A 55,072-nucleotide genomic window follows, 5' to 3' on the forward strand; every position below is an offset into this window, starting at 1 on the left:
GCCCGGGGCGCACGCGAAGGGGGGCGCGGGCGGCACGCCGCCGCGCCGCCGCGGGCCGCCCGGGGCGCACTGCCGAAGCGGACCCTCCGCCGTTATGGTTCCCGGTGTTCGGAACCATCCACTGGTCCAGGGGGGATCCACCAGATGGCACGCTTCCGCATGCCCGTCCTACCGTTCCGGCTGCTGCTCGCCTTCCTCGCGGGGACGGCACTGGTGCTCGCCGGCCCGGGCGCGGCCCACGCCTCACAGACCGTCGAGATCCCGGCAGCCGCTCCGGGCGGGATCTCGGCGTCCGTGCAGTTCTACGGGGCCGTCGTACCCCAGCCCTACGACCCGGACCCCGAGGCGTACTTCGGGGACCGCAAGTGCCTGCAGATCTACCACGACTACACGCCGACGCCGGGCTGCGGCGGCTTCCAGCTGCGCGTCACCCTGCACGACGTGCGCAGCAGCCCCGGCTTCCAGGCGGGCCTGTGGAGCTCCGACCCCAACTTCCAGGCCCACGCCGACACCGCCCGCACCTTCCGCTGCGTCCGCCCCGACGGCGGATCCGACCGCAGCCACGACGTGGTCGTCCGCACCCAGCAGACGCGCTTCTCGCCGACCTACTTCTACACCGACGCCAACTACGTCATCTCCAGCCACCGCAGCGACACCGCCGACCACGGCCCGCACTTCTACATCAACTTCCCGGCCTCGGACATCAGTTGCCCGGCCGGTACGACGGCGAGCCAGTACGGCCTGAAGGTCACCGACCTCCGGATCTCGATCAACGACACGAACGTCTTCGGCACGACGACCTGGGCCCACCCGGGCCCGTTCTACGCCTGATCCGTCCCCGCTACGGGCGCGGAGCGGTCCCGCCCGCGGACTCCCACCGGACCTCGCCGTCCTGACGGTGCGCGGTCGGGCGGAGTCCGCAGGACGCGGCGACGGCCGCCGAGGCGGAGTGGTCCGGGTGAACGTGCGCGAGGACCCGGCCGACCGGGAGCTCCCGCAGCCAGCCGGTCAGCACCCGCGCGGCCTCGGAGGCCAATCCCCGGCCCTGCCACGGGGCCCCCACCACCCAGGCCACCTCGGCGTGTTCCAGGTCCGCGGCGACGGTGGCCTGGACGGTGCCGACCAGCCGCCCGTCGGCGCGCAGCCGCAGCACCCAGTTGCACCAGACGACCGCCGGGTCCGGAGAACCGGCCGCCAGCCGTGCGTACCGGACCCTCAGCGCGTCGGCGTCCAGCGGGGAGCCGCCGGTGAACGCGTGCAGGCCGGGGTCGTCCAGTACGAGGGCCATCTCGGCGGCGTGCTCCACGCCCAGCGGAAGCACGTCGAGACGGGACGAGGCGAGGGCGACGGGCCGGACCGCGTGCGGGCGGCGGACCTTGGCGGCCGCGCCCGTACGGGGCACGCCGTCCACGGCCAGGCAGATGCCGAACACCCGGTCGTAACCGGTCCAGCCGTTGACACCGCCGCGGTTGTTGCCGATCTGCACGCGTCGGCGAGGGGCGTCCACCGCAAGGACCAGGTGCAGGTACACGGTGCCGTGGACCCGGGCCAGGACGATGTCGCCCTCCCCGATCAGGGCGGGGTCCGCCGGGGCGACCCGGACGCGCTGCCCGGACCGGACCAGCGGCACCATCGACCCGCCGGTCGGGCGGAACTCCACCGTCTCGCCCCGGCCGGTACGGTCCGCCATCGCGTCGAGCATTCCCATGGGGCGAGTCTGCCGCTCCGCGAACCCCCGGACCAACGAATAATCCCACCCCGGCTCAGTGTCCGGGTTCGACCTCCAGGAACCGACGGTGGCGGGGGCCGCGGTAGAGGAGGCAGGTCCATCCCAGCGGCTCCAGGGCCGCCGCGCACGCCGTCAGCCGTTCCTGTTCCTCCTCGGCCGCGCCGCCGCCGGGCGGGCCGAGCCAGGTCACCGCCACCCGGCCGGGCTCCGCTCCGGCGGCCACGCGGTATCCCGTCCGGGTACGCCGTCCCTGCGCGTCCACCGCCGAGGCCGTGATCCCCGAGGCCTCCAGGACCAGGGCCACCGCACGCGTCATCTGCCCTACCTCCCACGCCGCGGGAACCCCGGCGCCCGCGGGGCCGTTGACCAGTCGCCGGATCTGGAGCAGTCCCTCGTACGCCGTGCGCAGCTCGGCCGCCCGCCCGGCGCCGGGCGGCACTGCCTCGCCGTCGCCGGTCGCCGGTTCGAAGCCCTGCCCGGGTTCCGCCATCCCCGTCACCCCGCCCGTCCGAGCCCGTCTGTGCTTGTCTGAGTACGTTGTGCCCAACGGCCTGAGTATCCGCCCCGATTCCCCGCCGCGCCCCCGCTGATCGAATGGGGGCATGACGTACGAAGCCCCGCGCAGCGCGCCCCGCCCGCGCATGCAGCACGTGACCACCGCGGGTTCCGCCCTGGCCGTGGCCCTGGTCCCGCTAGTCGCCGGGGTGCTGCTGGCGAAGGGCCTCGGCGCCGACCCGATGACCCCGGTCAACGCGCTGATCACCGGTGGCGGCCAGCGGGCCGGCCTGCCCCGGGCCGAGTGGCGCCGCCGCGGCCACGCCACCATGCGCCGGCTGCGCACGGCCCGGCGCGGTACGGCCCGCCGGTGCGCTCACGTCCGCGGCCGCCGCCCGTGACCGCCCCGCGCGGGCCGCAGGGGTGTGTCAGGACGTGGCGGCGAGGGGCTCCTGGAGTTCGGTGACCCACTGGCCGGGGTCGTCCGGGCAGGCCAGGGTCAGCTCACGCGCGTACCCGGCCGAGCGCTCGCCGTTCGTGTCGATCCACCGGGCCAGGGCCTGCGCCGTCGGCAGTACGCCGTCCATCGCGCCCCGGTGCACCACGGTCGCGGCCCGCTCGACCCCGGGCAGCGTGACGACCCGCACCCCGCCCCCGAGGTCCTCGGCGCGGACCGAGGCCGCCACCGGCAGCCCGGCGCGCACCAGGACCGCCCCGGCCTCCGCGCCCGGGGCGTCCTCGTAGGAGGCGATGCCGGGGCCCGTCGGCACCACCCCGGCGGCCTCGAACAGGCGGCACAGCTCCTCGTAGAGCGGACCGATGACCGGCCCGATGTCCTGCGGTGCGAAACTCCCCGCGATCCCCGTCAACTCGGCGAGCCGGACGGGCGGGAGGCTCTTCACGACGATGTCCTCGGCAGGCATGGAACCCTCACTCTCGATGGTCCGGAGCCTCGCCTCGACCTGCCGCAGCCCGGCCGTCGCGGCGGCCATGGCGCTCTCCAGCTCGGCCTGCCGCAGCCGCAGCATGCCGCGCAGCTCCTCCGGGCCCACCCGCTCGTCGAGGATGGTCCCCACCTGGTCCAGGCTGAAGCCGAGTTCCTTGAGCGCGATGACACGGTTGAGGCGGGCGAGCTGCCCGGCCTCGTAGAAGCGGTAGCCGGTGAAGGGGTCGACACGGGCGGGGCGCAGCAGTCCGAGTGCGTCGTAGTGACGCAGCATGCGGACCGACACCCGGCCGTGCTTGGCGAAGTCTCCGATGGTGAACATGACGCCTTCCAGTGCAATGCCTGACACAGGGGGAGGGTCAAGGCTCGCACCCGGGTGCGTGCGCGCACCGGTCGGGTCAGGGTCCGTACTGCAGCAGGCACAGGTCGACGATGGACGGCGGAACGGTGCCCTCCGCGGCTGCGCACAGCTCGTCCATACGGGACGGCAGGGCCGGATGCCGGTGCGGATGGGCGGCCTTCGGCTTCGGTGAACGCACCCGCCGGGGCGGCGCCTTCAACTTCTCGGCGCGCCCGGACGCCGGCCGGGCCGCCTTGCCGGGGATCCGCGAGGGCGCGGCGGCCCGGCCGCCGGGGTCGGCGTCCGGGTCCGTGTCCCGGTCCGGGGCAGCCCCGGGATCCGGTACGGGCGCGGACCCGGGCAGCCTCCCGAGCGGCAGGGGCTGCGGCGGCGGTGCGTCGGGAACGCCGGCGGGCGGTGGTACCGGACCACGCTCGGGAACCGGAGCCTGCGGGCCGACGGAGACACAGCCGGCGCTCGCGAGGAGCGCCAGGAGGGAGAGGGGCACGGCCCGGCGTAACTGCATCCGACCACCTTGCCGTACCGGTAGGCCGGCCCGGTCCTCCATCTCACGCGTCCGGGTGACGCCGGGTCCGGCCCGGCCGCGCGGATTGCGGACCGATGGGGCAGTTCGGACAGCAGGCTTGACCCGAGTGTGCAAAGGGGACAGAGTGCGCCCGATCAAGAACCACCGCATGAGCCGCACTCGGAGACCCAAGATGTCCATATCGGTCCGCTCCTCGCTCACCCCGGCCCCGGCCGGTGGTTCTCCCGAGCCCGGCGCCCTCCGTGTCCTCGCCGCCCGCGGTGGCGTCCGGCGCGGGGTCTGACCCCTACCGTGTCCCACCACTCCGAAGAGAGCGGGATCGTCCCCGACGACCGCCTGCTCGTGCGCCCGTACGTCGTGCCCGTGCACCGGCCGGCCCCGGCGACGACCCCCGCCTGGCCGCAGAGCGGCCCCCCGCCCGTGTCCTTCCGCGTACCCGAGGCCTTCCAGGACGACGCCGGCCGGGACACCGGGCCCCGGGACGGCGCCGAGCCGACCGCGACCGGTGCGCACCGCGGGTCCGATCCGCACCGCGCGACCGGTGCGCACCGGACGTCCCGGCCGCACCGCGCGGCCCGCCGGGACGGCGGCCGCCGGCTCCCGGTCGCCGCCGTCGCCGTGCTCGCCCTCGGCCTGACGGGCGCTCTGGTGTACCTGCTGGCAGCCCCCGACGAGCCGGACCCCTCGCGCACCGAAGCCTCGCCCGGGCTCACACTGCCCGTGCCCGCGCTCCCCGCCCACGGCCCGGACGGGGCCGAGCCCTCGCCGGACCCGTCCCTCCCGGAGGCGAAGCCCACGCCCTCCGCCACGGCCTCTGCCTCGGCTTCCGCGTCAGCCGCGCCCGCGTCTCCGAAGCCCGGTCCCGCGTCGAGCGCCCCGGCCGGACAGCCTGCGCCGGGGAAGCCGACGCCCGGGACGCTGAGCATGGGGGACAGCGGCGAGGCGGTGCGCGCCCTCCAGGAGCGGCTCTACGGGCAGGGGTTCACGTACGTCTCCACGACCGGTGTCTACGACAGCCAGACCAAGCGCGGGGTCGCCCAGCTCCAGCGCGACCGGGGGATCAAGGGCGACCAGCCCGGCGTCTACGGCCCGGCCACCCAGGCGGCCTTCGGCAGCGCGGGCTGACACCCCGGCACGGCACGGCACGCCCCGGGTTCAGCGGCCGCCGGACACCCGCAGCACGGCGCCCGTCGTGTACGAGGCGTCCGCGGAGAGCAGCCAGGCGATGGCCCCGGAGATTTCCTCCGGCCGGCCGGGCCGCCCGAGCGGGATGCCCGCGGCGGCCCGTGCCGGGCGGCCGGGATCGCCCATGGCCGCGTGCATGTCCGTCTCGATGATGCCGGGCGCGACGGCGTTGACCCGGATCCCGTCCGGGCCGAGCTCCTTGGCGAGTCCCAGGGTCAGGGCGTCGGTGGCGGCCTTGGTCGCCGCGTAGTGCACGTAGTCCCCGGGGCTGCCGAGGGTGGCGGCCGCCGAGGAGACGTTCACGATGGCCCCGCCGCCGGTCTGCGCCATGTCCCGCGCGGCCCGGCGGCAGCACAGCAGGTAGCCGAGGAGGTTCACCTCGACCACGCGCCGCAGGTCCTCGGTCCGGGCGTCGGCGAGCCGGCCCAGCGGGCCGGTCACTCCGGCGTTGTTGACGAGCCCGGTCACCGCGCCGAGTTCGGCCCCGGCGACGTCGAAGAGCCGCTCGACACCGCACTCCTGCGAGGTGTCGCCGCGTACGGTCACACAGCGGGCACCGGTCGCCCGTACCCGCTCGGCAACCGCCTCGGCGGCCGAGGCGTCACGGACGTAGCCGATCGCCAGGTCGTGGCCGTCCGCGGCGAGCCGCAGGCAGGTCGCGGCGCCGATGCCCCTGCTGCCGCCCGTGACGACGGTGACGGATCGACCTGACATGGGAGCCTCCTGTGCGACGCGGTACGTGCCCATGCTGCCAGGTCGCCCCGACCGGCCCTGGGTACCCCCCTTGGCCGCCCTCCGGGCGGCCCGGCGCCACGTTGCGGACACAGCACTAGCAGACGGATAAGCGGTGGACCAGCGGAAAGGACAGCACGGAGACTGGGCGTCGCCGATGCGAGCGACCGCCGCTTCGGACCGGACGCCATTGCGGCCACGACGCCCGAGGAGCCCACCCATGTCGACTTTGCGGGTCACCGCCGAAGAACTGACCGTCCATGAGCACCCCAACGCGGACGCGCTGGAGCTGGCCCAGGTGGGCCTCTACCGCGCCGTCATCGCCAAGGGCGCGTACCGGAGCGGGGAGTTCGCCCTCTACATACCCGAACAGGCCGTACTTCCCGCCGATCTGATCGAGGAGCTGGGTCTGACCGGCCGGCTCGCCGGCGGCTCCGCCGACCGGGTCAAGGCCGTCCGGCTGCGCGGAGAGCTCTCGCAGGGCCTGGTGTGCCGGCCGCGCGCGCTGGCCGACGTGGACCTGGCGCAGGCGGCCAAGGAGGGCACGGACTTCGCGGAGCTGCTCGGCATCACCAAGTGGGCGCCGCCGATACCCACGACCATGAGCGGCGAGGTCGAGGCCGCGCCCGACCTGATGCCGTGGGTGGACATCGAGAACCTCCAGCGCTACCCGCACATCTTCGAGCCCGGCGAGCCGGTCGTCCTCACGGAGAAACTGCACGGCACCGCCTGCCTGTTCACGTACGTCGTCCAGGGCGGGCGGATCCAGGTCACCTCCAAGGGGTTCGGCTCGAAGGGGCTGGCGCTCAAGGAGGACGAGCGCAATCTGTACTGGCGGGCCGTACGGGGCCACGACGTGGCCGCCGTCGCCGCGGAACTGGCCGCCCGGCTCGGCGCCACCCGCATCGGGATCTTCGGCGAGGTCTACGGCGCGGGCGTCCAGGACCTCGCGTACGGGACCGACGTGCGCACGGCCGACGCGCCGCCCGGGTACGCCGTCTTCGACGTGTCCGCCGAGATCGACGGGCAGGTGCGCTGGCTGGACCCGGCCGCCGTGCTCGCGGACGGCGAACTGCCGCTGGTGCCGAGGCTGTACGAGGGCCCGTACGACCTCGACGTGGTGCTGGAGCGGGCGAGCGGCCGCGAAACCGTGTCCGGACGCAACCTGCACCTGCGCGAGGGGGTCGTCATCCGCCCGCGGACGGAGCGCTACAGCCCGGTGGTGGGCGGCCGCGCCATCGCGAAGGCGGTCAGCCCGGCGTACCTGACCCGCAAGGGCGGCACGGAGTACGAGTGACGGGCCCCCGGGGCGAGCCGGGGGCGGTGCGGCGAGCTGCCGGGCGCCTCGCGCGGGTGGTCGGGGCCGGGCCCCTGGGACGCCGTTTCGGGGGCTCCGCCCCGGACACCGCGCCTCGAACGCCCGCCGGACCGGATGGCGTTCCTGCGTCATGCGCAGCGCCCCGCCCGGTGCCCCGCCCGGCGTCACGCCCGGCGGGACGCCGCCCCGCCGCGGACCTCCAGCGCCGTCTGCCAGCCCGGCTGTTCCGCCGGCGGTTCCGGGACGGCGCGGCGGCCGCCCGTCGCGAAGAAGGCCGACAGCGGGAGCGTGGCCGCGCCGACCGTGACCGCGTCCGGGCCCAGGGAGCCCATGCCGATGCTGACCCGCCCGGCGGGGTGGCGCAGGGAGTACCGGGTCGCGTGTTCCCGTACGGACGCCAGGATGTGCGGGCCCAGCATCAGGCCGGCCCAGCCGCCGATCAGGATCCGCTCCGGCCGGAAGAGGTTGATCACGTCGGACAGCCCGGCGCCCAGGTACTCAGCCGTCTCCTCCAGCACTTCCACGGCCACCGGATCGCCTTCGACCGCCGCCGCCAGCAGCGCGGCGAGGGCTTCCTCCTCGTCCACGGAGTCCACCGGGCGGCCGCCCGCCGCGCCGCCGCGTTCCGCCCAGCGCGCCAGCAGGGACTCCGCCCCCGTGTAGGCCTCCAGGCAGCCCAGTGCCCCGCACCGGCAGCGCCGTCCCCGTACCGAGACCGTCAGGTGCCCCCACTCCAGCGGGGTGCCTTCCGTCGTGCCGCCGTCCGGTGAGCCGTCGGTGATCAGGCTCGCACCGACGCCCGAGCCGAAGAGGACCACGACCGCCTCGCGGGCGCCGCGTCCCGCGCCGAACCACATCTCGGCCTGTCCGAGGGTGCGGGCACCGTTGTCGATGATGTACGGGACCTCGTCCGGCAGGGCTCCGGTGGCGCGCAGCAGGGCCTCCAGCGGTACCGCGTCCCAGCCGATGGTCTGGCCGTGCACGACGGCGCCGCCCGGCGCCTGGTGGTCCACGATGCCGGGCACCCCGACGCCCACGCCCAGCAGCCGCTCCGTACCGACGCCGGCCTCGGCGAGCACGGCGGCGATCCCGGTCCTGATGTGGTCGACGATCGGGCCGACGTCGTAGCAGCCGCGCGGCAGCAACGGCATCTCCGCGCGGGCCAGTTCGGTCAGCGCAAGGTCGAACAGCTCGACGCGCACCCGGGTTTCGCCGACGTCGACGCCGATCATGTGGGCGCTGCCGGGGGTCACCCGCAGGAGCGTACGGGGCCTGCCGCCGTCCGAGTCGACGATGCCGGCCTCCTCCAGGAGGCCGTCGGCGACGAGTTCGCCGACGACGTTGCTGACGGACCCTGAGCTCAACCCCGTTGCGGGTCCCAGTTCCTGACGGCTCATCGGCCCGCCGAAGTACAACCGCTGCAATACGGCACTGCGGTTGCCGCGTCGCAGGTCCCGCACCGTTCGTCCGCTACGACCCGTGGTCATGTGGCTCCTTCCGCCCCGCCGTCGATCGCAACATACCCTTGCGCGACCCCTTGACGCGACCCTTTCGCGAGGCTTAACTCACGTCCTAATTTAAGGCCTGGATGAAAACGGTCGCAGCAGAGGTTCCGCGCAGACGACGCACGGTACTTCCCCGCCGGCCTTCCCCGAACCTGCCGAAAGGGGCCGATCCGTCATGCGCAGAACCCGAGCCGCAGCAGCCACCGCCGTCACCGCCTCCCTCCTCGCCGCCGCAACCGCCTGCGGAGGCGGATCCGCGGACAACGCGGGCGGCTCCAACACCGCCCCGAAGGAGCTCACCTACTGGGCCTCCAACCAGGGCCCCGACCTCACGGCGGACCAGGCGACCCTCGGCCCGGAGCTGAAGAAGTTCGAGGAGCAGACCGGCATCAAGGTCAAGCTCGAAGTCGTGCCCTGGTCGGACCTGCTCAACCGGATCCTCGCCGCCACCGCCTCCGGCCAGGGCCCGGACGTCCTCAACATCGGCAACACCTGGTCCTCCTCCCTCCAGGCCACCGGAGCCCTGCTGCCCTGGACCGCCGAGAACTTCGCCGCCATCGGCGGCCGGGACCGCTTCGTCGAGTCCGCCCTCGGCTCGGCGGGCGCCACGGGCAAGGACCCGGCCGCCGTCCCGCTCTACTCGATGTCCTACGCCCTCTACTACAACAAGAAGATGTTCCAGGAGGCGGGCATCGACAAGCCCCCGGCCACCTGGGACGAGATGGTCGCCACCGGCCGGAAGCTGTCCAAGGACGGCAAGTGGGGCCTCGGCGCCGAGGGCGCGAACCTCGCCAACAACATCCACCAGGCCTTCGTCCTCTCCAAGCAGCACGGCGCGGAGTTCTTCGACGCCGCCGGAAAGCCGACCTTCGACACCCCCGCCAACGTCGAGGCCGTCAAGCAGTACGTCGACCTGATGGCCAAGGACAAGATCATCGCGCCCGGCAACGCCGAGTACGACAAGAACCAGTCCCTCCAGGACTTCGCCAACGGCAGGACCGCCATGGTCCTGTGGCAGAGCGCGGCCGGCAGCTTCAAGGCCCACGGCATGAAGGAGGGCGACTGGGGCGTGGCCCCCGTCCCCGTACCCGCCGGCGGTGCCCCCGGCGCCGGGAAGAACACCAACTCCATGGTCGCCGGCATCAACCTGGCCGTCTTCAAGAACACGGACAACATCGACGGCGCCCTGAAGTTCGTGAAGTTCATGACCAGCGACGAGGAGCAGAAGACCCTCAACAAGGCGTACGGCTCCATCCCGCCGGTCAAGGCGGCCCAGACGGACCCCGCGTTCGGCAACGAGGACCTCACCGTGCTGCGCAACACCCTCTCCACCAGCGCCGCGCCGCTCCCGCAGGTCCCCGAGGAGTCGCAGTTCGAGACCACCGTCGGCACCGCCGTCAAGGAGCTCTTCGCGGACGCCGCGGCCGGCCGCCCGGTCACCACCGAGTCGGTGAGGGCGAAGCTCACCAAGGCCCAGCAGCAGATGGCGAACTGAGCCCCGGCAGATGACCTCCGCACCCACCACGCTGCCACCCGACACCGGGGCGCGGCGGCCCCGCCGCACCACGGCCCCCGCGCGCCGCCCCCGACGCCCCGGGCGCACCGGCCGGCTCCGGCGCACCGCCCTGCCGTACCTCCTCCTGCTGCCCGCCCTCCTCCTCGAACTGCTCATCCACCTCGTCCCGATGGTGATGGGCATCCTGATGAGCTTCCGGGAGCTGACCCAGTTCCACATCCGGGACTGGTCGCGCGCCCCCTGGACGGGCTTCGACAACTACGAACTCGCCGTCGACATCAACCGCCCCGTCGGCGAGGCCCTCCTCGGCTCCTTCCTCACCACCTGCCTGTTCACCCTGCTCTCCGTGGGCCTGTGCTGGCTGCTGGGCACCGCCGCCGCCGTGTTCATGCAGGAGCACTTCCGCGGCCGCGGCATCCTGCGGGCGCTCTTCCTGATCCCCTACGCCCTGCCCGTCTACGCGGCCGTCATCACCTGGGCGTTCATGTTCCAGCGGGACAACGGCCTGGTGAACCACGTCATCCACGACCAGCTGGGCCTCGGCGGAGCCGAGCACACCTTCTGGCTGCTCGGCGACAACAGCTTCTGGGCCCTGCTGACCGTCTCCGTCTGGAAGGGCTGGCCCTTCGCCTTCCTCATCGTCATGGCGGCCCTGCAGAACATCCCCAGAGATCTCTACGAGGCGGCCGCGCTGGACGGCGCCGGCATCTGGCAGCAGATCCGCCGGATCACCCTGCCCTCGGTCGGCGCGGTCAACCAGGTGCTGGTCCTCGTGCTGTTCCTGTGGACCTTCAACGACTTCAACACGCCCTTCGTGCTGTTCGGCAGATCGGCCCCCGAAGCCGCCGACCTCATCTCCATCCACATCTACCAGTCGAGCTTCGTCACCTGGAACTTCGGCACCGGATCGGCCATGTCCGTGCTCCTGCTGCTCTTCCTGCTGCTCGTCACCGCCGCATACCTGCTCGTCACCACCCGCGGACGGAGGTCCGGCGATGCCCGCTAGAGAACGCAGCCCGCTCGACCCGCCCGCCTCCTTCCGGGCGATCAGGGCCGTCTTCCTGACCCTGCTCTCCGGATTCGTGCTGCTGCCCGTCTACGTGATGGTCACCACCTCCCTCAAACCCCTCAAGGACGTCGCGGGCCAGTTCCGGTGGATCCCCACCGGGCTCACCGTCCGCCCCTACTCCGACATCTGGCACACCGTCCCGCTCGCCAAGTACTTCGCGAACTCCCTGATCGTGGCCGGCACCGCCACCGTCTGCTCCGTGGTCATCGCCGTCTTCGCGGCCTACGCCGTCAGCCGGTACCGCTTCCGCGGCAGACGGCTCTTCACCGTCACCGTGCTCTCCACCCAGATGTTCCCGGGCATCCTCTTCCTCCTGCCGCTGTTCCTGATCTTCGTGAACATCGGCAACAGCACCGGGGTCGCCCTCTACGGATCCCGCGGCGGGCTGATCCTCACCTACCTCACCTTCTCCCTCCCCTTCTCCGTCTGGATGCTCATCGGGTACTTCGACTCGGTACCCCGCGAGCTCGACGAAGCGGCCACCGTCGACGGCTGCGGCCCCCTCGGCGCCCTGTTCCGGGTCGTGATCCCGGCCGCCGTGCCCGGCATCGTCGCCGTCGCCGTGTACGCGTTCATGACCGCCTGGGGCGAGGTGCTCTTCGCCTCCGTCATGACGAACGACACCACCCGCACGCTCGCCGTCGGACTGCAGGGCTACTCCACGCAGAACGACGTCTACTGGAACCAGATCATGGCCGCCTCGCTCGTCGTCAGCATCCCCGTCGTCGCCGGATTCCTGCTGTTGCAGCGGTACTTGGTGGCAGGACTCACGGCAGGAGCCGTCAAGTGACCCTTTCCGAAAGCCTCCCCGTGACCGAGCGGGCCGCGGACCCCGCGAACATCGACCTCGCCGCGTTCCCCCACGGCTTCGCCTGGGGCACCGCGACCTCCGCCTACCAGATCGAGGGAGCCGTCGCCGAGGGCGGCCGCGCCCCCTCCATCTGGGACACCTTCACCCGCGTCCCCGGCGCCATCGACGGCGGCCACACCGGCGACACCGCCTGCGACCACTACCACCGCTGGCCCGAGGACATCGCCCTGATGCGGCAGCTCGGCACCAACGCCTACCGGCTCTCCGTCGCCTGGCCGCGCGTCCTCCCCGGCGGCGACGGCCCCGCCAACGCCAAGGGGCTCGACTTCTACGACCGGCTGACCGACGGGCTGCTCGCTGCCGGAATCGAACCCTCCGTCACCCTCTACCACTGGGACCTGCCCCAGGCCCTCCAGGACCGCGGCGGCTGGCCCGAACGCACCACCGCCGAGCACTTCGCCGCGTACGCCGCCCTGGTCGCCGAGCGCCTCGGCGACCGCGTCACCCAGTGGGCCACCCTCAACGAGCCGCTCTGCTCGGCCTGGATCGGCCACCTGGAGGGCCGGATGGCGCCCGGCTGGACCGACCTCACCGCGGCCGTCCGCGCCTCCTACCACCTCCTCCTGGGCCACGGCCTGGCCACCCAGGCCATCCGCGCCGCCGCCCCCGGGGCGCGCATCGGCATCGTCAACAACCTCTCCACCGTCGAGCCCGCCACCGGCGGCGAAGCCGACCGCGCCGCCGCCCGGCGCATGGACGGCCACGTCAACCGCTGGTGGCTCGACCCCGTCCACGGCCGCGGCTTCCCGGCCGACATGCGCGAGGTCTACGGGGTCGACCTCCCCGAACGCCCCGGCGACCTCGCCGCCATCGGCGCCCCGCTCGACTGGACAGGACTGAACTACTACTTCCCGCAGGTGGTCACCGCCGACCCGGCCGGCCCCGCCCCCTTCGCCCGCCAGATCGACCGGCCCGGAGTCCCGCGCACCGGCATGGACTGGGAGGTCGACGCCGGCGGCCTGGAAGCCCTGATCATGCGCCTGACCGAGGAGTACGGGGCCCGGCGCATCCACATCACCGAGAACGGCTCCTCGTACCCCGACACCGTCGCCCCCGACGGCAGCGTCCACGACCCGGAGCGCACCGCCTACCTGACGGCCCACCTCGCCGCCTGCGCCCGCGCCGCCCGCCGCGGCGCGCCCCTGGCCGGCTACTACGCCTGGTCGCTGCTGGACAACTTCGAATGGGCCTACGGCTACGACAAGCGCTTCGGCCTGGTCCACGTGGACTACGCCACCCAGCGCCGCACCGTGAAGTCCAGCGGCCGCCGCTACGCCGAGATCATCGCGGCCCACCGTTCCCACCGCTCCCGCTGACCCCTCCGCTCCCGCTGACCCCTCCGCCCCTCCGCCCCTCCGCCCCTTCGCCCCTCCGCCCCTTCGCCCCTCCGCCCCTTCGCCCCTCCGCGCCCGCCCCGCTTCTCGGGGCGGGCGCGGCCCGCGTGGTGGGATGGGCCGGGGGCGGATCCAGCAGCTCACGGAGAGGTCGGGTAGATGGCGCAGGAGAACACCATGCGGGCGATGGCCTACGAGACGTACGGCGGGACGGAGGTGCTCGCCGAGACCCGGCTGCCCGTGCCGAAGGTCGGCCCGGGCGAGGTCCTGGTCCGCGTGAAGTACGCGTCCGTCAACCCGGTGGACTGGAAGATCATGGCGGGCGGGCTCGACGGCCTGATGGACGTGGTCTACCCCGTCGTGCCCTGCTGGGACGTCTCCGGCACCGTGGAACGGGTCGGCATCGACACCCCGGAGTACGCCGAGGGCGACGAGGTCATGGCCTACGTCCGCAAGGACTACGTGCACGGCGGGACCTGCGCCGAGTTCGTCACCGTGCCCGTCCGCGCCCTCGCCCACAAGCCGGCCTCGCTCGGCTGGGCCGAGGCCGCCGCGCTGCCGCTCGCCGGGCTCACCGCCTACCAGGTCCTGACCCGCCTCGGTACCGGCAAGGACGACACCGTCCTGATCCACGGCGCCGCCGGCGGGGTCGGCTCCTTCGGGGTGCAGATCGCCCGCGCCCTGGGTGCCCGGGTCATCGGTACCGCCTCCCCGCGCAACCACGACCGGGTACGGGAGCTCGGCGCCGAACCCGTCGCCTACGGGGACGGCCTCGCGGGCCGGGTCCTCGCCCTCGCCCCCGAGGGCGCCACCGTCGTCGCCGACTTCGTGGGCGGGGTCCTCGCCGTCACCCGCGAAGTGCTCCACGACGACGGCCGGCACGCCTCCATCGCCGACCCCACCGTGACCGGCTCCGGCGGCGAGTGGATGTGGGTCCGCCCGGTCGGCGCCGACCTCGCGGAACTGGCCCGGCTCGCCGTCGGCGGACAGCTGACGGTGACGGTCGCCGAGACCTTCCCGCTGGCCGGACTCGCGGCGGCCTTCGAGCTGAGCCAGGCCGGACACACGGCGGGCAAGATCGTCATCGAGGTCTGAGTCCCGCGCCGAGTGCTCTCCGGGACGGGGACCGGAAGACGCGGGGCGGCCGCCGGGCCGCCCCGCGTCCCGCGGGGGCCAGAGATCGGTCAGGGATCGGTCGGAGATCGGTCAGGGATCGGCCAGGGGTCGATCACCGCCCGGTCAGAGGCGGGTCGCCGTGGATCAGGGGAAGGACACGACGGTCGAGGGAACGGTCGAGGTGCCCGAGGTGGGGGCGCCGATGCCGTTGATGACGTGCTCGTACTGGCCGTTGCCGCCGAGCGAGACCACGAGCAGGTCGTGGAACCTCACGCCCGGTTTCACCGGGGCCTGGAAGCCGTGCTCCTGGCGGATCGTCGGGTCCACGTTGTAGTAGCAGTAGCTGCCCAGTCCCCAGCCCTCGTGGGTGTTCACCGAGTCCGCCACCTTGTAGGCCGCGTAGCCCTTGACGGAACCGTTCTGGATCGCGGCCTGGTTGGGAGCGTCGTAGGCCTTCTCGTTCTGGAAGAAGATCGTGCGGCCCCGTTCGCCGTTCCACTCCACGTCGTACTTGTTGAAGTGCTCGACGAACAGTCCGGTCGCCAGGACGTCGTCGCCGTTCACCCGGAACCCGTAGTCGGAGCGGTTGGTCTCCCAGCCCACCCCGTCGCCGTGGTCGGCCCGCCAGATCCAGGTGTGGTCGACGATCGTGTCGTGGCTGTTGACCACCATGCCGAGGGTGGCCTTGCCCGCGCCCGCGCCGCCGACCCGGATGAACACGTCCTGGACGGTGGTCGGGTTCGCCGCGTGGTCCGTCGTGGCGCCGGCCGGTCCGACCTCCAGCAGGGTGGGCGAGTTGACGGTGCCCGCGTCGATCAGGAAACCGGCGAGCTTCACCCCGTCCACATCTGCGACCTTCATCGCGGTCACCCCGTTGTCCGGGACGATCGTGGCGAGGCCGAGGCCCAGCACGATCGTGTCGGGGCGGTTGACCTGGATGGTCTGGTTCACGTGGTAGACGCCGGGGGTGAACAGCAGGTGCAGGCCCTGGGCCAGTGCCGCGTTGATCGTCGCCGCGCTCGCGCCCGGCTTGACCACGTAGAACCGGGTGAGCGGGACCGAGCTGCCCTGAGGCGCCCCGTTGCCCCAGGAGGTGCCGCGGGCGTCGGTGCGCTTCGCCGGGACGAAGACCTTGTAGTCGGCGCCGTCGTGGTAGAGGAAGGGCTTCTCCCGCGATACGGGGGTGGTGTCCAGGGTGGTGTAGGGCGGGTTCGGGTACGACTGCGCCGGCGCGCCCTGGGTCCCGGAGAACACCTGGTTCCACACCGCGTTGGACCAGCCGCCGATCGAGCTGTCGCGGGTGTACCACTGCTGCTGCGAGTAGTTGCCGACCTGGCCGTCGATCCTGGAGTCGGCGATGTAGCCTCCCGAGGCCCAGCCGAAGCCGTTGGGCGCCAGGTTCAGGCCGCCCTTGACGTGCATCCGGCGGAACGGCGCGGCCTGGGAGACCGCCCAGCGGTTGGTGCCGCTGACCGGGTTGAGCGCCAGGTTCTCGGCCGAACGCCAGAAGTTCTGGGTGGCGTTGCCGCCGAACCAGCCGGCGTCGACGGTCACGTCACCGTTGATGGTGGTGTCGTCGGGGTTCAGGCCCAGCCCGGAGACCGAGGTGTAGAAGCCGATCTGCGCGTTGAGGCCGTTGTACGTACCGGGCTTGAAGAGGAACTGGTAGCGGCCGGAGCCGAACTGGGCGGACTCCTGCCGGGCGAAGACCTCGTCCAGCTTGCCCTGGATGTCCGGTGTCGAGGGGTCGAAGACGATCACGTTCGGGCCGAGGTCGCCGCCGCCGGGGATCGTCGGGCCGGTGCCGCTGGTGCCGTACACCTGGAACTCCCAGAGCGAGTAGCCGTAGGGGGTGGCCCGCTGGGTGCCGTACAGGCGGACGTAGCGGGCGGTGCCGGTGATCTCGTGGGTCTGGATCCCGCCGGCGCCGGTGGCCGTCGAGTAGGCGGTGGACCAGGTGGAGCCGTCGGCCGACAGCTCGATCCGGTACGCCTTCGCGTACGCGGCCTCCCAGCGCAGCACGACCTGGCTCAGCTGGGCGGGGGAGCCGAGGTCGACCTGTATCCACTGGGGGTCGGCGAACTGGCTCGACCAGCGGGTGCCGTTGTCGCCGTCGACGGCCGCGCCGGCCGGCGTCCCGGCGCCCTCCAGGCTGGAGGCGGTGACGGACCTGCCCTGGGAGAGCAGCACGGGAGCCGCTTGGGCGGCGGTGCCCGGCAGGAGTACGAGGAGGGCCGCCACCAGCGCGGTGGCGAGCGCCGCGACGGCGAGCCGCGGCGGGCGATCGGAGAGGAGGGGCATGCGGGGTGCTCCTGACGTCGTGGATCCGGGGGGACCGAAGCGTGAGTGAACTGCCCGCCACCATGGCCGTCAAGGGTTTGCGCGTTCATGAACTGAAGGCCTGACGGCATGTCAATGACCCGTCAGGGCTGTGAACTCAGGGTTTCTTCAATCCTTGTGAAAAGTGTTGACGAAAAAAATCCGCGAAGCTCTACTGAGGCTCCTGGCCGCTCCGTCCCGCCGCGCCCGCTGGGCGGGACGGAGCTCAGGCCGGGTTCGGGAAGTGTTCCCGCCCCAGGCCCGCAAGGGGCCGTGCGTTCGTTACTCGTCGTCAGAACGGCGCCCGGAGGCCAGCGCCGCGATCAGTACAGGTCCGGTACGTCCGCACCCGCGACCCAGGCCACCTCGACCCCCGGCAGACCGGAGGACCAGGGCGCGACCAGGCCGGACAGCCGAGCCGCGTCCGGCGGCGTCGCGCCGAGGCCGATCGCGTAACGGGACAGCGCGGGGCCCGCCTCGAACGGACGCGGCCAGGCGTGGGCGTCGGCGGCGCCCGCCTCCGCCAGAGCCCCGAGCAGCGCCCGAAGCCGCCCGCGCACCCGGCCCAGGACCTCCTCGAACTCCCGCTCCGTGCCCGCCCGTACGGTCACCACCGCCCAGCCGGCGTGCCGCCGGTGCAGCGGCGGCGCCGCCAGGACCTCGCCGAAGGCGCCGGGATCCGCCTCCAGCAGCTCCCAGGCCCGGTACAGCTCCCGCACCAGCAGGTCGCGCAGGCCGGGACCCACCTGGACCGTGCAGCTGCGCACCGGCTCCGTGGGGGTCAGCACGGTCACCGGGTCCGGCCCGGGTGCGCCGGCTCCCGCCTCCCCGGAGCCCTCCGGCGCCCCGGGGTACAGGGAGACCGGGTCGCGCCAGTCCCACGCCGCCCACGTGCCGAAGAACTCCCGCAGCAGGGCCCCGGGTTCCATCGGTCCCGCCGCGCGTACGGTCCGCGCCGCGAGCACCGCCCAGGCCAGGCCCGGCAGCCCGCCGAAGGGAGCCGAGTCCAGCCCCCGGGCGCGCGCCCACGCCTTCACCTCCCGCGCCAGCCGGGACCACGCGTCGAACTGCCCGCGCACGGAGCCCCGTACGGCGTCGGCGTCGCTCACCGCGCTCAGGGCGACGGCCGCCGCCTCGCCCAGCTCCGACCGCCGGGCCACCGCCCCCGCGGGGTCCGGCCTGCCGGCCGCGACCACCACCAGGTCCACGTCCAGCGAGCCGACGTGCAGCCGCAGCCCCGGCACCCGCGCGCCCGTCACCTCCCGCATCCGCTCGGCCTCGCCGAGCGTCGCCGCCACGCGCTCCCGCACGCCGGTGAGCCCGGACGGACCCGGCAGCACGGCCACCAGGTCCAGGTCCGCCCCCGGCAGGGCGCAGCCCATCCGCCGCGAACCCGCCACGTGCACGACCCCGTCCGGCAGCGCCGCCGCGACCCGGGCCGCGACCCGCGCCGCGGCCGACCCGCCGGCGTCGCCGTCGGCGTGCTCGTGGTCCGCGGCCCGGTCCCGGTCCGCGGGCTCCGGTATCCAGCGCACCTCGCCCGTCCCCAGGGCCACCGTGGCCCGGATCCGCATCGGGCCGTCCCCGCGCCGCGAGAGCACCGCCAGCTCCCCGACCTGCGCGGAGCGGCCCCCGCCGAGCCTCGCCGCGAAAGCGGCGGCCGCCCGCTGCGGGTCCTGGCTGCGCCCCAGCGTCAGGTGCGGGGTGTACGCATCCGCCCGGCCCCGGCAGCCCGGGAACCGCTCCACCAGCGCCGCCCGGAGCTCCTGCCACGGCGCGTCGCCCGACGATGCCGGGTCCGTCCAGAGCGTGGCGTCCTCCCGCTGCCCGAAGCTGTGCACCCCCTCCAGCCGGGCGGTGAACGGCGAGGTACCGGCGGCCACTTCGGCCAGCAGCGGCAACGCCTCGTCGAAGGAGGACTCCGGTACGAAGCCGAAGAGCAGGCTGACGTGCGCGGGCCGGCGCCCGGCCTGCGGATCGTGCTCCCCGCGCAGCTCCTCGACCACCGGGTCGTGCGGCGGGAGCCAGGCCACCGCCGTCCGCGCGGTCGCCGGCAGGTCGAGTCGCGCGGGTCCGTCGCCGCGCGCCCCGAACTCCACCGTCGCCTCCATCCCGAAGTGGTCGGAGACGAACAGCCCCTCCGGGCCGGGGGAGTCGCCGCGCAGCGCCGCCCGGGTCACCCGCGCCCCCGCCCCCCGCAGCAGGATCCGGTCCAGCCGCGCCGAACGCCCCGACAGGGAGGCGACCGCGGCCAGCGGATTGGCCGCCGGATCGAAGGTGGGCGTCGCATCGGCGGGCCCGTGCACCTCGCTCCAGGCGTCGCGCAGCCCCAGCACGGCCGCGGGTCCGGCGTCCCCGGTCCGGCCGTCGTTGAAGTCGCCCAGCAGCGCCACACCGGCTTCGACACCGCCCAGCCCCTCGGCGATCAGGGCCAGTTCGGCGGCCCTGCGGCCCTCCCCGTTCTGCGAGTGGTCGCTGGTCAGGTGGGTGGCGGCGACGACCAGCGCCCCGGCCGCGGTGTCCACCGTCACGGCGGCCACCGCTTTGTGCCGGCCGAGTACGAGCAGCCCGGCCTCCCGCACCGGCAGCCGGCTCAGCACCAGCAGCCCGTACTCGGAGACGTCCCGGCCGGCCGGGTCCGCGGCCGCCGTGTACCCGGACCGGACCCACGGCTCGGCCAGCAGCATGCCCAGCAGCTCGGGCTCGACCTCCTGGAGGGCGATGATGTCGGCGTCGGCGGCCGCCAGTTCGGTCAGCAGCATCGGCCTGCGCCGGGCGGTGGCGATGCGCGGGGCGTCGTAGCGGTCCCAGAGCGTGTTCCAGGTCAGCAGCCGCATCCGGTCCGGGGCCGTGGGCCCGGCCGCCGCGGGCGCCGGCGCGGCTTCGGCGGGCCGCCAGGAGCCGCCGCCCGCCGGGTCCCAGACGTGCGGGGTCCGCGCCGTGAAGAAGGGCGAGCGCAGCAGGCGCGGATCGCGTACCCGTCCGGCCCCGCCGGCCCCCACCCGGTCGACGCCCGTCGCCCGGTCCCACACCAGCTCCCCGTCCGCCTCGACGAACAGGACCCGGTGCCAGGGGATGTCCCCTCCGGGCACGAAGGACGGCAGCGGGACCCGCTTGGGCGCGGCCCCGCGCTGGAGCAGCCCGAGCACGAACCGGGCCGGGTCGAACCGGGGGTCCCAGCGCACCTGGTGGTAGATCTCCTCGCTGGTGCGCATCAGTACTCCCCGTAGGTCTCGGCCAGGCTGCCCGCGGTGTCCTCCACGGCCCCGCCCGCGCCGACGTACCACGTACGGTGCGCCTGGCCCGGGTAGGGCGGGCTGAACCGGCGCAGCTGCGCGGCCAGTACGTCCGGCGGCACCGGATGGGCCCGTACGGCGTTGCGGCGCAGCAGCTCCGCCTCGTCGGTCAGCACCACGGCGTGGGTGACCAGCGCGTCGCGGCGCCGTGCGACCGAACCGGCCAGGCCGCGCTGCTGGTCGGTGAGCGAGGTGGCGTCCCACACCACCGTGCCACCGCGGGCCAGGGCGGCGTCCAGCCGGTCCAGGCCCTCCCGCAGCACCTCCGCGTTGGCCTTCTGATCGGCGCGGGAACCCCGGGCGGTGCGCAGGTCGTCAAGGCTGATGCAGGTGTCCACACCGGGCAGTGAGCGGCCGAAGGTGCTCTTGCCGCTCCCCGAGGGCCCGCACAGCTGGACCAGCCGGGGGAAGTCCCCCTCGCGCCACCGCCAGGTGGCCGCCACCGCCTCCTCGGCGGTGCTGATCCTGCCCTGCGCGAAGGCGCTGCGGGCCTCGGCCCAGCAGCGGTCGGCGGCTTCCGGGCCGAGCCCCGCGAGGGCCTCGCGCAGCCCGGCGCGCAGGAAGCCCAGCGGGTCCGGCCCGAGCAGCCCCGCCTCCTCGGCGCACAGCGCGGACCACTCCACGCACTCCCGCGCCGCCGCGCCGTCGGCGTCCCCGCCGGGGGCCAGCGCCCCGGCGAGGGCGTGCAGCAGCCCGAGATCCGCGGCGGCGGCCATCCGGACCAGCCCGGTCCGCCGCTCGGCGTCCGGGAACGGCCGCTGGAGCAGCCCGTACAGCCCGACCAGGTCGGCCACCCGCCGCGCGAGCCCGGTCCCCACCAGCCCCGCCGCCGGTCCCGTCGCCGGCCGCGCCGCGATCCGGGCGCGCGGCGTACGGTGCAGCAGCGCGGCCAGTACGCCGGCCAGCCGGGCCTCCCCGGTCCGCCCCGACGCGTCGATCCGGGCGGCGGTCTCGGCCACCTCGGCCGCGACGTCCCCGGCGGCCCGCGCGCCGGCCGCCCCGGCTGCCCGGGCCGGGTCCGCGCCCGCCGGGTCCGCGGCGGCCTCGTCCGCGGCGGGCGCACCCACGGCCGCGGACAGCGCCGCCACATCGGGCTCGGCCCCCGACCGGACCGCCCACAACGGAGCGGCCGGCCCCAGCCCGTTCGGCACCACCAGCGCGAACATCCAGTGCGTACTGGTGCGCACATGACCCGTGCGCACCCACTTCGCCACGCACCGCCCGAAGTCCGCACGCGCGAAGCCCGCCACCGTCCGTACGACGTACCCCTCCTGGCGCGAGGTGTCGAGCTTCAGCCTGCGCAGCGCCCGCTCGTCGAAGACGCCGCGCCACAGCACGGGCGGGGTGGGTATCCCCAGCCCCCGCAGGAACCGCACGCCGTGGTCCCAGTCCAGGCAGTGCTCCCCGTCCCACACCGAGAACCCGTAGAACCAGCTGTCCAGTTCCTCGTAGGCCAGCGAGTGCCGGGCGTACATGTTCTCCCCGCACACCCGCCGCCCCTCCGGGATCCCGGAGGCGATCCGCCCCTGGAGCCCCTTGACCCAGGCCCGCGAGGGATGGTGCGCAGAGTCCAGGGAGCGCGCGTGCAGTCCGTCCCGGTAGAGGGTGGTGTTCTCCCCGTCGAGCTTCTCGGTCACCACGACCTCGCGCCCGGCCAGCCCCGCGAACCCCTCGGCCCGCACGTCGTCCGCGGTCGCCCCCGGGGACCAGGGCAGGTGGGGCGTACGGGGATAGTGCGTGCGCATGGGTCCGCTCCTGGTCGACGACGGGGGTGTGCCGTCACTCTAGGTATGCGGTACGGGCCGATCCACCCATTAATCCCCGGTAATCCCCGGATTCGGCCTTGTGGCGGGGCTCAGCCGGACCCCGCCGGCGCCGCCCTGCGGGCGGCCGACGCCACTTCGACGACGCTCCCTGGGTGCCGGCCGCCCGCGCCTACCGGCACAGGGCCACGATGGAGGGCGAGACGATGCCCTTGGCGGCCTCGCACAGGGGTGCCATGTCGTACGTACGCTGCGGCGCGGGCCGGGACCTCGGCGCCGCGGGCGGCCGCTGGCGCGACTTGGCCGGTTCGGCGGAGCGGGCACGGCGCGGGGCCGGGGCCGGGGCCAGGGCGGGTGGCGCGGGCCGGGCCCGCTCCGCGGAGGCGTCCCGCCGCGGGCGGAGCGGGCGGTGCGGCCGGGCGGGTGCGGGCCGCACGTCCTCCCGCGGTCCTGCCGCCTTCGGTTCGGCCTCCGGTTCGGCCTCCGGCACCGGGGCCCCGGCCACCGGCTCCGGCGCGGGAGCTGCGGGCAGGACGCCCAACGGCAAGGCCAGGGGCGGCGGTTGAGGGGGTGCGTGCCGGGGAGCCGCAGGGGCCGCGGCGGGCGCGGGGCGCAGCGCGTCCGGCGGTGCCGCGGGCCGCACGCTGACGCATCCACTGGCCAGCACGAGCACGGCGAGGGTCAGGGGCAGGGGGAGCGTCCGGCGCGACTGCATCCGTCCACCCTGCCGTACACGTGCCGCCACAACTCCACGCGTCACGCGGACGAGTGAGCTGCGCGGTGCCCCGGACAGAGATCACCCAACGATCCAGAAACCGTGTCCGCCTTGGGGCGGAAGGGTCGAAGAGCCCACACGGGCCGCACATATTTTCGTCTCATCCACTCCTCGGAAGGGTGAACGCTTTGATATCCCGAAGTCATTGCGGGCCGCCCCGGCACGGCCCCGAGGTTCCGCCGTTTATGCGGTGTTCATGTCAAATCCATGGCGGTAGGGCCGACCGCTGGGGCGGCGGACACGCAGGGCGCCCATGCTGGTCCTGATGAGCCTCCGACGCGGATCAGCCCCCGACACGGATCCGTCCCCGACATCAAGGAGCCACTTCGTGCCCCTCTCCCGCATCCGGCGGTCGAGCGTGATCGCCGCCCTGGCCGCCCTCGCGGCGCTCGCCGCGACGGTGCCCGCGCAGGCCCACCCGTCCCGGGGCGCCGCGCTGCCGGCCGTCGCCCCCCGGGCCGAGACCGCCGCCCTGTACGACGACGAGGAAGGCGGCGCCGCCGACGCCGACGACCCGGCGATCTGGCGCAACGCGGCCGACCCCGGACGCAGCCTGGTCGTGGTCACGGCGAAGGAGGGCGGCCTGCGCGTCTACGACCTCGACGCCCGGCAGGTCCAGTCCCTCCCCGCCCCGGCCGGCCCCGCGCCCGGCGACGCTCCCGGCCGCTTCAACAACGTGGACCTCGTCCACGGGATCCGGCTCACGACGGGCCGCGCCGACCTGGCGGTGACCACCGACCGCGGCAACGACCGGCTGCGCTTCCACCGCATCGACCGAGACCGGCCCGGCGGCCCCCTCACCGACGTCACCGACCGGGCGGCCCGCCCCGTCTTCTCCGCCGACCAGGAGGAGGTCAACGGCCAGCGGACCGCCTACGGCCTCGCCACCTGGACCGACCGCGCCACCGGCCGTACGTACGCCCTCGTCAGCCGGCGCGAGACCACGACCATCGCGCTGCTCGAGATCCTGCCCACCGGCTCCGGCACCGTCGGATACCGCAAGATCCGCACCCTGGACCTTCCCGCCTCCTTCCGGCTGCCGGGCGGCGCCACCTGGTCACCGTGCGCCGAACCGGGCCAGCTGCCCCAGGTCGAGGGAATGGTGGTCGACCCGGCCGACGGCACGCTCTACGCGGGCCAGGAGGACATCGGCATCTGGCGGCTGCGGGCCGACCTCACCGGTACGCCCCAACTGATCGACAAGGTCCGCGAGTACGGCACGCCCGGCACCTACGACGAGCAGACCGAGGAGTGCGTGCCCGGGCCCGACGCCGGATTCGGCGGCCGCCGGCTCTCCGCCGACGTGGAAGGGCTCACCCTGGTCACCCAGCCCGGCGGTGACGGCTACCTCCTCGCGTCGAGCCAGGGCGACAACACCTTCGCCGCCTACGACCGCGAGACCGGCGACGACAACGAGTACGAGGGCGGCTTCCGGATCACCGCGTCCGGCGCGCTCGACGGCTCCGAGGAGTGCGACGGCGCGGCCGCCCTCAACGCGCCCCTGGGGAACAAGTACCCGAGGGGTCTCCTCGTCGTCCAGGACGGTCACGAGACCCCCGTGAGCGCGGACCGCACCGCCACCAACTTCAAGTTCGTGGACCTCGGCAAGGTGCTGGACGCCCTGGAGGACTGACGGTCACGGCCGCCGCCGGCCGGTCAGACGGGCTCCTGCACCCGGGCCGGCGGCCGGCCGTACGTGGCCAGCCGCAGCGCGTGCTCCACCGGCCCCCGGCGCAGCGGACTGTCGGCCCAGACCCGCTGCCACACCCAGGTCAGGGCCAGGGCCGCGCCGCTGAACAGGAACCAGGCCGACCAGGACGCGGCGCCGTGGGCCGGACCGGCCAGCACCAGCGCGTGGACGACGTACGCACTCAGCGCCATCGCCCCGAGCAGCGTGAACGGCCGCAGCAGCACGGCGCCGAACCGGCCCCGCGCGAGCAGCGCGCACAGCCCGATGAGGGCGCAGCCCACGCCCGCGTTGCCCAGCGTCTCCAGGGGCGTCTGGCTGTACGGGTCGGCCACGAGCAGCCAGTGCCAGGACGTGCTGGGCACGGCCCCGTACTGTCCGCTCAGCACCTCGCGCACGGGATCGGCCGCGGCCATGGCCTCCGGGTGGTGGACGGCTATCGCCTCCATCAGCCGCTCCCGCGTGCCCAACAGGTGCGTGGCGACCCAGGCCGAGCCGTACCCGGCGAGCGCCGCCACCGCGCCCCACACCGCCATCCGCAGGGCCACCGCACGGCGGCGCACGTCGCACAGCCGGGCCAGGGCCATCCCGGCCAGGACGTACGGGAAGTAGGTGGCCAGCGGATACGCGCCGGTCAGCAGGAGCGCGCACAGCGCGTCGCCCAGCCCGGCCCAGCTGGTCAGGTCGGTGGCCTCGGGGACCAGGCCCCGCCCGGACGCCTCGTACCCGAACAGCGGGCCCAGCAGGTACGACAGCACCGGACCCGCCACCACCGAGACGCCCGCGACGGCGGTCAGCACGGGGGTGGACATCCGGGTGAACGGCTCGGCGGCGAGGAAGTACACGGCGAAGAAGGCCAGGATGACCAGGATCCCGGGCCACAGCCCGGCCAGCCACAGGCCGAGCGCGGCCAGGACGGCGCAGCGGACCAGCAGCGGGCGGTACCGCAGCGCCCAGCCGCCGGGCTGGGCGGCCGGGTTGCGGCCGCGCTGGGCCAGGGTGAGGGAGAAGCCCGCGAGGAGGGTGAAGAGGGCCGGGGCGCGGCCGTCGGCCGCCATCATCAGGTACCCGGCGCCTTCGGGCCGCGGGCCCGGTCCGACGTGCACGGCGAACATGCCGAGCACGGCGAGGCCGCGCACGGCATCGACCCCGGCCAGCCGGCCCGTGCCGCCGCCACCGCCCGCACTCTTGTCCGCTCCCACCGCTGCGCCCGCCCCCTTGTTCCTCACGCGTTGCATGACCCTCACACGTCGCATGTTCCTCACGCGTCGCACTTCACGCTGTCGCGCGGCGTGTAGCGGGTCTTCATCGTCTCCCGCTTGATCTCCTTGCCACCCTGCACGAACACGCGGTCGACCGCTACGTCGAACCCCTCCAGCGGGGACTGCGGTTCGCACTTCGGGCCCTTGCCGGTGCGCACGGCCGGCTGCTTGACGTTGGTCCGCGGGCCCTGGGTCGCGCGGATCTCCTCGTACTTCTTCGTCCCCAGGAAGGTGATCGTGACGGCGGTGTCACTGGCCTCGGCCTGGATGTACAGGGCCTTGCCCGAGTCGTTGGCGAAGCGCAGGTCCAGGCTGCCCCAGGCGACCGTGGCCTCCCGGCCTTCGGGGTACCGCTCGATGTAGAAGGAGTGGGCGCCGTACTCGACGGGTTTGACGCCCGCGAAGAACATCGCGTTGAAGACCGTGGTGGCGACGGCCGAGACCCCGCCGCCGGAGGCCTTCTCGTACTGGCCGTTGTTGATGATGAGGCCGTCGACGAAGCCGTTCTCCTTCGTGCGCTCGCCCACCGTGCGGTTGAAGCTCCACGTCTCGTCGGGCAGCACCAGCGAGCCGTTGATCAGCTCGGCGGCCCGGCCGATGTTGGTCGTGCGGTAGGCGGCCGGTTCGAACTGGATCGTGAAGGAGGACACCTTCTCCTTGATGCCGAGCTGCTGGACCGTGTCCCGGGTGAGCCGGGGCGGGGCCGCCTCGGCGGTGACCGCGCCGCTGCGGGAGGCGGCGTCGGTCCCGGTCAGCAGCGGCAGCACGGCCTCGCCCAGTGCGCGCTCGGTGACCTGCCGGCCCGCCCGGCCCTCCTCGGCGACGGTGACCGCGCCCGCGGCGTCGAGCCGGAGCCTGGCCTCGGCCGGTCCGGGCACCGCCTGGCGCAGCGGCCCGGCGAAGGCCGGGTCCGCGAGCAGCGCCTCGGCGTCGAGGGCCGGGGCGAGGCGGCCCTGGCCGTCGCCCTTCATGGTGAGGTGCTCGGACAGGACCGCGGGGCCGACGGGTATGCGCTTGCCGTCGACGGTGAGGGTCACGGGGGCGGACATCGCGGGCCGGGCGAACTCCTTCAGGGCCCGGTCCGTCTCCTGCTGCCCGATCTTCGGTTCCGTCCTCCGGACGGGCAGGGTGACCGGTTCACCGCCGGGGCGCGGGTAGTGCGCGCGCAGCGCGTCCAGGGACCGGTCGACGTCGAGGGCGACGCCGGTGACCGGGGCCACCGCCGTGGCCTTGCCCTTCTCGAAGGCGACGGAGCCCTCGCGGACCTCCTGCCCGGCCTTCCCGCCCACGGCGTCCAGGGTGGCGCGGGCCGCCGTCTCATCGAGGCGGACCACCGGCGCCAGGTCCGGGTCGCCGGAGGAGAACAGCCGGCCGATGACCGTGAGCGGGCCGGAGCCCGGACGCGCGGCGCGCTCGGCGGTCGCCGCGGTGTCCAGGGACAGCCCGAGCGCCCCCGCCCCCGCCTGCTCCGTACGGTCGCCGACGCGCAGCGCGACCGGGGCCGCGGCGGCGGGGCCGAGGTCCCGGTCGAGTGCCGCGCGGGCCTCGGCCCGGCTCATCCCGCCTATGTCGACGCCGCGCACCTTCGTGCCCGGGGCGACGTCCTCTCCGGCCAGGAGCAGCCCGGCGGCGTACAGCCCGCCGAAGCCGAGCACCGCGGCGCCGCAGGCCAGTCCCGCCAGTCCCGGTACGGTCCACCGCTTCGTGCCGGTGGCCGTACGGGTGCCCGTACGGGAAGCGCGTCGCATGGCGGGGTCTCTCCTCGGTCCGGTGACGTGGTCGGACCGGCGGGTTTTCGAGCCGCCAGTCCGCTCCGGGAAAGTATCAAGGAATGCATAACCAGGTAATAAGGAGGTATAGGGGCGGCAAAGCGGGGGTGGCCGGACCCGGGTGGGCGCCGTAACCCGGGGACCGGCCTCGCTGTTGCACAGGCGGCGGGTCCACCCACGGTGAACGGAGTTCCGATGCCGCAGCTGACCGACGAGGCCGTGACCGATGGCTCGGGGGGTGACCGGCCCGAGCCGGAGCGGGCCGGAACGTGGATGACCCCGCAGGCCTACGGGGCCTCGCGCGCCGGGTTCTGGGCCGCGGCCGTCGTCCTGGTCACCGACACCCACGGCCGCGTCCTGGTCCAGAGCGTCGACTACCGCGCCGACCGGCTGCTGCCCGGCGGAGCGGTGGACGCGGGAGAGGCTCCCTCCGCGGCGGCGGCCCGCGAGATGCGCGAGGAGCTCGGGGTCGACGGCCACTACCCGCGCGGCCTGGCCGTCGACTGGATCCCGGCCGACACCCCCGGCATCCCGCCCGAGATGCGGTTCCCCGGCGAGATCCTGCACGTCTACGACGGCGGCACCTGGACCCCGGAGCGGATCGACGCCGTCCGGCTGCCGGCCCAGGAGATCACCGGCATCGACTTCGCCGAGCCCGCCGACCTGCCCGCCCTGATGGACGCGGGCGACGCCCGCCGCACCCTGTCGGCCCTGCGCGCCCGCATCAACGGGACGGGCACCGCCCTGCTGGAGGACGGCCGTCCCACCGCGCCCACCGCCCTCGACCGGCTCGGTGTGCTCCGCAGCCGCCGCACCCCGCAGCACGGCGCCTGGCACCACGGCCCGGTCCCGGCGCACCTGCCGGTCCGGGACCGGTCGGGCTGGCTCTTCGCCCCCGACGGCCGCGTCCTGCTCCTGATCGCCCGCGCCACCGGCGCCGCCCACCTCCCGCCCCCGACGGCGGGAGCCGTCTCGGGGGCGATCCCGCTGGGCTACCGGTACGGGGCCCGGGCCGCCCACGCCCGCACCGCGGCCCGCCTCACGGCGCTCCCCCCGGCCGCGGACCCGGCGTACGCCCGGCTGCTAGCCACGCCCGAGCAGGTCCGCGAGCTGAGCGACTGGGGCCCGGCCGGCCACCACGAACTCGCGGCGGTCCACGCGGCCCGCGGCCACCTCGCGCTGCCGGCCCCCGCCCGTACGCCGCCCACCGAACTCCCCGCGGAGGGCACCCGCTGGTGACGGGCGCCGCCCACGGCCCCGGCGATCACCGCCGTGGGCGGCGAAATCCGGCGTACGCGGCGCGCGGTCCCGCAGCATGGGGCCATGAGCGACAGCACGATCACCTACACCCTGTACATCCAGGCCGATCCCGCCCGGGTCTGGGAGGCACTCACGGATCCCGCCCTCACCCGGCGGTACTGGGGCCTGAGCTTCGAGACCGACTGGGCGGTGGGCTCGCCGATGGCCTGGGTCGAGCGCGGGCACCGCACCAGCGACCCCGCGCAGGTGGTCCTCGACTGCGTCCCGGACCGCCGGCTGTCCTACACCTGGCACACCTTCACCCCCGAGTGGGCGGCCTCGGTCGGGATCGAGGAGGAAGTGCGGGCCGAGCTGGCCCAGGAGCGGCGTACGAAGGTCACGTACGAGATCGAGCCGGTCGGTGACACCCTGGCCCGGCTGACCATCCTCCACGAGGACTTCGAGCCCGGCGGCACGCTGATCGGCATGTGCGGCCGGGCCTGGCCGATGCTCGCCTCCAGCCTCAAGACCCTCCTGGAGACCGGTGCCCCGCTGCCCGAGCCCGGGCACGAGGCGGGGCAGGAGCTTTGACGCGACCCTGACCACCGGCCGTTCACGGGGGTCGTGTGGAATGGGGGCATGGGGAGAGGGAGCAACAGACAGCGGCCGTGCGCCGTCGGCCGGCGGGCCGACCGGAGGACCGGCTCGAAGCCCGGTTCCGGTACCGGCCCCGGGCCGGGCACCGGAACCGGCCCGGAGACCGCCCGGGAGCAGCTCGCGGGCGGCCGCCGGGCGGGCCGGGGGCCGGGCGGGGAAGGCGCGGCCCGATGATCCCTGCCGAGCATTCCGCACCCGCCGGGCCGGCCGGACCCGCCGAGCGGGCCGAGCCCTCCGAGCACTGGCGCTACACCGGCCACCTGGAGTCCCTGGCCGCCGTCGCCGGGCGGGCCGGGGAGGCCGAGGTCGTCGCCGCCGTGCTGCGCGACCCCGACCCGGTGATGGCCGAGAGCGCGGTGGTCACCCACCTCGACCGCCGGGCCGCGCGGCTGCTCGCCGACGAGGCGTTCCCCGCCTGGGCCGGGGCCCTGACCCCCGTCGTGGCCGGCCGCGAGTTCCCGGAGCGCAGGCTGCGCGAGTGGAACCTGCTCAAGGCCATCACCCGGGGCGAGCCCTGGTCCGCCGCCGCGCTCACCACCGCCTCCGACTGGTGCCAGCGCACCGCCGCCCAGTCGTTGACCTCGTACGAGGCCCTCAGCCTGCTGGCCGACGCCGCCCGCACCCGCCGGGTCCGCAACGCCGCCGCCGAGCGGCTGCGCAGGTGGGCCGCCGGGGACGGTCCCGCGCCGGGGCCCGTGCGTCCGTACTGACGCGAGGCGGGAATATCCGGACGTAAGGTGGTTGAACGGCTGATAAGGGAAAGTGGGGGTGCTGATTCCACGCGTACTGCGCTGGAGTCTCGTCACAGGCCCGTGCGGGCCTTAAGGTGCCGTTACCCGGCCGGGTGTCCCCGTTGAGCCGCTCCCGTTCCGCTGGAGGATTGACGCTCCGTGTCACACCTTTCACAGGCTCCCGTCACCACCCCCGAGGGTGAGCCGGCCCCGTCCGCCCCCACCGCGTACAGCGCGGTCGAAGGCTGGTTCTCCGCGTCCGACCAGGTGCTCTTCGACTGGTTCCTCACGCGTCAGGACACCGGCGACCCCCTGCCGGGCGATCTCCTGGAACTCGGCGCGTTCATGGGGAAGAGCGCCATCTTCCTCGGCGGCCACCTGCGGCCGGGGGAGGAGTTCACTGTCTGCGACCTCTTCGGCTCGCCCGTGACGGACGAGTCGAACCTCGCCGAGACGCAGAGTTCGTACCCCACCCTCACGCGCCGCGGGTTCGAGACGAACTACCTGGCCTTCCACCCGGCGCTGCCGACGGTGATCCAGGCCCCGACCTCGGTGGTCGCCGACCGGGTCCGCCCCAAGAGCTGCCGCTTCGTCCACATCGACGCCTCGCACCTGTACGAGCACGTGGTGACGGACATCGAGACCTCGCGGACCGTGACGGCCCCCGGAGGGGTCGTGGCCTTCGACGACTACCGGAGCGAGCACTGCCCCGGCGTCGCGGCCGCCGTCTGGGCCGCCGTGGTCCGCGGTGAGCTGCACCCGATCTGCGTGTCGGCCTCCAAGCTGTACGCCACCTGGGACGACCCCGCGCCCCACCAGGAGGCGCTCCGGGCCTGGCTGGAGGGCCGTGCGGACCTCTGGCACGGCATCGACACCGTCGCGGGCCGTCCCCTGGTCCGCATCGGCGACCAAGGGGCCGTGGTGCCCACCCCGCCGCAGCCGCTGCACCCCGCGCCCCCGGCGGAACCGGCGGAACCGGCCCCGGTCCCCGTGCGCAGACCGGGCGCCAGGTGGCGCAGGCTCGCCAAGGACCTGCTGCCCCCCGTCGTCACGCGGGCGATCGTCGCCCGGAACAAGCGGCGCCGCGCCCGCGGCTGACCCCGTACGCCGCGGGCCACGTACGCGACAGGCCCCCCGCATCCGCGGGGGGCCTGCCTGCGCGCGTCAGATGCCCCGGCGAACCCGGGCCGCCCGGCGGGCCTCGGCGGTCTGCCGGGCCTCCGCCGTCTTACGGGACTCCTTGCCCTTGCCCACCCGGCCCGGCCGCGTGCCCATGCCGCGGAAGCCGAGCTCCGTGCCCGAGGGCTTGCCCTTGGCGTCGGTCGGCGCCGAGCCCGCCAGCGGCACCCCGGAGGGAGCCTTGGCGCCGGTGATCCGGCTCAGCGCGGCCTCGCCGGAGCGCACCTGGGTGATGGTCGGCCGGATCCGCGCGTCGGCCATCAGGCGCACCATGTCACGGCGCTGGTTGGGGGTGACCAGGGTGACGACCCGGCCGGACTCGCCGGCCCGGGCGGTACGGCCGCCCCGGTGCAGGTAGTCCTTGCTGTCGGCCGGCGGGTCGACGTTGACCACGAGGTCGAGGTCGTCGATGTGGATGCCGCGCGCCGCCACGTTGGTCGCGACCAGGACGCCCACGGCCCCGGTCTTGAACTGCGCGAGGGTCCGGGTCCGCTGGGGCTGCGACTTGCCGCTGTGCAGCCCCTCCGCCCGTACGCCCATGGCCCGCAGGTGCTTCACGAACTGGTCGACGCCGTGCTTGGTGTCCAGGAACATCAGCACCCGGCCCTCGCGGTTTGCGATCTCGGTGGCCGCCGAGTACTTGTCGGCCGCGTGGATGTGCAGCACGTGGTGGTCCATCGTGGTCACCGCGCCCGCCTGCGGGTCCACGGAGTGCGCGACCGGGTCCTTCAGGTAGGAGCGGACCAGCTGGTCGACGTTGCGGTCCAGGGTGGCCGAGAACAGCATCCGCTGCCCCGCGTGGTGCACCTGGTCCAGGATCTCGGTGACCTGCGGCATGAAGCCCATGTCGCACATCTGGTCGGCCTCGTCGAGCACGGTGATCCGCACCCGCTCCAGGTGCACGTCCCGCCGTCCGATCAGGTCGCTGAGGCGGCCCGGAGTGGCCACCACGACCTCGGCGCCGGTGCGCAGCGAGCTGACCTGCCGCCCGATGGACAGCCCGCCGACGACCGTGGCCATCCGCAGCTTCAGGGCCTCGGCGTACGGGGTCAGCGCCTCGGTCACCTGCTGCGCGAGCTCGCGGGTCGGCACGAGGACCAGCGCGAGCGGACGCTTGGGGTCCGCCTGCTGTCCCGCCGTGCGCGCCAGCATGGCCAGGCCGAAGGCGAGGGTCTTGCCGGAGCCGGTCCGCGCGCGGCCGAGGACGTCCCGGCCGGCCAGCGCGTTGGGCAGCGTGGCCGCCTGGATGGGGAACGGGGTCTCCACCGACAGTTCGGCCAGCTTCGTCACCAGCTCTTGGGGCAGGTCGAGCTCGGAGAACGAATCCACCGGCGGCAGCGCCGGATTCTTCGGCTCGTGCATCGTGAACTCACCCTGCGGTCCGATGCTGCGAGGGGCCTTGCCGCCGTTCTTGGCGCCGCCCTTCACACCGAAACGCCCATGAGCTGACGGGTTCCTCATGCAGAACCTTTCGAAGCGAGAACAAGATGGTCAACCGCCCATGGTACCAGCGGGGGTCCCGCCCGACCGGCGTCCGTTTCACCAGCCCGCGGCCGCCAGCCGCCGGGTCGTCGCCCGCTCCGGATAGCAGCGCATGAACATGCGGGTGAAGTGCTCCCCGTAGTGGATCACCGTGTCGTCGTCTTCGGTGGCGTACGGGGCCAGCGGGCGGATGCGGGCCCCGAAGCGCGGCTCGTGGAAATAGGCCATCGTGTAGCGCTCCCGGTCCGCGAGCCGCACCTGGTGCGGGGTCGACAGCAGGGCGCCGCCGGTCAGGAACTGCAGGATGTCCCCGGGGAACACGGTCAGCACCGCCGGGACCGGGGTCACGTACCGCCAGCCCGGGGCGTCCTGGGCGAAGCCCGCCGAACTCTCGCCGGGCAGCCAGTTCCGGGGCCGCCGCTCGCCCGGGACCGGGGGCCGTACGTAGAGGCCGCCGACCTCGTCCTGGGCGGCGATGACGAGGAGCCCGTAGTCGGTGTGCGCGCCGATCCCGCGTCCCGCCGGGCCGTCGGCGGCTCCCGTGCGGGAGGCGGCGGGGAAGCGCAGCACCCGCATGTGGTGCCAGCCGCCGTGGGTCAGCCGGGTGAGCCGGTCGATGCCGCCCGGCCCGGGGCCGTCCCCGGGCCCGAGGCCGAGCGCCACGAGCCGCAGCAGCCGTTCGCCGAGATCGCCCACCCCCGCGAGGTAGGACTCCATGGCCGCACGGTAGGCGGCGTCGGGCCAGGGGACCGGCCCGTGGCAGGGCTTGCCGCTGCCGGCGGGGAGGTCCGGGGTGATGGTGAAGATCTCCGAGGCGTCCTGCTCGCCCGCGGTGACCTCCTCGCCGGAGGCGATGTACCCGCTGTACGAGGTGTCGTTGACGCACGCGGCCTTCTCGGCCAGGGGCCGGGCGAAGAACCGGCGGCTCGCCGCGAAGGCCGCCCCGGTCCGCGCCTGCTGCGCGGCGTCGGCCGCGACCTGGAAGATGCCGTCCCGCTGCCAGGCCGCGGTCATCGCCCGGCCCAGAGCCTCGTCCGCGGCCGAGCCCGTCACCAGGCGCGGTACCCGGAACGTCGAGAAACCGTTCATATCCGTCCCCTCAAGGGTCTGCCGAAGGCATTGCTCCCTCGAATCACGGACAGCACGGCCAGAAGTTCGAATCGGCGGCGCGCCCCCGGTTGGCCGCGTTGAGCGTGTGGTGCGCGGGGCGGTCGGGCAGGATCGAGACGGCCGCGTGTGCGGCCCGCAGTGGAACGTTGAGAAGGATCAGCCAGATGGCAACAGGCATCGTGAAGTGGTTCAACTCGGAGAAGGGGTTCGGCTTCATCCAGCAGGACGACGGCGGCCCCGACGTGTTCGTGCATTTCTCCGCCATCGAGACCTCCGGCTTCAAGTCGCTGGAGGAGAACGACAAGGTCGAGTACAACGTCACCCAGGGCCCCAAGGGCCCCCAGGCCGAACGGGTGGTCCCCCTCCGGTAGCACCGCTTCACGGGCCGTGCCCGTGACGTGAGCCCCGCCGGTCCGCCCGGCGGGGCTCACGCGCGTCCGTGCCCGCTCAGACGGCCCGGTGGAGGGCGATCAGCAGCCGCCACAGGTGGCCGGCCAGGGCGTCCGGGTCCGCCGGGACGGTGTCGTGGAGCCAGTCCGCGAGCACGCCGGTGAAGGTGGCGGCGACCGCGGAGGCGACGAGGTCGGGGTGCGGGGCCCCCACCGCCTCGCGTTCGGCGCGGGCGCGGGCGCGCAGTTCCCGGTTCAGGCGGTCGCCGAGGGGGCCCGCCCCGCCCGGCAGCAGCAGGGTGCGGTAGAGCGGGGCCCGGTCGGCCGCGCCGCTCAGGAACCGCGCCAGCGCGGCCGGGGGCAGGGCCGGGGGGAGCGCCGCCGGTTCCGTCTGCCAGGCGTGCAGGGCGTCCACCGCGGCGTGCACCACGCCGGCGCACGCGTCCACGGCGAGCGCGGTGAGGTCCTCGTAGTGCAGGTAGAAGGTGGCGCGGCCCACCCCGGCCCGGCGGACCACTGCCGAGACGCTGACCTCGGCGAGCGGCCGGCCGGCGCACTCGGCGAGGAGGCTCTCGCGGAGCCGGGCCTTGGTGCGGGCGGTACGGGGGTCTTCCGGGCTCATGCGGCCAGCAGCGCCGCGCCGAGGGCCAGGGCGCCGGGCAGGGCCTGGGCGATGAGGATCCGGCGGTTGGCGGTCGCGGCCCCGTACACCCCGGCGATGATCACGCAGGCGAGGAAGAAGATCTGCGTGGCGAGCGAGTCGATGACGAGCGACCAGATCAGGCCGGCGGCGAGGAAGCCGTTGTACAAGCCCTGGTTGGCGGCGAGGGGTGCCGTGAGGCGGGCGGTGTCCGCGTCGAAGCCGGACAGCGAGCGGCCGGGCGGCCGCTGCCACAGGAACATCTCCAGGACCAGGAAGTACGCGTGCAGGGCGGCGACTGTGCCGATGAGGACCTGGGCGACGGTGTGCACGGCCGGCTCCGCTTCTCCGAGGATGTGATTTCCTGGACAACTGTACAGGAAGTCGGATTGCCGAAGCCTCTCCGCCCGCCGCGGGATCCGTCCGCCGCCGGATCCGGCCGGTGGAGCCCGGCAGCCCGGGCCCCACCGGAGCGGGCCGGTCAGGCCTGCCGCACGGAGATGGCCGAGACCGGGCAGGCACGCGCCGCCTCGCGGACCAGCGCGCCGCCCCGGCCGTCCTCGCGGCCCGGAAGCAGCTGGCTGAAACCGTCGTCGTCCTGGGTGAAGACCTCCGGCGCGGTCAGGGCGCACTGGCCCGCGCCGATGCAGACGCCGGTGTCGATCTCGATGTGCACGGGGTCGGCCGCCATCCGCCTCACCACGCCACGGGGAGTTCGATCAAGCCCTGGATGGTGTCTCCCGGCTTGAACGGGATCCGGTCCGGCTCGACCGCCAGCCGCAGTCCCGGCAGCCGGTCGAACAGGGTGCCCAGCGCGATCTCCAGCTCGGCGCGGGCCAAGTTCTGGCCGAGGCACTGGTGGATGCCGAAGCCGAAGGCCAGGTGGTGCCGGGTGGGCCGGTGCCAGTCCAGCGCGTCCGGCTCCGCGAACACGGCCGCGTCCCGGTTGATGACGGAGGTCGAGAAGATCACCCCGTCGTCCGCGCGGATCGTCACCCCGCCGATCTCGATGTCCTCGGTGGCCACCCGCAGCATCCCGTCCGCGATCGACAGGAAGCGCATCAGCTCCTCCACGGCCTCCGGCATCAGGGACGGGTCCGCCCGGAGTTCGGCCAGCTGCTCCGGGTGCCGCAGCAGGGTGAACGTGCCGAGCGAGATCATGTTGGCGGTGGTCTCGTGCCCCGCGACCAGCAGGATCGTGGCCAGCGCGACCAGCTCCTCGATGTCGACCTCACCGGTCTCCAGGCGCTCGGTGATCAGCTCGTCGAGCAGCCCGTCGCCCGGATCGCGGCGCTTGCGCTCGATCAGGTCGCGGAAGTACGCGTCGAGTTGCCGCTGGGCCTCCTCCACGTCGGCCGCCTCGGGTCCGCGCAGCAGCCGCCGCGTCCGGCCCTCGAAGAATTCGTGGTCCTCGTACGGGACCCCGAGCAGCGCGCAGATCACCATCGACGGCACCGGCAGGGCGAAGTCGCCCACCAGCTCCGCGGCGGGGCCCTTGGCGACCATGGCGTCGATCAGCCGGTCCACGGTCTGCTGGATGCGCGGGCGGAGGATGGCGGTCCGCTTCAGGGTGAAGCTGGGGATCAGCATCCGGCGCTGGACGTTGTGCGCGGGATCGTCGACCCCGAGGAGCGCGGGGCGCCGGTTGCTCAGGTCCTTGAAGCGCCGGGTGGGCGACGGGAACGCGGCGTTCTGGCGGTCGGACGAGAGCCGGCCGTCGCAGAGCAGGGCCCGCGCCTCGGAGTGGCCCGTGACCACCCATACGGACCGGCCGTCGAAGAGGGTGACGCGGCTGAGGGGCCGCCCCTCCCGCAGGGGTTCGTAGGCGGCCGGCGGATGGTAGGGGCAGGTCCGGTCTTGGGGAAAGGCCAGGGCGGCGGATTCTGGCATGGTGCACCTCGCAGGCGATGGGTCCGTCTTGCCGGACCCATTACATGCCTGAGGCACCTATCCCACCTATGCCACTTCCGGCCAGATCGCCCGTGTTCGCCCGGGGGGCCCAGCGGGGCCCGGGCGGTCGGGCCAGGAGCTCAGAGGTGGGCGTCCAGGAACGCCAGCTCAGAGGTGGGCGTCCAGGAACGCCAGCTCAGAGGTGGGCGTCCAGGAACGCCAGCTCAGAGGTGGGCGTCCAGGAACGCCCGGAACTCCTCGCGCGCCATCGGCCCCTCGCGCGTGGCCACCGCCTCGCCGTCCTTGATCAGCACGGCGGTCGGCGCGCCGGTCACGGCGTAGCGCCGGGTGGGCTCGGGGCAGCGGGTCATGTCGGTGCGGACGGCGGTGAACCGCGTGCCGTACTCCTCGGCCAGCTCCGCCACGACCGCGTCCATGGCGCGGCACGCCTCCAGGGCCTTGGGCCAGGATCCGCAGAAGTAGGCGAGAACCGGCCCGGGCGCCATGGACAGGATGAAGTCGAACTCCTGGTTCTCCAGTGGCTGGTGTACCCGACGTGCCATGCGTGGTGCTCCTCGCTCGTGCGCCCCCCCCGTGATCGGAGGGCGGCCACCATCATCGCTGCTCCGCCGCAGGTCCCGATGTCAGTGGCGCCTGTGAAGCTGGGCCCATGGACGACAGGATGCTACGGCGCCGGGTCTACGGCGCCGACCACGAAGACCCCGACCCCGGCCCGCGCCCCGGCCACGTCTACGGCGAACTCGTGGGCGGCCCGCTGGACGGGCTCCTGCTGGACATCACCGGCTGGAGCGCGCCGCAGCTCGCCGAGGAGGCCCGGCTGCCCACGGAGATAGGGCGCTACGGAGCCGGCGGCCGCGCCCACTACCGGCGCCGCGCGGGGGACCCGGGCCGCTGGGACTGGGCGGGGGACAGCCGTTGAGCGGCGGAGCCCCCGGTCCGCCGACGTGCGACCGGGGGCTCCGTACCGCTCTTCCGGCACGGAGGCAGGAGAAGGAGCAGGAGCCGGGACCGGATCCGGACCGGATCCGGACGCGTCAGCGGGCCGCGGCGCCGCGGCCCACCCGGCGGGCCCACAGCACCAGCGGTACCTGGAGCGGCAGCCGGGCCAGCGCCACCGCCTGGACGGCGGGGGAACGCCGCCGGGCGTCGGCGGCCATCTTGACGTTCGCCGGGAACACGCCGACGAAGAAGGCCGCCGTGGCCAGCGCCGCCACCCGGCGGGTCCGCGGATGGGCGACCCCGGCCGCGAGCGCGAGCTCGGCCGCGCCGCTCGCGTACGTCCACTGCCGCGGGCTGCCCGGCAGCGAGCGCGGAACGATCGCGTCGAACTGCTTGGGCGCCACGGCGTGCGCGACGGCGGCACCGGCCAGCAGACCGGCGAGCAGCATGGGGGAAGAGGGGACGCGCGGCATCGGGGTTCCTCTCGGAGGGGCCTGGGGCCGCGATCCTACTCGCGAGTAGGGGGAGTCTCCGGGCCAGGCGACCCGGCCCGGTGGCCGCCCCGGAAAAATCTCTGAAGAATTTCCCGGGAGCCGTCGATCCGGCCGTCTCCCGATCGACGCAGGGGTGAGAGGCAGGGAAAGCCCCGCCCTCCCGACCGAGGAGTCACCATGCCGCGCTTCCTGACGATGATCCGCATCGACGAGCAGAACCTCCCCACCGAGGGCTTCCCCGCCGACTTCGAGGAGCGCATGGGCGCCCTCCTGGAGGAGATCACCAAGGCCGGGGTCATGCTCGACACCGCCGGACTGCTCCCCACCTCCGAGGCCACCCGGCTCACCTGGTCCGACGGGAAGATCAGCTACACCGACGGTCCCTTCACCGAGACCAAGGAGGTCGTCGGCGGCTACTCCCTGAGCCAGTGCAAGGACAAGGCCGAGGCCATCGAGTGGACCAAGCGCTTCCTGGAGATCCACCCGGCGCACTGGAACCTCAGCGCCGAGGTGCGCGAGATCCAGGAGATGTGAGCCCGCGCGGCCCGCGCCGCGTTTGCCCTGCCACGTCACGGCTGCTCTGATGGGTGGCCGTGACGGCAGCGAGCACGGCCCAGGCGGTCGAAGCGGTGTTCAGGATCGAGTCCGCGCGGATCATCGCCGGTGTCGCCCGCATCGTGCGGGACGTCGGCATCGCGGAGGAACTCGCGCAGGACGCCCTCGTCGCCGCCCTCGAACAGTGGCCGGACGCGGGAGTTCCCGACAAGCCGGGCGCCTGGCTCATGGCCACCGCCAAACACCGCGCCATCGACCTCGTCCGCCGCAAGGAGACGTACGCGCGCAAGCTCGCCGAGGTCGGCCGGAGCCTGGAGGACGTGCGGCCGCCCGCCGAACCGCCGGACCCGGACGACATCGACGACGACCTGCTCAGGCTGATCTTCACCGCCTGCCATCCCGTCCTGGCGACCGATGCCCGGATCGCGCTCACCCTGCGCCTGATGGGCGGGCTGACCACCCAGGAGATCGCCCGCGCCTTCCTCGCCTCCGAGGCCACCGTCGCCCAGCGCATCGTCCGGGCGAAGCGGAGCCTGGCCACGGCCGGCGTGCCCTTCGAGGTCCCGTACGGCACCGACCGTGAAGCCCGGCTCGCCTCCGTCCTGGAGGTCATCTACCTCATCTTCAACGAGGGTTATTCCGCCACCGCCGGCGACGACCTCGTGCGCCCGGCCCTGTGCGAGGACGCCCTGCGGCTGGCCCGCGTCCTGGCCGCCCTGATGCCCGAGGAGCCCGAGGTGCACGGGCTCGCCGCGCTGCTGGAGTTCCAGGCCTCCCGGATCGCCACCCGCACCGGGCCCGACGGGGAGCCCGTACTGCTCGCCGACCAGAACCGGGCCAGATGGAACCGCCTGCTCATCCACCGGGGCGTCGAAGCGATGCGCCGCGCGGGCAGCGGCCCGTACTCCCTCCAGGCGGCGATCGCCGGCTGCCATGCGGCGGCCGTCCGCTACGAGGACACCGACTGGACCACGATCGCCACCCTGTACGGGCGCCTCGTGCTGCTCGTCCCCTCGCCGGTGGTGGAACTCAACCGGGCCGTCGCCGTCTCCATGGCCCACGGGCCGGAGGCGGCGCTGCCGCTGGTCGACGCCCTCGCGGAGGAACCGGCCCTGCGCTCCTACCACTTGCTGCCGAGCGTACGGGGCGACCTGCTGGAGCGCCTCGGCCGGCCGGACGAGGCCCGCGCCGAGTTCGAGCGGGCCGCCTCGCTGACCCGCAACGCGCAGGAACGCGCCCTGCTCCTGCGCCGGGCGGCCCGGACCCGGACCTGACCTGAATCCTCCCGGGCGGGGCCCGTACTGGCCGGGAGGGCGCTCTTGTGGCGGCGCGCGGGACGGGTGCACCCTGGCGGGCCCCACACCCGGTCGACGAAAGGTCCAGGTGCACCGGAGATGACCGTCCCCAGACGTTGCCGCCGCCTGCTCGTGTCCGCCGCCGTGCTCGCCGCCGCCGCCCTGCCCATCGGCCCGACAGCCGCCGCGGAAGCCGCCCCCACAGGGGAGTTACAGCTCGCGGGACCCGCCGAGACGGCGGTCCCCGACAGCTGGATCGTGGTACTCAAGGAACCCGCCGGGAGCCGGTCCGTCCACGCACTCCTGGCCCGGGCGGACGGCGCCCGGCTCGGCCACGTGTACCGCTCGGCCCTCAACGGCTTCTCCGCCCGGATGAGCCGCGCCCAGGCGGCCCGGCTGGCCGCCGACCCGCGCGTGGCCCGCGTGCACCAGGACACCCGGGTCACCCTGGACGCCTCGGCGCAGGCGGCGGACAGGGCCTCCGCTCCGGCGGCGACCCAGCCGAACGCCCCCTGGGGCCTCGACCGGATCGACCAGCGCAAGCTCCCGCTGTCCACCACGTACACGTACCGCACCACCGCCCCGGCCGTCCGCGTGTACGTCATCGACACGGGACTGCGCACCACCCACGCGGAGTTCGGCGGGCGGGCGTCCGTCGGGACCGACACGGTGGGCGACGGCCAGAACGGCAACGACTGCCACGGCCACGGCACCCACATGGCCGGGATCGCCGCGGGCCGCACCTACGGAGTGGCCAAGGAGGCACGGCCGGTGGCCGTACGGGTCCTCAACTGCCAGGGCTCCGCCAGCACTTCCGGGGTCATCGCCGGAGTCGACTGGGTGACGGCGAACGCGGTCCGCCCCGCCGTCGCGAACATGAGCCTGGGCGGCGCGGTCAGCACCGTCCTCGACGCGGCCGTACGCAACTCCATCCGCGCCGGGATCACCTACACCGCCTCGGCGGGCAGTTCCGGCCGGCCCGACGGGGCCTGCTCCATCTCGCCCGCCCGGCTCCCCGAGATCATCGCAGTCGGCGCCAGCGACAGTCTGGACCGCCGTGCCTCCTCCTCCAACTACGGCACATGCGTGGCCCTCTTCGCGCCCGGAGTGGCGATCCCCTCGGCCTGGAAGGACAGCGACACCGCCACCGCGACGCTCAGCGGCACCTCGGCGGCGACCGCCCACACGGCCGGCGCCGCGGCGCTCCACCTCGCCCGGCACCCGGCGGCCACCCCCGGCCAGGTCAAGCATGCCCTGGTCGCGGGCGCCACGACCGGAGTCCTGCAAGGCACCCCGCCGGTCGTACCCGACCGCCTCCTCCACACCCTCTACGAGTAGGGGCCGCGGGGATCCGGCTCAGCGGGTCCGGGAGAACGCCGCCACGTCCCGCGGGGTCCCGACCGGCCGCCGGGGCGCGGTGAGCGCGACCGGCCGGCGGAATCCGCCGGAGCGTGCGATCTCCTGGACCGTCCCGCGCAGCGCCTCCTGGAAGTCGCCCATGGTGCGGCGGGCCGCGTCCGTGTCCACGTAGATGGAGTTCATGTGCAGGCCGTCCGCGTCCCTTTGGAACCAGGAGCAGGCCCCGTTGGCCCGCGCCGACCACACGTGGGACGCGGGCCGCCAGTCCTCGTGGCGGTCGGCGCCCCGGCACTTGCGCATGTCGATGTACGAGAAGAAGTTCACCGGGTACGGCCAGGAGCGGGCGGCGAACTCCTCGGGCGCCAGCAGCTCCCACGCCCGGACGAACGGCACGTCGATGTGGCCGATCATCTCGGTGAACCCGGACCGGACCGAAGCCATCACCTGGGCGAAGTCCCGGCCGGGCGAGGCGTCGAACTCGATGGGCATGGTGTTCACGAACCAGCCCACCGAGTCCGTCCACACCCCCCGGCCGCGCTCGCTGACCGGCATGAACCCGCGGTAGACACCGGGACCGCCCGCCTCGCGCAGGCACACGGCGACGGCGGCGAGCACCCCCATGAACGGCTTCCCGTCGACCGTCAGACAGACCTTCTCGAACACCTCCGCCTCGGCCGCGTCCAGCAGCATCGAGGCCTCGTTGACGATCGGGTACAAGCGGTCCGGCTCGACACCGAGGTCGAGCGGGAAGCGGGGGAAGAACTCGCCGCCGCGCGCCATGAACTCCTTCCAGTAGCCGAGGCGTTCGTCGCTCGCATCGATGGAGAGGTAGCGGCCGCGCTGCTCCTCCGCGAAGTCGAGGTAGCTCGGGGCGGGGGGCAGCGCGATGTCCTCGCCGCGGCACAGGGCCTCGTAGGCGGTCAGTACCTCGTGGACGACGATCGGCATCGACATGCCGTCGCACACGATGTGGTCGAAGGTGAGGTAGACGGTCGCGGAGTCCTCGCGCAGGACCGCGCCCATGATGAACAGCGGCCAGGAGAGGGTGTCGATGCTCTGCTTGAACCGCTCGGCGAGGAAGCCGCCCAGCCGCTCGGAGGTCTCGAACGTGCCCACGTGCTGGGCCTCGAGGGAGAGCCCGGCGGGGTCGAAGGGCTCGCAGGCCAGCTCACCGGCGAGACGGCGGAACGCGCACCGCAGCACCTCGTGGCGCTGGACGAAGGAGAGCAGGGCCCGGGCCAGGGCCGGTTCGTCCAGCGGCCCGGTCACCTCGAAGGTGACCGAGACCCACGAGGCGACGGGGTCGTCGGCGGCGCGGCTCTCCTCTGCGACGGTGAAGTGCTTCTCCTGGTTGAAGGAGGCCCACCTGCCCGACTCGCCGTACGGACCGTCGGCTTCCGCCGCCGTGGTCCGCAACCGCCACTCGACCACCCGACCGGGTGCCACGTGGTGCATCTCCAGAGGAAACTGCCGCATGCCGTCATCCCTTCGCCCCCCGAGTCAACCCCCCAGGCCCTAACGACCTCCGGCCCGGGGAAGTGACGGAACGACTTGCGGGCCCCCCGGGCCCGGACGCCGTGCGCGGGCCGCGGTGGCCAGCAGCAGGCGGACGGGCCGGGAGGCGGTGGCCAGTTCCGCACGGCCGCCGCCGCGGGCCCACTGGTCCAGTGCGTGGAGCAGGGCCGAGTCGCAGAAGGTGACCAGGGCCGTGTCGAGGACGAGGCGCCGCGCGCCGCGGGCGGCTCCCTCCGCGAGGAGTCCGCGCAGCGGGGCGGAGCTGAAATGGTCGAACTCCCCGGCCAGGCTGACGGCGAGGACGCCGTCGCGAAGCGTGGCCCGTATGCGGGGGAGGGGGTCGGGGCCGGACTCCGCGGCGAGGCCGGCGAAGGACCCGTGCGGGGCGGCGGTGGCGGCGGACGCGGCTTCGGACGGAGCTGGGGAGGCCGCTTCGGACGGGGAGGGTGCCGGGGCGTGTATCGGGGCGTCCATCGGAGTGCGCATGCCTGCTGCAACGGGCCGCACCCCAGGCAGGAACCGGTGCGCGCCCCTGTTTCACCCGCGCGGGCCGAGGTACTGCGCCGTTCCGGCGATCTTCGTCCCGTCCCGGTGCCACGGCTGCGCGTCCCTCGTCCGCGGCCCGTGATGGCCGACAGTGGGCGGCGTGGATGTGGAAGAGGTCATCGATGCGCTGTACGGGCTGGCCCCGGCGGGGTTCACGGCGGAACGGGACGCGGCCGCGGCCCGGGCGAAGCGGGAGGGGGACCCGGCGGCGGCGAAGCGGATCCGGGCGCTGCGGCGTCCCACACTGGCGGCCTGGACGTCGAACCTGCTGGTCCGGGAGAAGCCGGAGGAGGTCGAGCAGTTCCGCCAGCTGGGGCAGGCACTACGGGAGGCCCACCGGTCCCTGGACGGGGACCAGCTGCGCGAGCTCTCGCACGAACAGCACGTGGTGATCGGGGCGCTGGCCCGGGAGGCGGTGCGGCTGGCCGCGGAGGCGGGGTCGCCGGTCTCCGAGGCGGTGGTGCGGGAGGTCGAGCAGATCCTCCGTGCCGTCCTCGCCGATCCGGAGGCGGCCGAGGCGTGGGCCTCGGGCCGGCTCGCGAAGCCCCCGGCCGCGGTGACGGAGTTCCCCGCCCTCGACCCGGACGCGGCGCCGCCCGCCCCCGCGCGGAAGCGACCCGCCGCGCGGAAGCCGTCCGACCGCCGCGAGGCCGCCGCCGCGCGGGCCGCCGCCCAGGACGCCCACTGGGCCGCCACGGCCCGGGAGGACGAGCGCCGGCTGGCCGAGCAGGCCCACCGGCGCGCGGTCGAGGAGGCGGAACACGCCGCGGCCGCCGCGGCGGAGGCCGAGGAACGGCTGCGCGCCGCCGCCCACGCGGCCGGAGAGGCCCGCCGCGCGGCAGCCGCCGCCGACCAGCGCCTGCGCGCCACCGGAGCGAACCCGTCGGAGGACGAGCCCGTCACCGACTGACACCCCCGGCGCGATGAGGGTCATTCGGTGTGCAGGACCGAGGCGATCGGCATGCGCGCTGCCGCGCGGGCCGGGAGCAGGGCGCCCAGGACCGCGATCGCCACGCCCGCCAGCAGCATCGCGGTCAGCTGCGGCGCGTGCCACACGTCCTTCATGGACTCGGGGAAGGCGACCACCCCGACGTGGTCGACGACGAGCCGGTGCGCGGCCATCCCGAGCGGCAGGCCGATCAGCCCGCCGACCACGCCCAGCCCCGCGACCGAGGTCACCGTCATCGCCACCACCTGCCGGGGCGTCATGCCGATGGACTTGAGCATCCCCAGGTCCCGGCGGCGCTCGCGGGTGTTCAGCAGGACGGTGTTGAAGACGCCGAGCGAGGCGACGACGGTCAGCAGCACCGTGAACACCGTGGAGAAGGTGACGACGGTGGTGGTGCCGCTGTTCCCCGTGTCCGACACCGACGCGCTCAGCCCGGGATCGGCGGCCTGGACCGCCTGCGCGTACGCCCGGGCGTCGGCGCCGGGGGCGAGCCGCACCGTGTACTCGATGGCGTGTGTGTCCGGGGCGAGCCGGGCGAGGGTGTGCCAGGTGGCCTCCACGGCCCGGTCATTGCCCTCCACGAGCCGGCCCACGACGGTCGCCCGGACCTGCCTGCCGTTCAGCGTCAGGGTGACCTCGTCACCCACCTCCAGCCCGAACTGGGTGAGGAACGCAGGCCCGGCGGCGACCTCGCCCGCCGCCGCCGGCGCGCGGCCATCGACGATCACGTCGCCGTAGACGGCGTCCCCGCGGTAGAAGTCGGCGAAGACGGGCTGGGCGTGCCCGACCATGCCCACCTGGGCCAGCGCGCGGGCCCGTACCCGAGGATCCCCGGGCAGCGACCGCAGCCGCTCCTCGATCTGGAGGTCGCTCAGCAGGGGCGGGGTGCGGCCGTCCCGCGGTCCCGCCACCTCCACCCGGACCCTGGGGCCGCCGTCGCCGCGGCCGGCGGCGTCGTACGCGAGCATCGTGCTGGTCAGCCCGGTGGCCAGAGTCACCGTGGTGACCCCGAGGACGATGGCCGCCATGGTCAGCAGGGTGCGCGCGGGGCGGGCGAACGGCTGGCCGAGGCCGAGGCTGACCGGGAGCGGCAGCTGGGTGTGGGCCAGCACCCGCTGGACGCGCCGCCCGCGCCCGGCCGTCGGCGCTCCGCCCGTGCTGATCGCCTGTGCGGCGGGCAGCCGGTGCGCCCGCAGGGCGGGTACCAGCGCGGTCAGCAGGACGAGGGCCGGCATCCCCACCAGGGGGACCACCGACACCCACGCTCCGATGCCGTCCACCGCGGCCTGGCCCGTCTCGATGCCGCTGAACGAGACCTTCAGGACGGGCCCGGCGAGGGCCGAGCCGAGCAGGGTGCCGAGTACGGAGCCGACGACGGCCGGCAGGGCCGTCATCATCAGGTACACGGCCACCACCTGGTTCGGGGTGAAGCCCAGCGCCTTGAGCACCCCGATGTGCCGGTACCCGGAGACGACCGCCCCGCTGACCACGTTCCCCACGATCAGGGTGGAGACCAGCAGGCCCAGGACGCCGAAGAGGACCATGAACGGGAGGTACGAGTCGGCCAAGGCCGAGAAGGCCCGCTTGAGGGTGAGGTGGTCCTGCGCGCCGGTCAGGGCTTCCGAGGGCAGCCCGGCGGTGGCCCCGGCCAGCCCGGAGTCCAGCTGCGCCCGCGTCGAGGCGTGTGTGAAGCGGTAGAGCATCTGGGTGGCGGAGGGGTGCAGCGCGGCCAGCTGCTCGGGTGCGACCCAGGCGCTCGCCGACTTGCTCATGCTGGCCGCGAACCCGACGACGGTCAGCGTCGGCGCTCCCGGTTTCTCCAGCCTGGTGCCCAGCAACTCCCTGCCGGGGGAGCCCATGGACGGCCAGTTGACGACGATCTCGCCGGGCGCGGTGGCCCAGCGGCCCTCCAGCAGTTCGATCCGGTCCACGGGGCCGGCCGGATCGGCGCGGCCCACCACCGTGAGGGTGCCCCCCGCCATCCACAGCCAGCCCTGGGGGATGTCGACGACTGCCTGGCCGAAGGGCCCGGCCGCGGCCCGGACCCCCGGCCGCTCCGCGGTCCGCGCCAGCTGCTCCGGCGAGACCTTCGCGGAGTCGAACGTAGCCACCGCGTGTGCGCCGCGCTGGGCGGCGTACGCCTTGTCGAAGGAGCTCGACGCGGTGTCGAGCAGACCCAGCGCGAGGAGGACGGTCGTGGTCGAGCACAGGACGACGAGCCCGATGACGAAGGTCTGGAGCCGGCGGCGCTTCACGGCCGCGCGCGAGGCCCTCCACACGGCGCTCACGCCCTCGCCTCCAGAACGCTCTCGCGGGCCACCCGGCCGTCGGCGACCTCGACGAGCCGGCTGGCGCACCGGGTGGCCAGCTGCGGGTCATGGGTGACGATCAACAGGGTCTGGCCGATCTGGTTGAGGTCGATCAGCAGGTCCATCACCTGTTCCCCGGCGCGGCTGTCGAGGGCGCCGGTCGGCTCGTCCGCCAGCAGCAGGGCTGGGCGGTTCATCAATGCCCGTGCCACGGCGACGCGTTGGCGCTCGCCGCCGCTGAGGGTCGCCGGGTAGCTGTCGCGGCGGTCGGCGACGCCGAGTTCGTCGAGGAGTTCCAGGGCCCGGCGGCGGGCCTGCCGGGCCGGTGTGCCGGTCAGCTGGGCGGCCAGGGCCACGTTGTCGAGCGCGGGCAGATCGTCGATGAGGTTGAAGAACTGGAAGATCATGCCGATGTTGCGGCGCCGGAACAGCGCCAGCCCGGTCTCGTCGAGCCCGCCGAGGTCCTGGCCGTGGACCTCGACCAGGCCCGAGGTGGGCCGGTCCAGTCCGGCCACCATGTTGAGCAGCGTGGACTTGCCGCAGCCGGAGGGACCCATCACGGCGACCGCTTCGCCCGCCCGGATCTCCAGCGACAGGCCGTCCAGGGCCCTCGCGTCGCCGTACTCCTTGTACACGCCGTCCAGCCGCACCGCCACGGGCCGTGTGCTGTCGTGATCAGTTGTCATGGCCCGAACCTAGAGCGGGCCCCGCGGACGGGGCGTCAGCCCCCGGATGTAAAGGCCCGGGCAGGTCATCCTGGGGATGTACGCGGGTCCTCCGGCACAATGACCGGAACGGGGTGCGCGGAACGCGGTGCGCGGGCCGCGGGACTTACGGGGCAGGGGAGTTCGGGGTGGGACTGATCATCGCGGTGGCCGTGGCCTGCGCCGCCGCCGCCGTGGCCGCCGGGCTGGGCGTGGCACTGCTGCGCGCGCGGCGCGCGCACAGGGCGGCCCTGGGGGAGCGGGGCTGGCTGCTGGAACGGGAACGCGAAGCGGCGGCCCGTACGGCCGTGGACGCCGAACGGGCCAGGATCGCGGCGGAGCTCCACGACATCGTCAGCCACAACGTCAGCCTGATGGTGGTCCAGGCCGGAGCCGCCCGCGAGGTGCTGGGCACCATGCCGGAGGCGGCCGCGGCGGCCATGGGAGCCGTGGAGAGCGCCGGACGGAACACGATGACCGAGCTGCGGCACCTGCTGGGACTGCTCGCGCCCGCCCAGGACGGCACGGACGAGCCGTACGAGGCGTACGGGGCGCGGCCCGCCGTCGGGCCGTCACCGCAGTCGCCGCAGCCGAGCCTGGACCGGCTGAGCCCGCTGATCGACCGGTTCGCCTTCGCGGGCCTGCCGGTGGAGGTGCGCATATCCGGCGAACCGCGGCCGCTGCCCGCCGGGATCGACGTCACGGCGTACCGGATCATCCAGGAGTCACTGACCAACGCACTCAAACACGCGGACGGGGCGAAGACGATGGTGACGGTGCGGTACGCGGAGCACGCGCTGCGCGTGGAAGTGCTCAACGGCGGGCCGAGCGCCCTGTCAGGCGGTCCGGCCCCCGGCCCGGGTACGCCGGGGGAGCGACCGGGGCGGGGCCCCGGTGGAGCGGCGCCCCAGGCCGACGGAACCGGCCGGGGCCTGCTCGGGCTGCGCGAGCGCGTCGCCGTCTACGGCGGAGACCTCGACGCCCGCCGCCGCCTCGGCGGCGGCTTCCGGGTCCGCGCCCGCCTCCCGCTGGACCGGCCGTGACGGCGCCCGCCGCGTCCCCCGGGGGCGCCGCGTCCGGGCCCCGGGTGGTGATCGCCGACGACCAGGAGCTCGTCCGCACCGGGTTCCAGCTGATCCTGACGGCCCGTGGGATCGAGGTGGTCGGCGTGGCCGCCGATGGGGTGGAGGCCGTCACGGCGGTGCGCCGACTGCGCCCGGACGTCGTACTGCTGGACATCCGGATGCCGAACATGGACGGCCTGGAGGCCGCCCGGCGGATCCTCGCCGAGTCCCCGGGCTGCCGGGTGATCATGCTGACCACCTTCGACCTCGACCGCTACGTGTACGCCGCGCTCGCCGCCGGAGCCAGCGGCTTCCTGCTCAAGGACGTCACCCCCGCCCATCTCGCAGCCGCCGTCCGGCTGGTCGGTACCGGTGACGCGCTGCTCTCCCCGTCGATCACCCGCCGCCTGGTGGAACGCTGCGCTCCGGCTACTGCGGGCGCCGACGGGCCGGCCCGGGACCGCCCGGAACTCGCCGCGTTGACCCCGCGCGAACGCGAGGTGCTGACCTTGATGGGCCACGGCCGATCCAATGCCGAACTGGCTCAGGAGCTGACCCTGAGCGAAGCCACCGTGAAGACCCACGTGGCCCGGATCTTCGCGAAACTGTCTCTCCGGGACCGGGCCCAGGCCGTGGTACTCGCCTACGAGACGGGCCTGGTGACGCCGGGCGCGTCGTAGCGGGTCTTCCCGTAGCGGGCGACCGGTCTTCTCCTTCGACCGGGCCCGTGCCAAGGACAACGGCCGTGCCGCGGAGCCGGGTTACGGCTTCGGCCGGGTCGCCGACTGGCTGCCGGGGGCCGTCGCCGGGGCCGCGTGCGCCCTGGACGAGGGGGCCTCAGCGGTCGCCTGCGTGCCGCTCCAAGGGTGTTGCTACCGCCGAGTTGCTCACACTGAAGGTGACGCTGCCGGCCAGGTAGCGGTCGTCGGACCACTCGATCGGACGGCCCGTGCCCGTCGCGGACACGTGCCGCTGGCGCAGCAGCGGGCTGCCGCGCCGCACCCCCAGCAGCCGGGCGTCCTCGCTGCCCGCGGGCAGGGCGTCGATGAGGTGCTCGCCGTAGTGGGCGACGACCCCCGAGCCCTCGGCCAGGCCGTCCATGACGGAGCGGCAGTCCACGGGCATCGCCTCGACCGCCGCGGCGACCCAGTCGGCGTACGCGGTCCGCTCCACCATGGTCGGTTCCCCGTCGAGCAGCCGCAGCCGCAGCGCGGCGAGGATCTCGGTACCCGGCGCCAGCGCGAGGCGGCCGGCCTCCTCGGCGGTGGCCGGCCGGCGGGTCCGGGACAGGAACCGGCTGGCGGCCGTGTGCCCGATCCCCTCGGCCCACTGGGCGAAGCTGTTGAGCTCGCCGAAGCTGTGCCGGCGCTCCTGGCGCAGGACGATCCTGCGCGCCCCCTGGCGGGATCCGATCAGCCCCTCCGTGGCGAGCGTGGCGACCGCCTGCCGGACCGTCCCGCGCGAGGCCGACCAGCGCGCGGCCAGATCGCTCTCGGAGGGCAGCCGGGCGCCCACGGGGAGTTCGCCGGAGAGGATCGCCGCGCGCAGCGCCTCGGCGATCTCCAGGTACCGGACCGTGCCCATGCCGTTCTCCCCCTGCTCGCCGTGTCCCGGATCCTCGTCCCGGGACCACTGTGTACGGGTAACGCATGATCATTCCAGCAGGTCCTGTCGAGGCTGCTTCCGGTCAATCTCCTTCTTCGCCGAGCCGTGCTTCCGGAGACGGGCGCCGTTCACCGTCCGTACAGCGGACCCGGGCGAACTGGAGCCAACTTGTTCAGACAAGTCAGCTCCTCCTTCTGCCTTAGTCTCCGGGAGAGACCGTGCTCAGTTCCTCCGCCCGTCGCGGTGCGGCCGTACTGCTCAGCGCCGCCGTCCTCACCACGCTCAGCGCGTGTGGTGCCGCCCCCGACCAGCCCGCCGGCGGCGCCGGCGACGCGAAGAACCAGCCGCAGCCGGGCGCCGCGGCCTCGGTGGCCGACTTCGGCTCGATGGAGGCCCTCGTCGCCGCCGCGCAGAAGGAGGGCCAGCTCAACGTGATCGCGCTGCCGCCGGACTGGGCGAACTACGGCGAGATCATCAAGGCCTTCGAAGCCAAGTACAAGATCAAGGTCAACAGTGAGAACCCGGACGCCTCCAGCTCCGACGAGATCGCCGCCGTCAAGTCCCGCAAGGGCCAGAAGCGCGCCCCCGACGTCCTCGACCTCGGCATCGCCTTCGCCCGCAGCGGCGCCGCCGAGAACCTCTTCGCCCCGTACAAGGTCGCCGCCTGGGACAAGATCCCCGCCGGCCAGAAAGACGCCGACGGCCGCTGGTACAACGACTACGGCGGCTACGTCTCCATCGGCTGCGACGCCGCGCGCATCAAGACCTGCCCGCAGACCTTCGCCGACCTGGCCAAGCCCGAGTACAAGGGCAAGGTCGCCCTCAACGGCAACCCCACGAAGTCCGGTTCGGCCTTCGGCGGCGTCTACGCGGCCGCGCTCGCCAACAAGGGCTCCTTCGGCGACATCCAGCCGGGCATCGACTTCTTCGGGCAGCTGCGCAAGAGCGGCAACTTCATCCCGGTCGAGTCCACCCCGGCCACCGTCGAGAAGGGCGAGACGCCCATCTCCATCGACTGGGACTACCTGAACGCGGGCTACGCCGAGCAGGTCAAGGGCAAGGGCGTCGACTGGAAGGTCACCGTCCCCTCCGACGGCGTCTTCGCCCAGTTCTACTCCCAGGCCATCAACAAGGAGGCCCCGAACCCGGCCGCCGCCCGCCTGTGGATGGAGTTCCTCTACAGCGCCGAGGGCCAGAACCTCTGGCTCAAGGGGTACGCCCGCCCGGTCCTGCTGCCCGTCATGACCCAGGACGGCACCGCCGACAAGGACGCCGTCGCCAAGCTCCCGCAGGTGCAGGGAACCCCGGCCTTCCCCGCCTCCGAAGAGCTCGACAAGGCCAAGGCCACCCTCGCCGAGAAGTGGGACAAGGCCCTCTCCTGATGTCCGCCTCTCCCACCACCCCCCACACGACGACGGGCCCGTCCGTCGACCGCACCGCCGGCGGCAGTACCCGCCGCCGGCGGCGCGGCCCGCGCACCTGGCTAGCGGCCGTCCCGCTCCTCGCCTTCACCGGGCTCTGCTTCGGCGTCCCGCTCGGGTCCATCGCCTTCGGCGCGGTCACCCGTACCGACCCGGCGACCGGCGCCACCCAGGCGACCGGTGAGCACCTCGCGCGCTCCCTCCAGGGCCCCTACCTCGGCTCGCTCGTCGGCAGCGTCCAGCTGTCCGCCCTGACCGCCCTGATCGGCGCGGTCCTCGGCGTGCTCATCGCCCAGGCCGTGGTCACCTCGGGCTCCCCGGCCCTGCGCGGAGCCGCCCTCACGGCCTCGGGCGTGCTCGCCAACTTCGGCGGCGTACCGCTGGCCTTCGCCTTCATCGCCACCGTCGGCATCTCCGGAGTCCTCACCCAGCTCGGCCGGCTCACCGACCACGGCTGGAACCTGTACTCCTTCACCGGCCTCACCGTGGTCTACCTGTACTTCCTGACCCCGCTCATGGTGCTCGTGATCGCCCCGGCGCTGGACGGGCTGCGCCCGCAGTGGCGCGAGGCCGCCCAGAACAGCGGGGCCACCAGCCGGCAGTTCTGGCGCCACGTCGGCCTGCCGGTGCTCGCGCCCTCCCTGCTCGGCGGATTCGTGCTGCTCTTCGGCACCGCCTTCGCCGCCCACGCCACGGCCGCCGCACTCGTCGGCGGCTCCGTCCCGCTGGTCACCCTCAAGATCGCGGACGCGCTGTCGGGGAACGTGCTCACCGGCCAGGAGAACGTGGCGCTCGCCCTCGGCCTCGACATGATCCTGATCGCCGGCCTGGTCATGGCGGTCTACCTGCCCCTCCAGCGACGGAGTGCCCGATGGCTGCGATGATCCCGCCCGCGCCGGCCCGGGCGGTCCCGTCCGACCCGGCGACCCCGTCCGACCCGGCGACCCCGTCCGACGCGGCGACCCCGCCCGCCCACGCCCCCGCCACCCCGGCCGGGGACGAGGCCGGGTCCGCGAAGGCACCCCGCCCGGCGGCCCCTCGGCGGGCACGCCGCAGGCCCCGCGTCTGGCGCGGAGCCGTTCTCCTCCTCGCGGGCGCGTACTTCCTCGTCCCGCTGCTCGCCTCCTTCGTCTTCACCGTGCACGTGCCCGGGCAGGGCGTCTCCTTCGAGGCCTACACCCAGCTGCTCTCCGCCGACGGGTTCACCGAGAGCCTGCTGCTCTCCCTCGGCCTGGCCGCCGCCACCATCGCGCTGTCCCTGCTGCTCGCGGTGCCCGCGCTGATCGCCGTACGGCTCGGCTCGCCCCGGCTGCGCCCGGTCGTCGAGGTGATGTGCATGCTGCCGCTCGTGGTGCCGCCGATCGCCCTGGTCACCGGCATCACCACCGTGCTGCGCTGGGGACCCGAACACCTCTCGCGGACCCCGCTCTACCAGACCTTCCTCGCCGTCCAGAACGAGGACTTCCCCGTCGTCCTGGTCCTCGCCTACACGGTGCTGGCACTGCCCTTCGTCCACCGCTCGCTCGACGCGGGCCTGCGCGCCGTCGACGTGCCGACGCTGGTCGAGGCCGCCCGCAGCTGCGGCGCCGGCTGGTTCCACGTCGTCGTGCGCGTGCTGCTGCCGAACCTGAGGTCCTCGCTCGCCGGAGCCGCCTTCCTCACCCTGGCCCTGGTCCTCGGCGAGTTCACCATCTCCTCCCTCCTCGGGTTCCGGCCCTTCGCCGTGTGGATCGTCTCGATCTCCGGAGCCCACGCCCGGATGTCGGTGGCCGTCTCGATCCTCAGCCTCCTCATCACCTGGCTGCTGCTGCTCGCCCTCTCGCGGGCCGGGACCAGCCCCTCCACCGCCGCGGCCGCCCCCGCCACCCCCTCCCGCAAGGAGTCCTGACCCCATGCCTACCTCGCCCACCGCCCTTCCCGCGTCCAGGAAGCCCGCGGACCCCGAAGGCACGGCCGGCCCCGTGGGCGCGCGCGTCGAATTCCGCGGCCTGCGCAGGTCGTTCGGCTCCACCGTCGCCCTCGACGGACTCGACCTGACCGTGGAGCCCGGCGAACTCCTCGCCCTGCTCGGCCCGTCGGGCTGCGGCAAGACCACCGCCCTGCGGGTCCTCGCAGGCTTCGAGCAGCCCGACTCCGGCGAAGTCCTCGTGGACGGCCGGGACATCACCGGCGTCCCGGCCAACCGCCGTGACGCGGGCATGGTCTTCCAGTCCTACAGCCTCTTCCCGAACCTCAGCGCCCGCGACAACGTCGCCTTCGGTCTGCGGGTGCGCAAGGTCGGCGCGGCGCAGCGCCGCGAACGGGCCGCCGAACTCCTGGACCTGGTGGGCCTCCCCGACCACGGCGACCGCTACCCGCACCAGATGTCCGGCGGCCAGCAGCAGCGCGTCGCCCTCGCCCGCGCCCTGGCCCTGCGCCCGCGCGTGCTCCTGCTCGACGAGCCGCTCTCCGCGCTCGACGCCAAGGTACGGTCGAACCTGCGCGAGGAGATCCGCCGGCTCCAGCTCTCCCTCGGCATCACCACCGTGTTCGTCACCCACGACCAGGAGGAAGCCCTGTCGATGGCCGACCGGGTGGCCGTACTGAACGCAGGGAAGCTGGAGCAGTGCGCCGCCCCAGCCGAGCTCTACGAGCGTCCCGCGACCCCGTTCGTCGCCGAGTTCGTCGGCACCATGAACCGGCTGCCCGGACGGCTCACCGGGACCGGCCTCGTGGAGGTCGCCGGAGCACGGCTGCCCGTGGACGGCCCGGTGCCGACCGTCCCGGCCGGCCGTGACGTCGAGGTCCTCGTACGCCCGGAGAACGTCACGGCCGTCGCCGATCCCGAAGGCCCGGCCACCGTGGTCTCCGCCTCGTTCTTCGGCTCGGTGACCCGGCTCCACCTCGAACTGCCCGGCGCGGTCCCGGTCAAGGCGGACCTGCCCTCGCGCGACGCGGGCGCACTGGTCCCCGGCGCCCGGGCCGTCGTCGGCCTGGCCCAGCGGCCCGTCCTCGTCGTGGCCGGGCCCGCGTGAGCGCGCTCGCAGCGGTCCTGTTCGACATGGACGGCACCCTGGTCGACACCGAGGTGATCTGGTGGCGGACCACCGAGGAGATCGCCGACGGCCTCGGCCACCGGCTCACCGCCGCGGACGCGCCCGAGGTGGTCGGCCGCGCGGTCGAGGACACCGCCGCGCACCTCGTACGGGCCACCGGCGCGGGCGACCCGGCCGAGGTCGCCGCCGCGCTCACCGCGCTCTTCTTCCGCCAGGTGGAGGAAGGGGCCCCGATGCGGCCCGGAGCCCAGCGGCTGCTGGCCGCACTCGAAGCCGAGGGCGTGCCCTTCGCCCTGGTCAGCGCATCGCCGCGGGTGGTCGTGGACTCCGTGGTCGGCGGCTCCCTCGCCCACGTCCCCTTCGCCTTCAC

The 55,072-nt window shown here is 74.1% G+C and carries 53 protein-coding genes (1 of these 53 cut by a window edge); 28 read left to right on the forward strand and 25 right to left on the reverse strand.

Features of this window, described 5'->3' with window-relative positions; genetic code table 11:
• Positions 1 to 159: 159 nt before the first annotated feature.
• Positions 160 to 831, forward strand: a complete 672-nt coding sequence (locus AB0D94_RS16735) for a hypothetical protein (RefSeq protein ID WP_362051891.1) — start codon at positions 160 to 162, stop codon at positions 829 to 831.
• Positions 832 to 841: 10 nt separating this feature from the next.
• On the opposite strand, the gene AB0D94_RS16740 is transcribed toward AB0D94_RS16735, so the two are convergent.
• Together AB0D94_RS16740 and AB0D94_RS16745 are read right to left on the reverse strand one after the other, a co-directional pair.
• Positions 842 to 1,402 (reverse strand): GNAT family N-acetyltransferase, encoded by a 561-nt coding sequence (locus AB0D94_RS16740; protein ID WP_362052104.1) that lies wholly within the window; start codon positions 1,400 to 1,402, stop codon positions 842 to 844.
• Between the two features lie 361 nt (positions 1,403 to 1,763).
• On the reverse strand, positions 1,764 to 2,219 hold the full coding sequence (locus AB0D94_RS16745) for a hypothetical protein (protein ID WP_362051893.1): 456 nt from the start codon (positions 2,217 to 2,219) through the stop codon (positions 1,764 to 1,766).
• Positions 2,220 to 2,331: 112 nt separating this feature from the next.
• Between AB0D94_RS16745 and AB0D94_RS16750 the strand changes: the two genes are divergently transcribed.
• Positions 2,332 to 2,625 (forward strand): hypothetical protein, encoded by a 294-nt coding sequence (locus AB0D94_RS16750; RefSeq protein WP_362051895.1) that lies wholly within the window; start codon positions 2,332 to 2,334, stop codon positions 2,623 to 2,625.
• 27 nt (positions 2,626 to 2,652) lie between these two features.
• Here AB0D94_RS16750 and AB0D94_RS16755 read toward each other — a convergent pair whose 3' ends face one another.
• On the reverse strand, positions 2,653 to 3,492 hold the full coding sequence (locus AB0D94_RS16755) for a MerR family transcriptional regulator (RefSeq protein WP_362052106.1): 840 nt from the start codon (positions 3,490 to 3,492) through the stop codon (positions 2,653 to 2,655).
• Positions 3,493 to 3,568: 76 nt separating this feature from the next.
• Complete coding sequence (locus AB0D94_RS16760; RefSeq protein WP_362051897.1) at positions 3,569 to 4,036, reverse strand: hypothetical protein; 468 nt, start codon at positions 4,034 to 4,036, stop codon at positions 3,569 to 3,571.
• A gap of 169 nt (positions 4,037 to 4,205) precedes the next feature.
• Between AB0D94_RS16760 and AB0D94_RS16765 the strand changes: the two genes are divergently transcribed.
• Both AB0D94_RS16765 and AB0D94_RS16770 read left to right on the forward strand, forming a co-directional pair.
• Complete coding sequence (locus tag AB0D94_RS16765) at positions 4,206 to 4,340, forward strand: hypothetical protein (protein WP_362051899.1); 135 nt, start codon at positions 4,206 to 4,208, stop codon at positions 4,338 to 4,340.
• A gap of 8 nt (positions 4,341 to 4,348) precedes the next feature.
• Positions 4,349 to 5,182, forward strand: a complete 834-nt coding sequence (locus AB0D94_RS16770) for a peptidoglycan-binding protein (RefSeq protein ID WP_362051901.1) — start codon at positions 4,349 to 4,351, stop codon at positions 5,180 to 5,182.
• Between the two features lie 30 nt (positions 5,183 to 5,212).
• Here AB0D94_RS16770 and AB0D94_RS16775 read toward each other — a convergent pair whose 3' ends face one another.
• Positions 5,213 to 5,956, reverse strand: coding sequence for an SDR family oxidoreductase (locus tag AB0D94_RS16775; protein ID WP_362051903.1), 744 nt, complete (start codon positions 5,954 to 5,956; stop codon positions 5,213 to 5,215).
• A 238-nt stretch (positions 5,957 to 6,194) separates the two neighbouring features.
• Between AB0D94_RS16775 and AB0D94_RS16780 the strand changes: the two genes are divergently transcribed.
• Positions 6,195 to 7,271 (forward strand): RNA ligase (ATP), encoded by a 1,077-nt coding sequence (locus AB0D94_RS16780; protein WP_362051905.1) that lies wholly within the window; start codon positions 6,195 to 6,197, stop codon positions 7,269 to 7,271.
• A 185-nt stretch (positions 7,272 to 7,456) separates the two neighbouring features.
• Here AB0D94_RS16780 and AB0D94_RS16785 read toward each other — a convergent pair whose 3' ends face one another.
• Positions 7,457 to 8,779, reverse strand: a complete 1,323-nt coding sequence (locus tag AB0D94_RS16785) for an ROK family transcriptional regulator (protein ID WP_362051907.1) — start codon at positions 8,777 to 8,779, stop codon at positions 7,457 to 7,459.
• A gap of 193 nt (positions 8,780 to 8,972) precedes the next feature.
• Here AB0D94_RS16785 and AB0D94_RS16790 point away from each other — a divergent pair, with 193 nt between their 5' ends.
• The 5 genes from AB0D94_RS16790 to AB0D94_RS16810 all read left to right on the forward strand — a co-directional run bounded on the left by AB0D94_RS16790 (position 8,973) and on the right by AB0D94_RS16810 (position 14,682).
• A complete protein-coding gene (locus AB0D94_RS16790; protein ID WP_362051909.1) occupies positions 8,973 to 10,292 on the forward strand; it encodes a sugar ABC transporter substrate-binding protein in 1,320 nt (439 codons plus the stop codon).
• Between the two features lie 10 nt (positions 10,293 to 10,302).
• Positions 10,303 to 11,319 (forward strand): sugar ABC transporter permease, encoded by a 1,017-nt coding sequence (locus AB0D94_RS16795; protein WP_362051911.1) that lies wholly within the window; start codon positions 10,303 to 10,305, stop codon positions 11,317 to 11,319.
• Positions 11,309 to 12,172 (forward strand): carbohydrate ABC transporter permease, encoded by an 864-nt coding sequence (locus AB0D94_RS16800; RefSeq protein ID WP_362051913.1) that lies wholly within the window; start codon positions 11,309 to 11,311, stop codon positions 12,170 to 12,172. The genes AB0D94_RS16795 and AB0D94_RS16800 overlap by 11 nt, the downstream gene beginning before the upstream one ends.
• Positions 12,169 to 13,569, forward strand: a complete 1,401-nt coding sequence (locus AB0D94_RS16805) for a GH1 family beta-glucosidase (protein WP_362051915.1) — start codon at positions 12,169 to 12,171, stop codon at positions 13,567 to 13,569. Before AB0D94_RS16800 ends, AB0D94_RS16805 begins: the two co-directional genes overlap by 4 nt.
• A gap of 195 nt (positions 13,570 to 13,764) precedes the next feature.
• On the forward strand, positions 13,765 to 14,682 hold the full coding sequence (locus AB0D94_RS16810; RefSeq protein ID WP_362052108.1) for an NADP-dependent oxidoreductase: 918 nt from the start codon (positions 13,765 to 13,767) through the stop codon (positions 14,680 to 14,682).
• A 165-nt stretch (positions 14,683 to 14,847) separates the two neighbouring features.
• Here the strand turns inward: AB0D94_RS16810 and AB0D94_RS16815 are convergent, their stop codons facing one another.
• From AB0D94_RS16815 to AB0D94_RS16830, 4 genes are all read right to left on the reverse strand, one after another.
• Positions 14,848 to 17,004, reverse strand: a complete 2,157-nt coding sequence (locus tag AB0D94_RS16815; protein ID WP_362051917.1) for a discoidin domain-containing protein — start codon at positions 17,002 to 17,004, stop codon at positions 14,848 to 14,850.
• Between the two features lie 341 nt (positions 17,005 to 17,345).
• A complete protein-coding gene (locus AB0D94_RS16820) occupies positions 17,346 to 20,237 on the reverse strand; it encodes a poly(A) polymerase (protein WP_362051919.1) in 2,892 nt (963 codons plus the stop codon).
• A complete protein-coding gene (locus AB0D94_RS16825; protein ID WP_362051921.1) occupies positions 20,237 to 22,063 on the reverse strand; it encodes an RNA ligase family protein in 1,827 nt (608 codons plus the stop codon). Before AB0D94_RS16825 ends, AB0D94_RS16820 begins: the two co-directional genes overlap by 1 nt.
• A 190-nt stretch (positions 22,064 to 22,253) precedes the next feature.
• Positions 22,254 to 22,796, reverse strand: coding sequence for a hypothetical protein (locus AB0D94_RS16830; RefSeq protein ID WP_362051923.1), 543 nt, complete (start codon positions 22,794 to 22,796; stop codon positions 22,254 to 22,256).
• A gap of 388 nt (positions 22,797 to 23,184) precedes the next feature.
• Here AB0D94_RS16830 and AB0D94_RS16835 point away from each other — a divergent pair, with 388 nt between their 5' ends.
• On the forward strand, positions 23,185 to 24,489 hold the full coding sequence (locus tag AB0D94_RS16835; RefSeq protein WP_362051925.1) for a phytase: 1,305 nt from the start codon (positions 23,185 to 23,187) through the stop codon (positions 24,487 to 24,489).
• Between the two features lie 23 nt (positions 24,490 to 24,512).
• Here AB0D94_RS16835 and AB0D94_RS16840 read toward each other — a convergent pair whose 3' ends face one another.
• Together AB0D94_RS16840 and AB0D94_RS16845 are read right to left on the reverse strand one after the other, a co-directional pair.
• The gene (locus AB0D94_RS16840; RefSeq protein ID WP_362051927.1) at positions 24,513 to 25,781 is read right to left on the reverse strand and encodes a DUF418 domain-containing protein; all 1,269 of its coding nucleotides are present in this window, start codon (positions 25,779 to 25,781) and stop codon (positions 24,513 to 24,515) included.
• 23 nt (positions 25,782 to 25,804) lie between these two features.
• A complete protein-coding gene (locus AB0D94_RS16845; RefSeq protein WP_362051929.1) occupies positions 25,805 to 27,553 on the reverse strand; it encodes a VanW family protein in 1,749 nt (582 codons plus the stop codon).
• A 216-nt stretch (positions 27,554 to 27,769) separates the two neighbouring features.
• On the opposite strand from AB0D94_RS16845, the gene AB0D94_RS16850 reads away from it, so the two are divergent.
• The 4 genes from AB0D94_RS16850 (at position 27,770) to AB0D94_RS16865 (ending at position 31,299) form a co-directional block, all read left to right on the forward strand.
• Complete coding sequence (locus AB0D94_RS16850) at positions 27,770 to 28,813, forward strand: NUDIX hydrolase (protein ID WP_362051931.1); 1,044 nt, start codon at positions 27,770 to 27,772, stop codon at positions 28,811 to 28,813.
• 84 nt (positions 28,814 to 28,897) lie between these two features.
• The gene (locus tag AB0D94_RS16855) at positions 28,898 to 29,404 is read left to right on the forward strand and encodes an SRPBCC family protein (protein WP_362051934.1); all 507 of its coding nucleotides are present in this window, start codon (positions 28,898 to 28,900) and stop codon (positions 29,402 to 29,404) included.
• Between the two features lie 236 nt (positions 29,405 to 29,640).
• Complete coding sequence (locus AB0D94_RS16860) at positions 29,641 to 30,180, forward strand: hypothetical protein (protein WP_362051936.1); 540 nt, start codon at positions 29,641 to 29,643, stop codon at positions 30,178 to 30,180.
• A gap of 180 nt (positions 30,181 to 30,360) precedes the next feature.
• Positions 30,361 to 31,299 (forward strand): class I SAM-dependent methyltransferase, encoded by a 939-nt coding sequence (locus tag AB0D94_RS16865; protein WP_362051938.1) that lies wholly within the window; start codon positions 30,361 to 30,363, stop codon positions 31,297 to 31,299.
• 66 nt (positions 31,300 to 31,365) lie between these two features.
• Here AB0D94_RS16865 and AB0D94_RS16870 read toward each other — a convergent pair whose 3' ends face one another.
• On the reverse strand, positions 31,366 to 32,742 hold the full coding sequence (locus AB0D94_RS16870; RefSeq protein ID WP_362052110.1) for a DEAD/DEAH box helicase: 1,377 nt from the start codon (positions 32,740 to 32,742) through the stop codon (positions 31,366 to 31,368).
• A gap of 177 nt (positions 32,743 to 32,919) precedes the next feature.
• Entirely contained in the window at positions 32,920 to 33,951 is a 1,032-nt protein-coding gene (locus tag AB0D94_RS16875) for a 2-oxoglutarate and iron-dependent oxygenase domain-containing protein (RefSeq protein WP_362051940.1), read from the reverse strand.
• A gap of 185 nt (positions 33,952 to 34,136) precedes the next feature.
• Between AB0D94_RS16875 and AB0D94_RS16880 the strand changes: the two genes are divergently transcribed.
• A complete protein-coding gene (locus AB0D94_RS16880) occupies positions 34,137 to 34,343 on the forward strand; it encodes a cold-shock protein (RefSeq protein WP_362051942.1) in 207 nt (68 codons plus the stop codon).
• A gap of 76 nt (positions 34,344 to 34,419) precedes the next feature.
• Here the strand turns inward: AB0D94_RS16880 and AB0D94_RS16885 are convergent, their stop codons facing one another.
• The 5 genes from AB0D94_RS16885 to AB0D94_RS16905 all read right to left on the reverse strand — a co-directional run bounded on the left by AB0D94_RS16885 (position 34,420) and on the right by AB0D94_RS16905 (position 37,454).
• The gene (locus tag AB0D94_RS16885) at positions 34,420 to 34,983 is read right to left on the reverse strand and encodes a TetR/AcrR family transcriptional regulator (protein ID WP_362051944.1); all 564 of its coding nucleotides are present in this window, start codon (positions 34,981 to 34,983) and stop codon (positions 34,420 to 34,422) included.
• Positions 34,980 to 35,333, reverse strand: coding sequence for a DUF1304 domain-containing protein (locus tag AB0D94_RS16890; RefSeq protein ID WP_362051946.1), 354 nt, complete (start codon positions 35,331 to 35,333; stop codon positions 34,980 to 34,982). The genes AB0D94_RS16885 and AB0D94_RS16890 overlap by 4 nt, the downstream gene beginning before the upstream one ends.
• A gap of 149 nt (positions 35,334 to 35,482) precedes the next feature.
• Positions 35,483 to 35,677, reverse strand: a complete 195-nt coding sequence (locus tag AB0D94_RS16895) for a ferredoxin (RefSeq protein WP_362052112.1) — start codon at positions 35,675 to 35,677, stop codon at positions 35,483 to 35,485.
• Between the two features lie 20 nt (positions 35,678 to 35,697).
• Positions 35,698 to 36,891: a cytochrome P450 gene (locus AB0D94_RS16900; RefSeq protein WP_362051948.1), complete on the reverse strand. Its 1,194-nt coding sequence runs from the start codon at positions 36,889 to 36,891 to the stop codon at positions 35,698 to 35,700.
• Positions 36,892 to 37,115: 224 nt separating this feature from the next.
• On the reverse strand, positions 37,116 to 37,454 hold the full coding sequence (locus AB0D94_RS16905) for a thioredoxin family protein (RefSeq protein WP_362051950.1): 339 nt from the start codon (positions 37,452 to 37,454) through the stop codon (positions 37,116 to 37,118).
• Between the two features lie 107 nt (positions 37,455 to 37,561).
• Here AB0D94_RS16905 and AB0D94_RS16910 point away from each other — a divergent pair, with 107 nt between their 5' ends.
• Positions 37,562 to 37,831, forward strand: a complete 270-nt coding sequence (locus AB0D94_RS16910; protein ID WP_362051952.1) for a hypothetical protein — start codon at positions 37,562 to 37,564, stop codon at positions 37,829 to 37,831.
• 115 nt (positions 37,832 to 37,946) lie between these two features.
• Here the strand turns inward: AB0D94_RS16910 and AB0D94_RS16915 are convergent, their stop codons facing one another.
• On the reverse strand, positions 37,947 to 38,324 hold the full coding sequence (locus AB0D94_RS16915) for a hypothetical protein (RefSeq protein WP_362051953.1): 378 nt from the start codon (positions 38,322 to 38,324) through the stop codon (positions 37,947 to 37,949).
• A gap of 198 nt (positions 38,325 to 38,522) precedes the next feature.
• On the opposite strand from AB0D94_RS16915, the gene AB0D94_RS16920 reads away from it, so the two are divergent.
• The 3 genes from AB0D94_RS16920 (at position 38,523) to AB0D94_RS16930 (ending at position 41,533) form a co-directional block, all read left to right on the forward strand.
• A complete protein-coding gene (locus AB0D94_RS16920) occupies positions 38,523 to 38,879 on the forward strand; it encodes a YciI family protein (protein WP_362051955.1) in 357 nt (118 codons plus the stop codon).
• 59 nt (positions 38,880 to 38,938) lie between these two features.
• Positions 38,939 to 40,174, forward strand: coding sequence for an RNA polymerase sigma factor (locus AB0D94_RS16925; RefSeq protein ID WP_362051957.1), 1,236 nt, complete (start codon positions 38,939 to 38,941; stop codon positions 40,172 to 40,174).
• A gap of 120 nt (positions 40,175 to 40,294) precedes the next feature.
• Complete coding sequence (locus AB0D94_RS16930) at positions 40,295 to 41,533, forward strand: S8 family peptidase (protein WP_362051959.1); 1,239 nt, start codon at positions 40,295 to 40,297, stop codon at positions 41,531 to 41,533.
• An 18-nt stretch (positions 41,534 to 41,551) separates the two neighbouring features.
• On the opposite strand, the gene AB0D94_RS16935 is transcribed toward AB0D94_RS16930, so the two are convergent.
• Complete coding sequence (locus tag AB0D94_RS16935) at positions 41,552 to 43,030, reverse strand: condensation domain-containing protein (protein ID WP_362051961.1); 1,479 nt, start codon at positions 43,028 to 43,030, stop codon at positions 41,552 to 41,554.
• 39 nt (positions 43,031 to 43,069) lie between these two features.
• Positions 43,070 to 43,543 carry an STAS domain-containing protein gene (locus tag AB0D94_RS16940; protein ID WP_362051963.1) on the reverse strand — a complete coding sequence of 158 codons (474 nt, stop codon included), beginning with the start codon at positions 43,541 to 43,543 and terminating at the stop codon, positions 43,070 to 43,072.
• Between the two features lie 172 nt (positions 43,544 to 43,715).
• Between AB0D94_RS16940 and AB0D94_RS16945 the strand changes: the two genes are divergently transcribed.
• Entirely contained in the window at positions 43,716 to 44,525 is an 810-nt protein-coding gene (locus tag AB0D94_RS16945) for a hypothetical protein (protein ID WP_362051965.1), read from the forward strand.
• Between the two features lie 20 nt (positions 44,526 to 44,545).
• Here AB0D94_RS16945 and AB0D94_RS16950 read toward each other — a convergent pair whose 3' ends face one another.
• Together AB0D94_RS16950 and AB0D94_RS16955 are read right to left on the reverse strand one after the other, a co-directional pair.
• Entirely contained in the window at positions 44,546 to 46,852 is a 2,307-nt protein-coding gene (locus tag AB0D94_RS16950; protein WP_362051967.1) for an FtsX-like permease family protein, read from the reverse strand.
• Positions 46,849 to 47,559 carry an ABC transporter ATP-binding protein gene (locus tag AB0D94_RS16955; protein ID WP_362051969.1) on the reverse strand — a complete coding sequence of 237 codons (711 nt, stop codon included), beginning with the start codon at positions 47,557 to 47,559 and terminating at the stop codon, positions 46,849 to 46,851. The genes AB0D94_RS16950 and AB0D94_RS16955 overlap by 4 nt, the downstream gene beginning before the upstream one ends.
• A gap of 167 nt (positions 47,560 to 47,726) precedes the next feature.
• Between AB0D94_RS16955 and AB0D94_RS16960 the strand changes: the two genes are divergently transcribed.
• Both AB0D94_RS16960 and AB0D94_RS16965 read left to right on the forward strand, forming a co-directional pair.
• Positions 47,727 to 48,620 (forward strand): histidine kinase, encoded by an 894-nt coding sequence (locus tag AB0D94_RS16960; protein ID WP_362051971.1) that lies wholly within the window; start codon positions 47,727 to 47,729, stop codon positions 48,618 to 48,620.
• Positions 48,617 to 49,321, forward strand: coding sequence for a response regulator transcription factor (locus AB0D94_RS16965; protein WP_362051973.1), 705 nt, complete (start codon positions 48,617 to 48,619; stop codon positions 49,319 to 49,321). The genes AB0D94_RS16960 and AB0D94_RS16965 overlap by 4 nt, the downstream gene beginning before the upstream one ends.
• Before the next feature lie 157 nt (positions 49,322 to 49,478).
• Here AB0D94_RS16965 and AB0D94_RS16970 read toward each other — a convergent pair whose 3' ends face one another.
• Positions 49,479 to 50,225 carry a GntR family transcriptional regulator gene (locus AB0D94_RS16970; protein WP_362051975.1) on the reverse strand — a complete coding sequence of 249 codons (747 nt, stop codon included), beginning with the start codon at positions 50,223 to 50,225 and terminating at the stop codon, positions 49,479 to 49,481.
• A 275-nt stretch (positions 50,226 to 50,500) separates the two neighbouring features.
• Between AB0D94_RS16970 and AB0D94_RS16975 the strand changes: the two genes are divergently transcribed.
• The 5 genes in view from AB0D94_RS16975 to AB0D94_RS16995 are tightly spaced (at most 4 nt apart) and all read left to right on the forward strand, a layout consistent with a single transcriptional unit that may run on beyond the window.
• On the forward strand, positions 50,501 to 51,628 hold the full coding sequence (locus AB0D94_RS16975) for an extracellular solute-binding protein (RefSeq protein WP_362052114.1): 1,128 nt from the start codon (positions 50,501 to 50,503) through the stop codon (positions 51,626 to 51,628).
• The gene (locus tag AB0D94_RS16980; RefSeq protein WP_362051977.1) at positions 51,628 to 52,551 is read left to right on the forward strand and encodes an ABC transporter permease subunit; all 924 of its coding nucleotides are present in this window, start codon (positions 51,628 to 51,630) and stop codon (positions 52,549 to 52,551) included. Before AB0D94_RS16975 ends, AB0D94_RS16980 begins: the two co-directional genes overlap by 1 nt.
• Positions 52,539 to 53,555 carry an ABC transporter permease subunit gene (locus tag AB0D94_RS16985; protein WP_362051979.1) on the forward strand — a complete coding sequence of 339 codons (1,017 nt, stop codon included), beginning with the start codon at positions 52,539 to 52,541 and terminating at the stop codon, positions 53,553 to 53,555. Before AB0D94_RS16980 ends, AB0D94_RS16985 begins: the two co-directional genes overlap by 13 nt.
• A gap of 4 nt (positions 53,556 to 53,559) precedes the next feature.
• Positions 53,560 to 54,681, forward strand: a complete 1,122-nt coding sequence (locus AB0D94_RS16990) for an ABC transporter ATP-binding protein (protein WP_362051981.1) — start codon at positions 53,560 to 53,562, stop codon at positions 54,679 to 54,681.
• Positions 54,678 to 55,072 carry the 5' portion of an HAD family phosphatase gene (locus tag AB0D94_RS16995; protein ID WP_362051983.1) on the forward strand. Its footprint extends 259 nt past the window's final position, so 395 of the gene's 654 nt are visible here — the first part of the coding sequence; it begins with the start codon at positions 54,678 to 54,680; the stop codon falls past the right edge of the window. Before AB0D94_RS16990 ends, AB0D94_RS16995 begins: the two co-directional genes overlap by 4 nt.

The organism is Streptomyces sp. NPDC048255 (assembly GCF_040652415.1).
Classification (GTDB): domain Bacteria; phylum Actinomycetota; class Actinomycetes; order Streptomycetales; family Streptomycetaceae; genus Streptomyces.

Coding starts and splice junctions, on each gene's coding strand:
- AB0D94_RS16970 (WP_362051975.1), bottom strand. CDS start 50,225: ATGGGCACGGTCCGGTACCTGGAGATCGCCGAGGCGCTGCGCGCGGCG.
- AB0D94_RS16990 (WP_362051981.1), top strand. CDS start 53,560: ATGCCTACCTCGCCCACCGCCCTTCCCGCGTCCAGGAAGCCCGCGGAC.
- AB0D94_RS16780 (WP_362051905.1), top strand. CDS start 6,195: ATGTCGACTTTGCGGGTCACCGCCGAAGAACTGACCGTCCATGAGCAC.
- AB0D94_RS16765 (WP_362051899.1), top strand. CDS start 4,206: ATGAGCCGCACTCGGAGACCCAAGATGTCCATATCGGTCCGCTCCTCG.
- AB0D94_RS16855 (WP_362051934.1), top strand. CDS start 28,898: ATGAGCGACAGCACGATCACCTACACCCTGTACATCCAGGCCGATCCC.
- AB0D94_RS16980 (WP_362051977.1), top strand. CDS start 51,628: ATGTCCGCCTCTCCCACCACCCCCCACACGACGACGGGCCCGTCCGTC.
- AB0D94_RS16915 (WP_362051953.1), bottom strand. CDS start 38,324: ATGCCGCGCGTCCCCTCTTCCCCCATGCTGCTCGCCGGTCTGCTGGCC.
- AB0D94_RS16940 (WP_362051963.1), bottom strand. CDS start 43,543: ATGGACGCCCCGATACACGCCCCGGCACCCTCCCCGTCCGAAGCGGCC.
- AB0D94_RS16800 (WP_362051913.1), top strand. CDS start 11,309: ATGCCCGCTAGAGAACGCAGCCCGCTCGACCCGCCCGCCTCCTTCCGG.
- AB0D94_RS16775 (WP_362051903.1), bottom strand. CDS start 5,956: ATGTCAGGTCGATCCGTCACCGTCGTCACGGGCGGCAGCAGGGGCATC.
- AB0D94_RS16845 (WP_362051929.1), bottom strand. CDS start 27,553: ATGCGACGCGCTTCCCGTACGGGCACCCGTACGGCCACCGGCACGAAG.
- AB0D94_RS16930 (WP_362051959.1), top strand. CDS start 40,295: ATGACCGTCCCCAGACGTTGCCGCCGCCTGCTCGTGTCCGCCGCCGTG.
- AB0D94_RS16825 (WP_362051921.1), bottom strand. CDS start 22,063: ATGCGCACGCACTATCCCCGTACGCCCCACCTGCCCTGGTCCCCGGGG.
- AB0D94_RS16795 (WP_362051911.1), top strand. CDS start 10,303: ATGACCTCCGCACCCACCACGCTGCCACCCGACACCGGGGCGCGGCGG.
- AB0D94_RS16790 (WP_362051909.1), top strand. CDS start 8,973: ATGCGCAGAACCCGAGCCGCAGCAGCCACCGCCGTCACCGCCTCCCTC.
- AB0D94_RS16935 (WP_362051961.1), bottom strand. CDS start 43,030: ATGCGGCAGTTTCCTCTGGAGATGCACCACGTGGCACCCGGTCGGGTG.
- AB0D94_RS16885 (WP_362051944.1), bottom strand. CDS start 34,983: ATGAGCCCGGAAGACCCCCGTACCGCCCGCACCAAGGCCCGGCTCCGC.
- AB0D94_RS16850 (WP_362051931.1), top strand. CDS start 27,770: ATGCCGCAGCTGACCGACGAGGCCGTGACCGATGGCTCGGGGGGTGAC.
- AB0D94_RS16745 (WP_362051893.1), bottom strand. CDS start 2,219: ATGGCGGAACCCGGGCAGGGCTTCGAACCGGCGACCGGCGACGGCGAG.
- AB0D94_RS16840 (WP_362051927.1), bottom strand. CDS start 25,781: ATGCAACGCGTGAGGAACAAGGGGGCGGGCGCAGCGGTGGGAGCGGAC.
- AB0D94_RS16900 (WP_362051948.1), bottom strand. CDS start 36,891: ATGCCAGAATCCGCCGCCCTGGCCTTTCCCCAAGACCGGACCTGCCCC.
- AB0D94_RS16880 (WP_362051942.1), top strand. CDS start 34,137: ATGGCAACAGGCATCGTGAAGTGGTTCAACTCGGAGAAGGGGTTCGGC.
- AB0D94_RS16785 (WP_362051907.1), bottom strand. CDS start 8,779: ATGACCACGGGTCGTAGCGGACGAACGGTGCGGGACCTGCGACGCGGC.
- AB0D94_RS16875 (WP_362051940.1), bottom strand. CDS start 33,951: ATGAACGGTTTCTCGACGTTCCGGGTACCGCGCCTGGTGACGGGCTCG.
- AB0D94_RS16985 (WP_362051979.1), top strand. CDS start 52,539: ATGGCTGCGATGATCCCGCCCGCGCCGGCCCGGGCGGTCCCGTCCGAC.
- AB0D94_RS16830 (WP_362051923.1), bottom strand. CDS start 22,796: ATGCAGTCGCGCCGGACGCTCCCCCTGCCCCTGACCCTCGCCGTGCTC.
- AB0D94_RS16755 (WP_362052106.1), bottom strand. CDS start 3,492: ATGTTCACCATCGGAGACTTCGCCAAGCACGGCCGGGTGTCGGTCCGC.
- AB0D94_RS16760 (WP_362051897.1), bottom strand. CDS start 4,036: ATGCAGTTACGCCGGGCCGTGCCCCTCTCCCTCCTGGCGCTCCTCGCG.
- AB0D94_RS16820 (WP_362051919.1), bottom strand. CDS start 20,237: ATGCGCACCAGCGAGGAGATCTACCACCAGGTGCGCTGGGACCCCCGG.
- AB0D94_RS16815 (WP_362051917.1), bottom strand. CDS start 17,004: ATGCCCCTCCTCTCCGATCGCCCGCCGCGGCTCGCCGTCGCGGCGCTC.
- AB0D94_RS16860 (WP_362051936.1), top strand. CDS start 29,641: ATGATCCCTGCCGAGCATTCCGCACCCGCCGGGCCGGCCGGACCCGCC.
- AB0D94_RS16735 (WP_362051891.1), top strand. CDS start 160: ATGCCCGTCCTACCGTTCCGGCTGCTGCTCGCCTTCCTCGCGGGGACG.
- AB0D94_RS16920 (WP_362051955.1), top strand. CDS start 38,523: ATGCCGCGCTTCCTGACGATGATCCGCATCGACGAGCAGAACCTCCCC.
- AB0D94_RS16910 (WP_362051952.1), top strand. CDS start 37,562: ATGGACGACAGGATGCTACGGCGCCGGGTCTACGGCGCCGACCACGAA.
- AB0D94_RS16870 (WP_362052110.1), bottom strand. CDS start 32,742: ATGCACGAGCCGAAGAATCCGGCGCTGCCGCCGGTGGATTCGTTCTCC.
- AB0D94_RS16750 (WP_362051895.1), top strand. CDS start 2,332: ATGACGTACGAAGCCCCGCGCAGCGCGCCCCGCCCGCGCATGCAGCAC.
- AB0D94_RS16810 (WP_362052108.1), top strand. CDS start 13,765: ATGCGGGCGATGGCCTACGAGACGTACGGCGGGACGGAGGTGCTCGCC.
- AB0D94_RS16955 (WP_362051969.1), bottom strand. CDS start 47,559: ATGACAACTGATCACGACAGCACACGGCCCGTGGCGGTGCGGCTGGAC.
- AB0D94_RS16905 (WP_362051950.1), bottom strand. CDS start 37,454: ATGGCACGTCGGGTACACCAGCCACTGGAGAACCAGGAGTTCGACTTC.